We start from the raw sequence: 57,155 nt of genomic DNA, 5'->3' as shown, positions 1-57,155 counted from the left end.
AAAGCATCGTCGGTCGATTCATACTGACGCGCGTCCAGCCACCACAAGACCAGCCCTACGGCAATCAACAGCACTGCGAGCAGGATGGCGATCGATATGTAAGGGTGCCGCCGAGGGAAGCTCAGCAGGCTGGGCTTTGGTTCTCTGGCCTGCTTGTCCTGCTTGTGCTCCTGACCGTCGGCCTGACCGGCGTCTTTCCGGTGTTTTGGCGACGCGTCTGAGGTGGCCCTGCGTGGCGCGGCGTGCGTGTCGCCGGTTTCAGGTTCTTCGGTTTGGGTTTTCGCGTCCACGGGAGAACTTCCAGGAGTTTTGACCGTGGCCAGTCAACGACAACTGGTCGTAAAAGGTTCCTGGCGACCGGGCACGGTTTCGCGCCTGGCGGAATTGGTTCAGCCGATTGCCAACCTGACCACGATGGCCAGGATCACGATACCGACCAAGCCTGCTATGAAGATAACCCGACGCGTGCGCGTTCGCAGGATGATCTCGCCCTGTCTCGCCTGCTCCGCAGAGAACACAGGTCCATTGTCATCGTCCTTGTCATGCCGACCATCGCTCATGATCGCCTCCTTCCGGCCCTTGGCACAAACCGGCTCTTGGCACACAACCATCGCCCGACAGGTGAGGTTCCGGTTACATCGAACCTGCCACAGAAAAAGGAATCACAGGCTCGTGAGGAGGGAACTTTGTCCTCCGCGACTGGTTTGGGCCGCTTGAGACCCAGCCAGCCCGGAGCCAGCCATGTCCGATGCCAAGATGTCCAGTGGCCTGAGCAGACGCATGTTCATGACGGCCTCTGTTTCGGCGGCGGCGGCGATGCCGCTTGTGAATTCCCCGACGAGAGCTGCCCAGCCAGCGTCCGAAAAGCCAGCCGAACCGCGCGACTTGTCGGCGGTTTCAATGCGTATCAACAAACAGACCTACAATCTCGCGCTCGACAATCGAACCAGCCTGCTTGACGCTCTGCGCGACCACGTCGGCCTGACCGGCACCAAGAAAGGTTGCGATCACGGTCAGTGCGGCGCCTGCACGGTTCTGATCGATGGAAAGCGGGTACTGTCCTGCTTGAGCTTTGCCGTCATGAACCAGGGGCGGGAGATCACAACGGTGGAAGGCCTGGCCTCGACGGACGGGGAACTGCATCCGGTCCAGCAGGCCTTCGTCGACCACGATGCCTTTCAATGCGGCTATTGCACACCGGGTCAGATCATGTCCGCCATCGGTTGCATCAACGAAGGCCATGCGGGGTCGGAAGATGACATTCGCGAATATATGAGCGGCAATCTGTGTCGCTGTGCGGCCTATCCCAACATCGTTGCGGCGATCGTCCAGGCGCGCGACGAGATCAGGAGGGCCTAGGATGCGCCCCTTCGTTTATGAAAGACCAACCAGCGTCTCCGCTGCAATCGCCATGGCATCCCGTGTCGATGCCGTGCGCGTTCCGCCAACCGGCGCCGACACGCAATTCATCGCCGGCGGCACCAATCTGGCCGACTACATGAAGCTCGGTGTCGCGCGGCCGGACCGACTGCTTGACCTCAACACTCTTGCCGAGCCAGCCTTGCGGCAGATCAGGATAAACGATGACACGATCCGGTTTGGTGCACTGGTCCGCATGGGTGAAGCAGCCGACAACGATGACGTCCGGCGGCGTTGCCCGGCCCTTGCCGACAGCCTGAAATTCGCCGCCAGCGGTCAGCTTCGCAACATGGCGAGCCTGGGCGGCAATGTGCTGCAACGTACGCGCTGCGAGTATTTTCGAGAGATTTCCTGGCCGTGCAACAAGCGCGAACCCGGCTCCGGTTGCGCTGCGATGGAAGGGTCCAATCGCCAACACGCCGTGCTGGGTACGAGCGATGCCTGCATCGCCACGTATCACGGCGATTTCGCGCAGGCGCTGGTTGCGCTCGATGCCACCGTCGAGATCGAAGGTCCGCGGGGGAGGCGCACGCTTGCATTTGCCAAGCTGCACAAACGGCCGGGCGACACGCCCGACATCGAGACGGATCTCGCCGCCGACGAGCTCATAACCACCATCGAAGTGCGGCTCGAACGGTGGAGCAGCCGGTCGCGCTATCTGAAGATTCGCGATCGCGAATCCTACGCGTTTGCGTTGGCGTCCGCGGCTGTTGCGCTCGACATGGAGGGCGAGACGGTAAGGAGTGCGCGCATTGCGCTTGGTGGTGTGGCGACGGTGCCGTGGCGGGCGCGCGAAGCAGAGGACGCGCTACAGGGCAAAGTGCTTGACGAAGCCGCGGCGCAAGAGGCTGCCGAGGCTGCCTTCGCCGATGCCAGACCGCGCGAGCATAACGCATTCAAGATACCGCTCGGCAAGCGCACGCTGGTGCGGGCGCTGCTCGAAACCCGGGATATGAAGGGCTGAGCCATGAACCAAGCTGCACCCGCCCCCAGGGAAAACCAGGGCGATCCGGTTGTCCGCATTGACGCCCGGCTAAAAGTTACCGGACAGGCCGGCTATCCCGCCGACATCGTCACGGCCAACGTCGCCTACGGTGCCCTTGCCACCAGCAGCATTGCCCGGGGCAAGGTTTCGGGACTTCACACGAAAGACGCCCGGGCCGTACCCGGTGTGCTGGACATCGTCACCTATGACGATATGGACAAGACCGACACGCCGAAATTCGGCAACACCGGCGCAAGTTCGATCGGGCCGTTGCACGACAAGACGGTTTTTCACGACGGTCAGATCATCGCTCTGGTGGTTGCCGAGACCTTCGAGGCGGCGGAGGAAGCCGCAATGTTGATCCGCGCCGACTATGAGGACGAACGGCCCGCCGCCAGCTTTGATTCCAAGGGCGTGAAGATGGAGCCGGCTGCCGGCAAAAACCCTATGTTCAAGGAGGATGCGAAGGCCGGTGATTTCGATGCCGCCTGGGCGGATGCGACGGTAAAGATCGACGAAAAATATTCGACGCCGACCCAGCATCACAATCCGATCGAACTGTTTTCGACCACCGCAATATGGCAAGGCGACCAGTTGACCATACACGAGCCCAGCCAGAACGTTACCGGCTGGAAGGTGGAACTGGCACGCCAGCTGAAGCTCGATCCGGCCAATGTGCGGATCGTCAGTCCCTATATCGGCGGTGCCTTCGGCTCCAAGGGGCCGATGACGGCACGCACCGCTATCGTTGCCGTCGCGGCGCGACGCATTGGCCGCCCGGTTCGCTGCGTCGTCAATCGCATGCAAGCCTTCGGTACGCAGACCTATCGCGCCGAAACGCGGCATCGGATCCGCATGGGCGCCGGCAAGGACGGCCGCATCACGGCGTTCGGACATGAGGCCTGGGAGGTGACGTCACGCCCTGACCCTTATGTCGTCGGCGGCACGTCCGCCACCGCGCGCATGTACAATTACGGCGCCGTTCTGACGCATGTTTCGCTGGTTCATGCCGACCGCAACACGCCTGGCTACATGCGATCGCCGCCGGAGACGCCTTATGTCTACGCGCTGGAAAACGCCATGGACGAAATGGCTGTGGCCCTCGGCATGGATCCTGTCGAGTTTCGTCGCATCAATGAACCGGAGAAGGAGCCCATCGGAGGCAAGCCATTTTCCAGCCGCTCACTCATCAAGTGCTACGACCAGGCGTCGGAGGCCTTTGGCTGGTCGAAGCGCGATCCCAAGGTCGGCTCTATGCGCGACGGCGACTGGCTGGTCGGGATGGGCTGTGCGACGGCGATCTATCCGACTGCCGCCGCGCCCTGCGCGGCCCGGGTTCGTCTCACCGCCGACGGCGAGGTTCGGATCCAGTGCGGCTCCCATGAAATCGGCACCGGCGTTCGCACCATCGCCGGCCAGATGGCGGCCGAAAGACTGGGCATCGGCATGGACAAGATCAGCGTCGAGATGGGCGACAGTGCCTTGCCGCCGGCTCCCGTGTCGGGCGGATCGATCTCGACCGCCAGTGTCTGCTCGGCGGTCATGAAAGCCTGCGACGCGATACGCGGAAAGCTGTTCGCCGCCGCTGCGGGCAGGGGGGCTCCGCTGGCCGGTTCGGGCAATGCGAAGCTGGACTTGAAGGACGAAGAGGTCGTCACCGAGACCGGCAAGTCCGCAAAGCTGGCTGATGTCTTCAAGGCTATGCAAGTCGGCGCCATCGAGGAATATGCCGAGTTTGCGCCGAAGGGTTCTTCGCCTGAAGCCCTCAGCAAACTCTATGCCGGACAGTCGGAATTTCATGGTGGAGAGAACGACGAAGATTCGGTCAAATATGCCTTTGGCGCCGAGTTCGTCGAAGTGCGCATCAACAGCTATACACGCGAAATCCGGGTCCCGCGCATCGTCGGGGCCTTCGCCGCCGGGCGCATCATGAACACGCGCACCGCGCGCAGCCAGCTGATGGGTGGCATGATCTGGGGCATCGGCCAGGCGTTGCACGAGGCGACGGAAATCGATCAGCGACACGCGCGCTACGTCAACCGCGACCTGCAGGACTATCTCGTACCGGTCAACGCCGACATCAAACAGGTCGACGTTATCCTGGTCCCCGAAATCGACCATCAGGTCAACCCTGCCGGCGTCAAGGGTTTGGGCGAACTCGGCAATGTCGGAACGGCTGCTGCCGTGGCGAGTGCCGTCTATCATGCCACCGGCAAGCGCATTCGCGATCTGCCGATCAGAATAGACGATTTGATAGGCTGACGATCAAGAGTTCTGGACGAAGCATGGAACTCGTAACCCATAAGAAATTCAAAAACGGAAAGTTGATGCCGTGGGGAAAAGGCACGGTCGTCTCCGGAGCAAGGGGATTTGTCTACCTTTGCGGAAATACGGCAACCGCCGAAAATTATGATCCGACCGGAAAGAGAGGAGGGGGATTCACTGGCGATGCGGCGGCACAGTGGCGCGCAATTCTGGCGAACATCAAATCAGATCTGGAAGAACTCGGCAGCGCGCTCGACTATCTCATCCGGCTGACCTTCTTCATCAAGGGGCCATTTCCCGATGGCGGCGTTCTGAGTTCACCCAATTTTCGTCTCGACGTACTGGACGAGTTCTTTGCCGAGCATTGCCCGAAGCACTGCAGCTATAACAACCCGCCGCCTTCGGAGGTGATCGGAGTTGCAGCGCTTGCGCAAGCCGACATCGTCGTTGAAATTGTTGCGGTGGCGGCGTTGCCTGACTGAAGAATTTCGCATGCAGCGCTGGCTTGATTGACTTGGCTCTCGCGTGTCACTCCGGGGCTGTGGCGGGAGCCGTGTAACGGCGGCGCACGGCATCAAGCACCCGCTTGCGGCTCTCCTCCGCCGACAGGGTCTTGTCCTCTTCCGCCTGGGCGGTTTCGCGCGCCAGATCCTTGTCCCTGATCTGATGTCGAAACCATTTGGAATAGTCGCCGGTGCGCAAATGAAACTCCCAGGTCTTGTCATCTATGCCCTCGGCGATCTGAGCGAAGATCATCAGATTGTGAGCCCTGAGATTCATCGCATTCTCAGGGCCATGGAAATAGAAGCTGCCGGCTTCGTCGAGCTGGCCTTCGGCATATTTCCGGCTGTGCCGCTTGAGTGACTGACGTGGTTCGACCACTTTGACCGTCTTGACTTTTTTGCCTGCCTGCGGCCGCCAGAACAGCACGCGCGCACCTTTCGGGCTGGGGATGACTTTCGGCGGCTCAATGCCGGTTTCACGGCAGAAGACCTTCACGACGTCCTTTGCCTTGGGGCCAAGCGCAATGATGGCTGTCACCAGGCGCAAGGCGTCTGTCGAGATCGCCTCGGGGTGAACGGTGATCAGGATTGTGCCAGGCAATTCCAATGAAAGAACCGCCCGCGTATCGTCGCGCCGCTTGGGCAGAAGATGATGCGCTTCATCGATCACGAGCCAGTGCGGTCTCGCGGTGCGCCGGCGGAAACTGCTGAGGCCAGGCAGCAGGTCGGCAAAGAAATCCGGCCTCTCGTCGACCCGCAGGGCCAGTCCATTGACGACTATATTGCTGTCGGCCTTGGCGATCAGATCCAGCACTTGCGCCTTTGTCGGCGCGCTTGAGCCGTCTCCCAGGCGAACGGCGCCTTCGAGGCCATCATAGTCGCCTTCGGGATCGAAGACACAAAACTGAAAGCCGCTTTCGACGAAGCGTTCGGTCAGCGCGGTGGCCAAGGTGGATTTACCGATACCGGAACTCCCGGCAATGAGGATCGTGTCGCTCGGCGACAGGTAGGTATCATCGCCGCCAGATGATCCAAGAACGATGCCGTCATGGCGCTTCGGCACTATCGCGTGATCACGCTTTATCAGCTTTGCGATCAGTTGCTCCACGCCTTTGCCTCGGGCGCCAGGCATGATCAGGTTGGCTGTATCCTTGACCGCCGGAATTGCATTGTCGACGGCGACGCTGCAGCCACAGGCTTGCAGGAACGCATGATCGTTCTCGGCGTCGCCGACGCCGACGACGTTGTGCGGCGAAAGTCGAAGGTCCTGAAGGGCCGCGGCGAGCCCGGTGGCTTTGTTGATGCCGCTCGGCAGGATCATCACCGCGCCCTTGTTGAAGATGATTTCCAGTTCGAGACCCATCTTCTTGATGACCTCAAGCACGGTCGCTTGATGCGGTTCCCAGGTCGCGACGATCGATCGTCCGACCGAAAGCGGCTTGACGCCCTGCCTCTTCAACCTGGCGACGAATTTGGGCTCGGGCGGCGGGGCGATCACCCGCTCTTCCTCGCTGGCCGGCGTGTAGATCATCGCGCCATTCTCAGCGACGACCTTGTCGAAGAGGCTAAGCTCGGGAAAGACGCCCTTGAGATCGGGCAGCTCACGCCCGGTGACGAGAACCAGCTTGCGGCCGCTTTTCTTGAACCGCTCAAGCGCAGTGAGCGTTTTCTTGGCGACGACCCCATCATGAGCCAGCGTGCCGTCATAGTCAGTCGCCAATGCAATGAAATACATTCCGCCAACCCTTCTCGGTTCCGATTGCTCTGCGACTAGAACGTGTGATCGAGACAAAGGCTCCCCACCGACCGGATCGCAGGCCTTGGAGAAGGGGGAACGGGTCCGCCCTCGGAAATCAGGAACTCCTTCGGTGCCGGCACGTTGACCAGACAAGCCGGGAACCGTCCCGGTCTTTGTTGGCGGCGCAAACCCCGTCGCCGAAATCCACACCAAGCGCAATGAAAGGTAAGGCCATGGGCTTCTTTTCGAAGGACATAAAGACACTCGACGATCTCTTCGTGCACACGCTGCGCGACATCTATTACGCCGAAAAGCAGATCGAGAAAGCGCTGCCGAAGATGATCGACAAGGCAACCGACCCGCAATTGAAAGCCGGATTTGAAAAGCACCTCGATCAGACGAGAGGCCATGTCGAGCGCGTCGAACAGGTGTTTGAGTTGCATGGCGTCAAGGCCAAGGAGGTCAACTGTCCGGCAATCGACGGCATTCTCGAGGAGGCCGACGACGTGAGCGGTGACGTCGATGACAAGGAGGTTCTCGATGCGGCGCTGATTGCTTCGGCGCAGGCCGTCGAACACTACGAGATGACGCGCTACGGCACGCTCATCGCCTGGGCAAAGCAGCTTGGCCGCACCGACTGCGCCAATGTGCTGGCCAAGAATCTCAAGGAAGAACAGGCGACAGATCGCAAGCTAACCGAAATGGCGGAAAGCAAGATCAACCTGCAGGCAGCCGAATAAGGCTGCAATCCGGCCGGCTGGTAACTCGGCCGGCCGGATTGCCGGTAGGTTCCATCCCGTCAGCGAGACGGGTCGACGCCCAGTGCCGCTGATTGCTTGCGCAGCGCCTCACCGTCATCCTGCGGCACATGCCGAGCAGACCCTGCGGTTTCCGTGTAGATGCGATACGCTACACAAGCGAACGCCACCATGAAAAGCAGACGGCCCATCCATCCTACTCCTTCGTTGCGGACTTCGTTTCGGCCATCCTCAGTACCCTCCGACGACGGGCAAGATTTCGCCGGTGATGTAGCTCGAGCAATGCGGCGAAGCGAGGAACACATAGGCCGGCGCGAGCTCTTCCGGTTGCGCTGGTCGTTTCATTGGCGTGTCCGCGCCGAATTTCGAGACGTCGTCAGCTTCCTTGTCCGACGGATTGAGCGGCGTCCACACCGGACCCGGTGCTACCGCATTCACCCTTATGCCCCTGCCGATGAGATTGCCCGACAGGGCCCGCGTGAAAGCATGGATGCCGCCCTTGGTCATCGAATAGTCGACCAGCTGTTTTGAACCGTCGATACCGGTTACCGAACCGGTGTTGATGATCGCCGAACCGGGTTTCATGTGCGGCACCGCTTCCTGCGCCATATGAAAATAGCCGTAAAGATTGGTCTTCAACGTCGTGTCGAAATGTTCTTCGGTGAGCTCGCCGAAGTCGCTGGAATGGATCTGGAACGCAGCATTGTTGACCAGCACGTCGATGCGGCCGAATTTTTCAACGGTCTCCATGACCGCCTTGTGGCAGTGGCTGCGTTCGCTGACATCGGCCTTGACCAGGAGGCAGCGTCGTCCCTCCTTTTCCACCGCGGATTTGGTCTCTTCAGCGTCCTTGTCCTCGGCCAGATAGACGATCGCGACGTCGGCGCCCTCGCGGGCGAACAACACCGCCACCGAGCGGCCGATGCCCGAATCGCCGCCCGTGATGAGCGCTACCTTTTGGTTGAGTTTTTTCGATCCGAGATAGTAAGGCGCATCGTACAGCGGCGCCGGCTCTATGGCCCATTCATGTCCCGGTTTGGGCTGATGTTGCTCAGGGAAGGGGGGCTCGGGATATTCGCGGGCGCCAGCCTGCATGGCGCCTTGAAGCTTCCCATCGCCTTTCGATTTGTCCTTGGCATCGATGCCACGTTGGATATGGCGCTGCTTGGCCGCTTCACCGGCTATTTCCGACTTCATCTGCATGATCGTCTCCTTGGCTTGGAGAGAAAACAACGCATGTCGGCCAAAAAGGTTTGCGCAAAAGATCGACTGCAGAGAGGATTCCGACCAGCGGTTGGCAATGCGTGGCGACGACATCGCCAACTGCAACAATTCAGCTGCAATGCAGCCGCACCAGCCACCGCCGCGATGGGATCGAGCATCTGGGGCTTGCCCGCTGCCTGCGCCGCCTTGGCGGCGAGCCCAACGTGATGATGTGGACTGGGAAGCTCTTGCGTCGCGTGCGCAAAGCAGCGCCATCCGGTCTGCTCCGGGCGGAGCGCCGGAATTCTATCTTGGCGAGAGGCCGTCGAGCAGGAAGTCGAGGCCTCTTCGGAAGGCGCCATCCCAATCGTTGTCCAACAGCAGACGAGAGCGTTCGATTGTCGGGTAGTGTTCGCTGAGATGTGTAAGACGCTGCTGTGCGGCTGCCCTGTCTTCTTCCGAGAGATCGAAGCTTGCCCGGGTGAGGGTGGCGCCCATCACATAGTTCCAGAGCGACCATATCGCGGCGTTCAGATCCGCGTCCGCAACACCGGCTCTGGACAAGGTCTTGCTCAGCATTTCCAGGCGACCGAGAATGTTCCGGCCGAGCGCCCGGCGCGGCAACAGCGATGCCGACCAAGGATGGCGCAACATTCTGGCGCGCCAGTCTTCGAGCATATGAACGACGTCTCCGCGCCAGTCCGGAGACTCACCTGTTTCAGGCGATCCGCGATGTTCGAGCACCGAATCGACTGCTAGATCAAAGACATCCTCCTTGTTGTCGACGTGCCAATATAGGCTCATCACACCCGAGCCGAGGCGATCGGCCAGCCGACGCATTGTCAATCCGTCTATGCCCTGGGCGTCCAGCAGTTCCACCGCGGTCGCCACGATACGCTCTCGAGACAGCGGCGGCTCGCTGCTCGCTTGCTGCACGGGCTGGAGCGACACGCTTATCCGTTGATCCCCTTTGCTCCGGGCGCCGCTGCGTTTGGCTATCATCCGTCGTCCTCGCTTTTTCAGGACATCGATTTTGACCGGCAACGCGACAAATGTCGATCTTGAACGATTGACTCGTACGACGTACCATACGATGACTCGTACATCGCACGATTCACGTAGCGATTAGGTTAAAGTTCAATCTGCAGGCGCCAGGGTAGGTTGCTCGCAGGCTGCGGAGCCAAGCGAAAAACCATGTCACGCGCAATCAAGCATCTGCTTATCGGAGGGCTAATCATCATGACCATTGCAGTCCCCACTGCGTCGCCGGCGAACGAGTTCAAGCTGACTATTGTCAATCCACAGGCGCTCTACGACCCGTCGCCGAATGGCTACAGCACCGCCGTAATCGCACCGCTCGGAGCTCGGATCGCCTACATCTCCGGGCAGGGCGGCCAAGACAGCACAGGAACCTTGTCACCGGATTTCGCCGTCCAGGTGAAGCAGGCCTACGCAAATTTGCATGCTGCGCTTGAGGGCATCGGCGCCAAGCCGGATCAGGTGGCGAAGCTCACGGTCTTCGTGGTCGACCACGACATGTCCAAGCTCGAGGTGTTGACCAGGAACGTCAAGGACATGTTCGGCGAGGCGCTGCCGGCGCAGACTCTGGTTCCCGTTCCCAAGCTTGCAATCGATCCCATGCTTTTCGAGGTGGAGGCCACCGTTATTCTGGAATAGTCGCTCCGATTGACCCGATCGTTCGAACAAAGAGTCGAGCGCGCTGCCGACGGCTGCGCGCTCACAATGTCGAGCGGATGTTTCCAAGCCTCACGTGTTTCCAGGCTGAAGCCTCCAAGGGAACTGGAAAGTGAAGTCGGGGACCGCCGCATCCATGCCGCTCGCCGTATCCAAAAGTCGCATAAGATAGATTATGGAACTAATGCATGGGCCAAGAACTGTAAATTGCCGCTGGTTCTCATAGGCTTGAGCCGATTGTGGCGTATTGCCTTGAGCGGATCGCCAACGCTAGGCTGTCGAAATGAAGATGGCAAACAGCGAGATCGAAGCGGCAATCGAAGTGTTCGTGCATGGCTTCAGCGCTGATAGGAGCCGCACCTTTCCTTACGAGGCCAGCCGCGTTGGACCATTGTGGTTGATGCGCGATGCCGAACGCAAGAATCCTCGCGATTACCGCGGCGAAGAATGGGTCGTCCATGACGTCGCCGCTCAAGAGACCGATGCCGTCGTGCGGCAGCATGCACGGCCGGGCTTTGCCATTTCCGTTGTGATCGCGAACGACGATCCGGACGGGCCGACACGAACCGCCTACAAAGCTCTCGGCTACCGGCTGCTGCGGACCGAAGGCTTTTTCGTCCACCGATTGCACCGGATTCCGAACCCGCCATCGATTGCTTCGGTCGAACGCGTGCAGACGGCCGAACGGGCGGCACAGTTGGGAAAGATCATCCGCAGGCAGCCGATCCCAGACGATTTGCTCGGCGACACCGCGCCGTTCCGCCAGTATGTGGCAATCGACGGCGCCGACATCGTTGGGCGCGTTCGCAGCCTGGATGCCGTGGGAGCCACCTGGTGTTCGAGCATGTATGTCGAGCCGTCGCACCGGCGTCGCGGCATTGGTCAGGCTTTGATATCGAAAATGTTGCACGACGATCGCGCGCGCGGGTCAAGGTACTCGGTGCTGGCAGCAACCCATGCCGGGGCGCTGCTTTATCCCCGGATGGGCTACGAGCGGATCGGAACGCTGCTGATATTTGCACCAAGGAGCCGAAAGCCCTCATGAAGCTCTATTCGCATCGTGCTGATTCATAAGGGATTTCTATAACCATGCCGTCATAGGCGGGTTCGACATTGGCTGGTGTCTCGGCCATCACCGAGACGTAGTCGAGCGGCACGTGCATATGTGTCAGCACCGCATGTATCGGCGCCAGCCGCTGGATCCATTCGAGCGCTTCGCCAAGTGACAGATGACTTGGATGCGTCCGGTACTGCAGCGCGTCGATGATCAGCACGTCGAGGTCGCCCAGCCGTTCGGCGGTGGGTTCCGGAAAGTCGCTGATGTCGGGGCAATAGGCGAGACCGCCAATGCGGAAACCGAGCGATACGATGTCGCCGTGGATCTGCGGCAGCGGCTCGAGGGTGAGGGTACCCCCCTCTCCTTCGACGACCACCGGCCTGGTGTGCTCGATGAGATGCGGCCTGACGATCGGCGGATAGGAACTGCCTTGCGGCGTCTCGAAACAGTATCCGAACGCTTCCCGCAGCCGAAGCATCGTCGCCCTGTCGGCATGGACGTCGATGAGCTGGCGCTGATCGAGGACGAAACCGCGCAGATCGTCGATGCCATGGATATGGTCGGCATGCGGGTGGGTATAGACGACCGCATCGACACGTTTAACGCCGGCCAGCAGCATCTGCTGCCGAAAATCCGGCCCCGTGTCGATGACGACAGTCGTTCGGCTGCCGTTCGCCGCGATCCGCTCGACGAGCGCGGCGGCACGGGTGCGCCGGTTCCTGGGGTTGTCGGGGTCGCAATTGCCCCAATCGCCGGTGATGCGCGGCGTACCTGGGGACGAGCCGCAGCCGAGAATGGTGAGGCGCAGCCGGTCAGTCATCGTTCAGGCACTTTGCTCTGCAGGCCGCGGCATCTTGCCGAACAGCCGGAAGAAATTATCTGTGGTCAGATCGGCGATTTCAGCTTCGCTTACCCCGATCGTTTCGGCCAGCACCTTGGCGGTATGGGCGACATAGGCGGGCTCGTTGCGTTTGCCCCGAAACGGCACGGGCGCCAGATAGGGCGCATCGGTTTCGACCAGCAATCGGGCATGCGGGACATCGGCGGCAATGGCACGCAACTCAGCTGAATTCTTGAAGGTCAGGATGCCCGAGAACGACACGTAGCCACCGAGAGCGACGCCCACCTCGGCAAGCCGGCGCCCGGAAGAAAAGCAATGCAGGATGAAGGGGAAGGCGCCCTTCCCTGTTTCGTCCTCGAGAATATCAGCCATGTCGGCATCGGCATCGCGCGAATGGATGACCAGCGGCAGCCCCGTTTCACGGGCGGCGGCGATGTGATTGCGAAAGCCTTGCGCCTGTGCATCGCGTGGCGCCTTGTCGTAAAAATAGTCGAGACCGGCCTCGCCGATGGCCACTACTTTCGGGTGCGCGGATAGCCGCACAAGCTCCTCGACCGTGATATCCAGTTCTTCGGCCGCATTGTGCGGATGAGTGCCGACAGAGCAATAGACTTCGTCGAAAGTTTCAGCGATCTCAAGTACTTGCGGAAAACGCTTCACGCGTGTCGAGACCGTCACCATACGGCCAATTCCGGCGGCTAAAGCGCGGGCGACGATGGCCGCCCGCTCCTCGGCGAAATCTGGAAAATCCAGATGGCAGTGGCTGTCGACGAGCATCAGATGTTCGCGTCCGGCTGTTCGACATAACGCGGAAACACGCCTTCCGGCACCGGCAACGCAGTGCCGGGCACAAGCGCGTGATCCGCGTGGACATGCACGAAATCGCGGCTCTCCGCCGGCACCGCCAGCAGGTCGAGCAGTTTCGCGGCCGAGCCCGGAGTGAAGGGCTGACACAGCACCGCCACGCGGCGCACGACTTCGGCGGTTGTCCACAGCACCGTTTCCATGCGCGCCGGGTTGGTCTTCTTCAGCGCCCATGGTGCCTCGCCGGCGAAGTAGCGATCGGCTTCCGCCACCACGCCGAAGATCGCTGCCAGCGCCAGATGGATGCCCTGCTCGGCGACCGCCTTGCGCGCGGTGTCGAGCGCGGCGGCGGCCTGATCCAGGATCGCTCTGTCTGCATCCGTCAGCTCGCCGCGCTGCGGCACCACGCCGCCGCAGTTCTTGGCGATCATCGACAGCGAGCGCTGCGCCAGGTTGCCGAGGCCGTTGGCAAGATCGGCATTGGTGCGGTTGACGATCGCGTCATGGCTGTAGCTGCCATCGTTACCGAACGGCACCTCGCGCAGGAAGAAGTAGCGCACCTGGTCGAGACCGTAGTGCTCGACCATCGCGAATGGATCGACGACGTTGCCAACAGATTTCGACATCTTCTCGCCGCGGTTGAACAGGAAGCCATGCGCGAAAACGCGCTTTGGCAACTCGATGCCCGCCGACATCAGAAATGCCGGCCAATAGACCGCATGGAAGCGGACAATGTCCTTGCCGATGATGTGCGTGGCCGGCCAATAGTGCCATTGCTCGGCCTTTGTGTCGGGATAGCCGGCGGCGGTGATGTAGTTGGTCAAGGCGTCGACCCAGACATACATCACATGCTTGTCGTCGCCTGGCACCGGCACGCCCCATTTGAAGGTCGTGCGCGAGATCGACAGATCCTTCAGCCCCGACTTGACGAAGCTGAGCACCTCGTTGCGGCGCTCGGTCGGACCGACAAAGTCGGGCTGTCTCTCATAAAGCGCCAGCAATTTGTCCTGATAGGCGGAAAGCCGGAAGAAATAGCTTTCTTCCTCGTTCCATTCGACCGGCGACCCAAGCGGTTCGCGGCGCACGCCGTCGTCGCCGAGCGTCGTCTCGCTCTCGTCGAAATAGGCTTCCTGGCGCACCGAATACCAGCCGCTATAGCGGTCGAGATAGATGTCGCCATTGGCGGCCATCGCTTTCCAGATCGCCTGACAGGATTCGTAGTGGCGCGGTTCGGTCGTGCGAATGTATTGGTCATTCGAGCCGCCCATCGCCTCGGTCATTGCGCGGAAAATCGCCGAATTGCGGTCGGCCAGCGCCAGTGGCGTTATGCCTTCCTTCTCGGCCGTTTGCTGCATCTTCAGGCCATGCTCGTCGGTGCCGGTCAGGAAGAAGACGTCCTTGCCGTCCAGGCGCTGGAAGCGTGCCAGGGCGTCGGTTGCAATGACCGTATAGGCGTGGCCGATATGCGGCTTGCCGTTCGGATAAAAGATCGGGGTGGTGATGTAGAATTTGTCGCGTGACATGAATGAACCGTCATGAATGTCTGAATGGAAAGGCGTGGCGGTGGATATCGTATCGAGGCAGCATTTGCCATCCCGATCCAGGAAACCCAGTCACATTCGCATTGCAGAATTCAGGCGGTCGATCATGATCAAGGCGTGCTGCTTCTTATCGAGATTGTAAGTATCGGTCTCAGATATAGCGTCCAGCGCCTCATGCCAAGTGTCCGACAGCGTTTTGGCTCGTGCGAGATCGCCAGCCAGTGCTGCCTGACTTGCCGCGTTCGACAACAGGTCTAGCGCCCGGCGGTTGAAGATATCGAACTGGATCGCCTGATCGCGGCCGGCCACGGCTTCGGCGAGGCGGAACGCGCCGCCGACATCGCTCTTTCTCCCGGTGACCAGAGCGTCGAGCGTCGAAGCGATCTCCAGCCCGCCATACTGCGTCAAGAGGATCGCGTTGCGGGCGCTGCCCCCTGCCCGCTCGGCCAGTGCCGCGCGCGCCGCCGGATCCTCAGGCGGCGCCGGCTCGGTCGTTTCCAGCACCGTCATCAGGTCGTCGGCGTCGAGCGGGGTCAATCGCACCACCTGACAGCGCGACCGGATCGTCGGCAGCAGGCTGCCCGGCGCGTGGACAATCAGGATGAACAGCGTCCGTGCCGGCGGCTCTTCAAGATTTTTCAGCAAGGCATTGGCGGCATTGGTGTTCATGTCGTCGGCGGGGTCGACGATGACGACCCGGTAGCTGCCGTCATGCGAGGTTAGCGACAGGAAGCGGCTGACCTTGCGGATCTCATCGACGGTGACGACCGTCTTGAAACTCTTGGTCTTGTCGTTCAGCGGCCGGGTCAGATGCAGCACGGAAGGATGCGCCCCGGTGGCGATCTGGCGAAACAGCGACGACGCCGGATCGGGAGCGGCAAGGCTTTCCGGCGCCTGCGCGAAATCCGGGTGCTTCAGCAGATGATGCGCAAGGTGGAAGGCGAGCGTCGCCTTGCCGATGCCGACTGGCCCGGAAAAGATCAGCGCATGCGGCAGCTTGCCGGCGCGATAGGCGGCGGTGAGCACGCCTGCAGCCTGGCCGTGCCCGACCAGAAGGGGCGTTTCGGAGGGCTCCGGCACGCCGTCGAGCGTGTCGTGCTGCTCGGGTGCGATGCGCTCGAAGATCATGCCGGCGTCGCCTGCCTGTCGCGTGCCGGCGCTCTCGCCGCCAGCGCCGCGAACACTGCCGCGGTGACGACGTTCTCAACCGCGTCGGGCTCGGCGGCTGCGTCGACGACGATGCAGCGCTCCGGCTCGGCCTTGGCGATCGCCAGAAACGCCTCGCGGCGGGCCCGGTGGATCGCCAGCGTCTCCTTTTCGAAACGGTCGGCGACTGCCTCGGCGCCGCGCCGCAGCGTTGCGCGCCTCAGGCCTTCCGCTGGGTCGATGTCGAAGATCAGCGTCATGTCCGGCATCATGCCGTTGATGGCGACCTGTTCCAGCGCATCCATGAACGCCGGATCGATGCCGCCGGTGACGCCCTGATAGACGCGTGAGGAATCGAGGAAGCGGTCGCAAAGCACGATGGAGCCACGCTCGACCGCCGGCCGGATCACCTGCTCGACATGATCGGACCGCGCGGCGGCGAAAAGCAGCGCTTCCATCTTCGGCCCGAACGGTTCGGCTGCGCCCGACAGCAGCACATGCCTGACCGCTTCGGCGCCCGGCGAGCCGCCGGGTTCGCGGGTAAGCAGCACGTCGTATTTCTTGGCGCGCATCTTCCTGGCCAGCCGCTCGATCTGCGTCGACTTGCCTGCCCCCTCGCCGCCTTCGAAGGTGATGAAAAAACCGCGTGCCAACCGAGAGGCCTTCTTGTCCATGGCTGAATGGGATTGTAGCGCTCTAGATAGTCCGCGTTGGGCCAAACGTCCATGCCGTCGATTTTTTGCCCTTATGCATGCCGTTCCCCAAAATCATGGCTGGTTTTGAGCGACATGCGTTAGCGCCGCCAGCCGACCGCCAGTTCCTTGACGGCATCGAGCGCGCGCTGCGGCAGCGTGCCGACGCCGATCGATTCGGCTGCGAAAAGCGGCGTCTCCTGGCTCAGCGTATCGCCGATCCAGACGCGCAGCGCACCCACCGGCTGCCCCTCCTCCACCGGTGCTGCAACCGGGCCGTCATAGACGATCCTGGCCGTCAGCTTGTCGCGGTTGGTGATCGGCAGGAAGATGTCGATCGGTCCCTTTGCCTTCAGCGTCACCCCGGATTTGGCGCCGCCGAAAACCTGGGCTTCTCCAACCACCTCGTCCCTGGCGAAAATTTCAGTCTTCTCGAAAGAGCGGACACCCCAGTCGAGCAGCTTTCGCGCTTCCTCGGCGCGCTCCTTGTCCGAGGCCAGCCCGCTCATCGCCGCGATCACGCGGGTACCATTGTGGCTGAGCGAACCGACGATGCCGAAGCCGGCTGCCTCGCTCGCCCCGACCGCCAGGCCGTCGGCGCCGATGTCCATCGCCAGCAGCGGATTGCGGTTCCTCTGTGAGATCTTGTTCCAGGTGAAATCCTTTTGGGCATAATAGCGATAGAAATCCGGATAATCGCGCCACAGGTGCAGGGCGAGCTGCGCCAGCTCGCGCACGGTCGTCTGCTGGCCATCTGCCGGCAGGCCGGTCGAATTGACGAAAGTCGACGTCTTGAGGCCGATCTGGCGGGCGCGTTCGGTCATCTGCGCGGCAAAATTGTCTTCGGATCCCGACATGCCTTCGGCGATGACGATGCAGCCGTCATTGGCCGCCTGCACGGTCACGCCCTGAATCAGGTCTTCGAGCCGGATCGACGACTTGAGCTTGGCGAACATCGTCGATGTTCCCGAAGGCGCGCCACCCTTGCGCCAGGCGTTCTCGCTGACCACGAACGTATCGTCGAGCTTCAGGCGGCCGGATTTGATGGCGTTGAAAACCACTTCCATGGTCATCAGCTTGGCCATCGAGGCCGGCGGTATCGGCTTGTCGGCCTCCTTGGAAAACAGCACCGTCCCGGTCTCGGCATCGATCATGAAGGCCTGCGCGGCCTTGGTTTCGAACAGCTGTGCACCGGCCGGAGCCTGGAAAAACAGCAGCAAGCCTAAAACCAGAAGCCCGGCGAGAGGCGGGAGCAAGCGAAATTGCATGATGTTCGACCCGTTGGCCGGCACCGCCGGCAAGCCCGCGAAAAGTATCAGGCTTTTTGCGCGGCGGATCAACCGCGCAGCGGAAATCCCACCAGGCTTGCGCTCAGTTGCGCACAGCCAGTGCATCGGGCGCGCCATGCGACCAGGCAGCCTGCAGCAAATCATCGAGATTGCGGTGGCCATCGGGATAGAGATTGACCGAATACCAATCCTCGCCATCGAGTTCCGAACGCTGGATCTCGATCTTGCCGTATGCGGCAAGCTGAGCGGCAACACGCTTGGCCTCCGCTGCATCCTCGAACGAACCAGCCGCGACGTAGTCAGTGGACGGACCGGCCGTTGGCGGCTGCCGTTTCCATGATTGGAGCACATCGGCCGGCGACATGCCGTCGCCACCCATCGCGGCGAAGGCATTTGAGACGCCGCGTTCGACCCGCTCGTCGGCATAGGACAGCGAGGCCACGGCAAACGGCGATTGCGGCGGCAGATTGATCTGCGGACGCTCCGGCACGATCGGGCCGAAATCCGGAAGCGCCAGATCGCCATACGCCGACGACTGCGTCGACATGATCGGCTGGACAGAACCGGAATCGGTCAACTGGCCCGGAAACGGCACGGCAGCAGTGCCGGCAGGCAGGCTTGGCGACGGGCCGTTCATGGCGACCATGACGCCGGTCGGCAGTCCATCCGACGGGTCTGGCGCCCTGTTGCCGGGATGATAGGAGGCCATCAGATACTGGTCGTCATCGCCGTCGAGCGGCGCGCGGCCGACATATTCGACCTTTACCTGAGCGGTGCCGGTGTTGGCATAGTCAAGCATCTGGGCAGCGCGCTCCGATACGTCGATGATGCGGCCTTCGTGATATGGGCCGCGATCGTTGACGCGAACGATGACCGAACTGCCGGTCTTGAGATTGGTGACGCGGGCATAGCTTGGCAGCGGCATGGTCGGGTGCGCCGCCGTCAGATGGGTCATGTCATAGACTTCGCCATTGGCGGTAAGCCGGCCATGGAAGGCGTCGCCATACCAGGAGGCGAGGCCGACCTTGGCGTAACGCTTGTCTTCCTTCGGGTAATACCACTTGCCGCGGACCTGATAGGGTTTGCCAAGCTGATCCCTGCCGCCGCCACGTTGGATGCGCCCGTTCCGGGAGATCACACGCGGGCTTGCCTTCACGCCATATTCGGATTCGGCGAAATATTCCTTGGAGCGGGTCTTCTTGTTGACCATCGCTTTCGGCTCAGGCTGCGACGCGCAGGCAGCCAGCAAGGCGGCCGACATGGCGAACAACGCGACGGTAGCAGCGCGACGAAGACGCGGTGGCGTCACAGCCTGCATTTTCCTGATGTCCCCTTCAGTCTCAACTCAAGGCGTCGCGTTCAACCACCAGAGGAGCCAAAACACTCACCCGACAATACCAACGACGCTTAAAACCCCGATCCTTTGTGCGCAGGAATTGCTTATCACGGTATTAACCGATTGTGGCCGCAACCGGGCAAGATTGTGGCGTCTCCACCGTAAGAGCTCTCTGAAAAGTAACGGTTTTCGTGCTTCCACGCGAGAGATGTGATGCCCTCTGCCACAGAAAGCCTGGCTTCGCTCCTGCCCGCCGTGCCTGCCGGTTGACCGGGCTTTGTCGGGCAGCGGACCGACCGCCGGAACAAAGAAATGCGCCGCTAGTTTCATCCGCAGGGCACTCGAACAGAAGGACGAGCATGATGAAAATGACTTCATTGATGGTCGCGATCGCGATGTCGCTTTCTGCCGGGTCTGCGATCGCCGCATGTCCGGACAAGTCAGCTTCGAACACCGGGACCGATGCCGGACAGACCGCCGGTATTTCGAAAGATGGAACCCACGCGCCTTTAGAGACTCCGAAGGCCATGGGCAACGCGAACAAGCCAGCCGCCAAGGATGGCACCACGATGCCATTGGCGGGCGCTGAAGGCGGGGGCGACAAAAACCTTGCAACCTCGCAGCAGGATATCGAGGCGCAGCAGCACGGTGATAAGGCCGCGGCGGCAAAGGCGGACGAAAATTGCAAAGACTGAGGACCGTACAGGCCGGAGCCGATTTGCAGCTTCGGCCTTCCTCACCAGTAGCTGTTCCCTTGGCGAAAGTTAAATCTGCGGGATACCGCAGCTGTCCCAAGAGGCTGACCCGTAGGATTACCTCCGCCCAATTCCGAGGATGGCTTGGTCGGTAGGTCGCGCCCTCGGTTGGGCCTGCACGAAAGCCCTCCAGCGTCAGGCTTCTTGTGTTCGCGCGCAAACCTGTACATCGCCAGTCGGCGGGCTCCTTCTTCATCATGCACCAATGGGATAGCGAGTTCCGGTGCTCGATTCCGAAAAACTCAGCGCCTGCCAGGACGGCAGGAACCGACACAGTGGTGGTTGACGCAGCCCTCAATGCCGCTTTACAGGAATGAGGCGTGAACCAGCCGGGAGCGCCTTCGGTGCCAATCCGGCGCCACAGGCCAAACGAGTTGGCCCCGCGCTGCCCAAATGGTTGAAAAACCACGATGGAGGAATGGCCGAGCGGTTTAAGGCACCGGTCTTGAAAACCGGCGTGGGTGCAAGCTCACCGTGGGTTCGAATCCCACTTCCTCCGCCATTCGATCGAGAAGGGCAGCATACAGAGCATACAGAGCATACAGAACTGAGTACGCCGATTTCCGCCTCCGTGGACGTAAGGGCGAAGCGTCAAACATCATGTCTGCTTTCTCCTGACCTTGGGCGTCAGCACTGGTAACCCCCCTGCTCATTCGACGTTCTATCCCTTGCATCGACCGCAATCAGAGGTATGCTAACACTTCATTCTGGTTGTATATTTCGCAAGGCTTATGGGATATTCGATCTCTCACGAGCGCCTGTCGGTAGTGATCGGTCGCATATATGAGGCCGCCTACGATCAATCGATTTGGCTTGACGTGGTCCTTCAGTTGCAAGCCATGTTTCATGGCTCCAGAGCCTGTTTCTCGGGCATCGACTGGGCCAATGTCGAGGATAGCTTTTGCGTCTCACCGAGCCGCGACCCCTATTGGGACAGGATTTTCCTTGACCATTTCGCGACCAACGAACTCTTTGCGCCGCGTGTGGCCGCGCCGCTTGGCCGGGTTTTTAGCGACACCCAGTTGATTGGGCGGCACCGTATTGAACGCACCTCCGTCTGGAACGAATGGATGATGCCGCAGGACATGTATGACGGCATGTTCTGCAATCTGCGCGCGTCGGAAAAGAACTACTGGTTTTTCGACGTGCAGCGAGGCCGAGGGCAGCCGGCGTTCGACGCCGATGATCGTGCGATGCTCGCCCTGATCACACCTCATCTGGAGCGCGCTGCGGGTTTGGGCCGACATTTCGAGGCGCGGCCTGTGCTCCAATCGCTGCTCGGCCACCTGCCCTTCGCCGGCTTTGTCGTCGATCCGCGCCTGCGCATCCTTGACATGAATGACGCCGCGCAAAGACTTCTGGTACAGCCGATCACTCTGCTGACGGCGAACGGTGGCCATCTGGCCACCTCCGATTCCACGCAAACCCAAATGCTGCAACGTGCGGTCGCACGAGTCTGCCGGGTGGACGAGAGCGAGTTTCCCAATTCGGCTGCCGATTTGATCTTGCGGTCGGAGCGCGGCGACCAACTGGTATTGTCGATTGGATTGTTGCCCGACGGCGAGATGTTCGGCCTGTCGGCTGGACCTTGCGCGGTGGTGCTGGCGCGCGAATCACGTTTGGCCCTGTCGACGAGCTTAGCCGATCAACTGCGAAAAACCTTTGGGCTGACAGGGAAAGAAGCTTCCGTCGCGCTCGCGCTCGCAAGCGGATTGTCCTTGAAGGAAATAGCGATCAGGGAAAACATGGCCTACGGCACCGCACGCGTTCATCTGGACAAGATTTTTCGCAAGACAGATACGCAGAGGCAGAGTCAGCTCATTGCGCTGCTGAATGCATTTCGTCTTCTGCCCTAACAAGCTGCAATAGCACATTAAGGTTCTTCGAGTGCAGGGCGTTGCGACTGTGGCGAGCCAGCGACAGTGCGCCACTCTTTGGCCGGTCTATGGCATTTGATATATATATCGCCCACCCATCATCCGTTATTGCGAATCTGAAGCACTGATTTGCTCGAAGCATTGCTTTGCTTGGGCTGTTCTGATGACGGCAGATTGCATTTATTGGACGATGGGGCGGGCCTATCATGAGACTCTACGGTTTTTCGGCAGACAAAGCCTACCCACTCGTTTCCTTGCGCGCGCAACTCCTCTCGCAGGCCAGTCGCTCGGCACTGCGTTTCGCAATCGGCATGGCCGGTTTCGCCGGCTCGGCTGTTTTCTTTTCCCCGCAGGCGCAGGCGGCATGTACGGTCACTCTGGGAACTGATGTGCAGTGCGGCACCACCTCCACGGTCAATGCCGTCAATCCGGCTGCTCCTCCCAACGACCGGGGCTATTCATTTTCTTCACCGTTTACGGCCCACCTCGCGATCGATGCCGGGGCGACGGTCAGCGGATTTGGCCTCGCGATCGAGAATACCGGCAATGGCGCCGTCATGGTCGTCAACAACGGCACGATCAGTGTCGATGCGGGCAACACGCCAACAGCCGGCGGGACCGCGGCACTCAATATCGATGCCGCCTCCAACCTGATCACGTACACAGGCAGCGGCGCGATCACCAATAACGGCAGTGGCGATGCCTTCGCAATAAAGCAGAATGGCCTGGGCTCGATCGATGTCGATGCCACCGGCGATATCACGGCGGCTGCCGGCTCAGGCATTGTGGTGCGTAACACGGCGGCGAGTGGCTCCATCGATGTCACCACGGGCGCGGTGACGGCGCTGGCTGCTGGCATGTTCGGTATCGACGTCCAGTCGTCTTCGACGGCAGGCAATCTCACGATCGTGGCGAACGGCGATGTGAAGGCGGGCAATACCGGTATCTTGGGTCGAGTTTCCTCCACAGGAACTGGCAACATCGATATCACGGCGAACGGCGCCATCGACGCAGGCAACGGCATTATCGCGCAGAACTTGGGCAACGGCTCGACGACGGTGAAGGCGATGGGACCGGTCACCGCGACAATGGCGTCGGGCCTTGGCGTCTTCGCTCAGGGCCGGGGCGATGTCTCGATAACAACGGCTGCGGTGACCTCGACGGGCGGTCAGGCGGTCTATGCAATAGGGACCGGCACAGGCACAGGCACAATCGATGTGACGACCAACGGCAATGTCTCGGGCACTGCAGGCATCCTCGCAGGTAACTCCGGCACGGGCATGATCAGCGTGATCGCCAATGGTGCGGTGACCGGCACATCCTTTGACGGCATCGTCGCGAACGGTGGTGGCGCGGTGGACGTGCAGGTCGCCGGCACGGTGATGGGCGCGCGTTCCGGCCTGACCTTGATCGGTGGCGCCAGCGGCACAGGCAATCTCTCGGTGACGGGCGCGGGCGGCTTCGTCGGCGGCAGCGACGATGCGGTGAATATTCAGAACTATGGCCCGGGCACGGTCACGGTCGATATATCCGGCGCCAGCAGCTCGACGAGTGGCGGCGGCATCGTGGTGCGCGACACTGCGACGGGCGGCAACATCGGCGTCACGACGGGCGCGGTGACGGCGCTGGCTGCCGGCAGGATCGGCATCGACGTTGAGACGCTGTCGGCGACGGCCAATGTGACGATCGTGGCGAACGGCGACGTGAAGGCGGGCGGCGCCGGTATCTTCGCTGGCCTTTCCTCGGGAAACGGCAACGTCGATGTCACGGCGAACGGCGCGATCGACGCGAGCAGCGGGATTGTCGCAGGGACTGTCGGTACAGGTTCGGTGACCGTGAAGGCGGTTGGTCCGATCACCGCGACGACTGGTCGAGGTATCGACGCTGAAAGCTCGGCCGGCAATGTCGCGGTGATAACGGGTGCTGTGAACGCAACTGCGGCTACGGCGATCTTCGTGCTCCAGGATAATGTGGTCGGCGCTGGCACGATCAATGTGACGACGAATGGCAATGTCTCGGGTACGACAGGTATCCAGGCAACCAATCTTGGCACGGGCGCGATCACGGTGATCGCCAATGGCGCGGTGACCGGAACGTCGGCCGAGGGCATCGTCGCGACGGGCAACGGCGTAGTGGATGTGCAAGTCGCCGGCACGGTGACGGGCGCGACGCGTGGCCTGACTTTGACTGGTGGGACGGGCGCCATCAACGTCGCCTCGTCGGGCGCGATCCGTAGTCTTTCCGGACTGTCCAGCGATGCGGCGATCGAGACCAATGCCGCGACGATGGCGCTCACAAACGCCGGTTCGATCGTCGGTACAGCGCAGTTTGCCGGCGGCGCGACACTGTTCGCCAACGACGGGAACTGGAACGGCGCCGGTGGAACCAGTGATTTCGGCGGTGGCGCCAGCAGGCTGGTCAACGACGGGACCGCCGTCGGTGGAAACTCCGCCGGCGTCGCGGAGACGACGCAATGGACCAATCTGTTTCAGTTCACCAATCAAGGCACCTTGACAATGGCCGACGCTGGCGCCGGCGATGTGATCCGGCAAACCGGCGGCAATACCGCTTTCGCGACTGGCAGCATCATGGCGATCGATATCAACACGGCCGGCCAGGCCGACAGGTTCAGCACCTCCGGCACCGCGACGATCACTGGCGCGACGCTGACCGTGAACGCCGCGGGCGGCATTGCGGTGCCGGGCACCCGCTATACGGTGTTGACCGCCGATGCCGGGCTGACCGGGCAGTTCGCTGCCTTGACTGGAGTTGTCAACACCGCCTTCCTCAGGCTTGCCGATACCTATGACACCAACAACGCCTATCTCGACATCCTGAAATACCGCAACTTCACCGACGCAGCCTTGACCCGCAATCAGATCGCAACCGCTGGGGGGCTCGAGAGCCTGCCGACATCCGGATCCCTGTACAACGTCATCCTCAACCTCGCGACCGACGTGCAGGCACGTGATGCCTTCGACCAGCTCTCGGGCGAGGTGTATCCCTCGGCGCAGACTTCCCTCATCGAAGATAGCCGTCTTCTGCGCGACGCGGCGACGAACCGCATCCGGGCCGCTTTCGGTATCGTCGGTGCATCGGCCGCTCCGGTCATGGCCTACGCCGATCAGACCTATGGCGGTGCTGCGGGCGCCTATGTCTCGCTCGATCCCAATACGACCGCTGCAGTGGCGTTGGACACCGATCGCTTCGCCCTCTGGAGTCAGGGCTTTGGTTCATGGGGCCATACTGGCAGCGACGGCAATGCTGCCCGCGTTGACCGCTCGACTGGCGGTTTCCTGGCTGGCGGTGACGCCGCCATTTTCGACACCTGGCGATTGGGTATCATGGCGGGATACAGCCGCACCAACCTCGATGTGAAAGACCGCGCCTCGTCGGGCTCGAGCGACAACTATCATCTCGGCCTCTATGGCGGCACCACTTGGGATGTTGGGGGCGGCACGCTCGGCTTGCGCACCGGTACATCCTATACTTGGCACGACATCGCGACGAGCCGCTCCGTCACTTTCCCCGGTTTCAATGACAGCCTCAAGGCAGATTATCGCGCCGGAACGGCGCAGGTGTTCGGCGAACTGGGCTATGGTATCCATGCTGGAAATTTAGGCTTTGAGCCCTTCGCCAATCTCGCCTATGTGAACCTCCGGACTGACGGCTTCACCGAGACAGGCGGCGCGGCGACGCTGACAAGCGCTTCGGCAATCACCGATGCGACCTTCACCACGCTCGGCCTACATGCCTCAGGCGAGTTCACCGTCGGCGAGATGGCGGCGACGGTTCGCGGCACGCTCGGCTGGCGGCATGCCTTTGGCGAGACCGTACCGCTGTCGCGCTTCGCATTCGCCGGCGGCGCACCATTCACCGTCGCGGGCGTGCCGATCGCCAAGGACGGGCTGATACTCGATGTCGGGTTCGACATCGCCATCGCACACAATGCCACGCTCGGCCTCACCTATGGGGGACAATTCGGCAGTCGCGCCGCAGACCAGAGCGTGAAAGCCAATCTCGCGGTCAGGTTCTAGTTGGGGATGGGCCACGCGCCGCAGGACGAGCCCGCATTCGCGTCTCCTCGTCCGCCCGCGTTCCATTCACAATCCGCGTTTGCCGCCGCCACTCGCGCAAAAGGCAGAGCCTTTAGCCTTTGGAAAGGGAGATGTGGTTCCTCTCAGAGGCGCGGACTGCGCGCTGAGGCGAATCGATGGATATCTTTGGCATCAAGGCACTTCTGATCTGCGCCCTGATCTTCATTCCGTTCGAACATCTGTTCGCCGAGCGGCCGCAGAAGATCTTTCGCAAGGGCTTCGCTGTCGATCTGATTTATCTGCTGTTCAACGGCTTCATCATAAAGCTGGCCATCGTCATGATGGCGGCAGGCGCGCTCGGTGCCGCTGCACTCCTGGTCCCGCAAGCGATAACGCATGCCGTCAGCGGCCAGCCCGTCTGGCTGCAGGTTGCCGAAATCATCGTGATCACCGATGTCGGCGTCTACTGGACACATCGGGCCTTTCACAAAATCCCGGCGCTTTGGAAGTTCCATGCCGTTCACCACGGCATTGAAGAACTCGACTGGCTCGGGGCCTTCCACAATCATCCCGTCGACGCCATCGTCACAAAGGCAATATCGCTGACGCCGATCTTTTTCCTCGGCTTCTCGGAAGCGTCGATCGCCGTCTTTTCGACTCTCTACCTTGGACATACGCTGCTTGTGCATTCAAACGTGCGGATTCCGTTCGGCCCCTTGAAGTGGCTGATCGCCAGCCCGCAGTTCCATCGCTGGCACCATGCCAACCAGCGCGAAGCCTATGACAAGAACTTCGCCGGGCAGTTGCCTTTCCTCGACGTGCTGTTCGGCACCTACAATCCCACCGGCGACAAGGTGCCGGACAAGTACGGCGTCGACGATCCGATCCCTTCCACCTATTTCGGCCAGATCGGCTATCCGCTCCTGCGCCGCAGGAAGCTGCCGAACCGGGCGGTGCCGAACGCCGAAGCCTGACGGCTGGCCCGGCGTTGCGGTATCCACACCGGTCCCCTTTCGAGCCGCAGAACGCCGAACCACCGGAAGGCTTTTCGTCTCGAATCGGCTAAACCTTGCGCCATGAACGAGACCTCACTCTATGCGCCGGTGAAGCGGTTCCTCGAAAGCCTCGACTTTGTCGTCAAAGGCGAGATCGACGGCTGCGATGTTGTTGCGTTGCGCGAGGGGGAGCCGCCGGTTGTCGTCATCTGCGAGTTGAAGCTGCAGTTCAATCTCGAACTGGTGCTGCAAGGTGTCGATCGTGCGGCGGCCTGCGACGAGGTGTGGCTGGCCGCGCGCATGTCGGCTCGCGGCAAGGGACGCGAAAGCGATGCCAGGTTCCGCAATCTCTGCCGCCGGCTTGGCTTCGGCTTGCTTGGCGTGACCGCGACGGACCGGGTCGAGGTGCTTCTCAGCCCGATCGCGCTGGCGCCGCGCAAGAATGCCCGCCGGCGCTCCCGCCTGGTCGACGAGCACCAGCGCCGTCGCGGCGATCCCGTTGCCGGAGGAGGATCGCGCAATCCGATCATGACCGCCTATCGCCAAAGCGCCCTCGCCTGCGCTGCCGCCATGGTGGATGGTCCCAGGCGGCCGCGAGATCTGAAGGCGGTGACGCCGATCGCGCCCAAGATCCTGCAGCACAATGTCTATGGCTGGTTCGCGCGCGTCGACCGTGGCCTGTACGATCTTACCGATGCCGGCCGTGCCTCTTTGGTCCGTTGGCCGCAGGCATCGCACGACGAATCCCGACACGCAATTTTGAACGCAGCAGCCATATGATTGAAGATTCCCGCAGCGTCCGAGGCGGTCCGCTCGGTTGATTTCTCCGACAAAATATGTTGCTTGTCCCGCCCATGAAGAAGCTCTGCATGACCGCCTTGGCGTCAGTGACACTGAGTTTTCCAGCCAGCGCAATGGACAATGCATTGCGCGCCGGACTGATGAAACTCGATCCCCAAACTCGCCTTGAACAGCGTTGCGACGCCGAAGTGCTCGACCGCATCACCCATGACGATCGCAAGTTCAAAGCCGATCGCGTCGTCGCCTACGCCTTTGCCACGCCCGAGATGGGCGCCGATGCAATCAAGAGCCCGGGTGCTGCGTTTCGCAGCAAGGGGCAGTGGTATAGGCTGAAATTCAAGTGCCAGACCGGGCCGGACCATATGGAAGTCTTGCAACTCCGCTACCGGATCGGCGACGAGATTCCGGAAGCCGACTGGGCAAAGTATAATCTCTACGATTGATTTGCGATCGGCCATGGTTTTGCCTGGCTGTCGGCGAGTGCCGCGAACATTGGATCTGGCTTGACGTAACGATGCTTCGGTGATGGCGCCACGCGTGATCCCTTGACGCCAAGGGACCACCAAGTTAGGGCCTCTGGGTAATCGACGAACACTCGGCAAAATCAGCAAGGGCTTCCGGTCGATGGACATTTTTTTCAGCGCTGCCAGCCTGACCGCCCTGCTCCAGGTCATCGCCATCGACCTCGTGCTGGCCGGCGACAATGCGATCGTCATCGGCCTTGCCGCTGCCGGCCTGCCGGCTGACCAACGCAAGAAGGCGATCCTCATCGGCGTGATTGCGGCAACGGTGCTGCGCATCGGTTTTGCCGCAATTACCGTCAAGCTGCTGGCGATCGTCGGCCTGCTGCTGGCCGGCGGCATCCTGCTGCTGTGGGTCTGCTGGAAAATGTACCGCGAGCTGCGCACGTCACATGCCGATGAGCTGGAAGCGACCGAGGCGCTGTCGAATTCGGACCTCAACAGTGACCAGGCAGTCGCCGGCAAGTCGAAGCGCAAGACCCTTGGCCAGGCTGCCTTGCAGATTGTCGTCGCCGATGTGTCGATGTCGCTCGACAACGTGCTGGCGGTGGCTGGAGCGGCGCGTGATCATTTTCCGGTGCTGGTCATCGGCCTTGTGCTGTCGATCGCGCTCATGGGGCTGGCTGCGACCTTCATTGCCAAGCTGCTGCATCGCCACCGCTGGATCGCCTATGTCGGCCTGCTGATCATACTCTATGTCGCGCTGGACATGGTCTATCGTGGCGCCGTGGAGGTCTGGCCACATGTGAACAACGTGGTCGGCTGAAGCTGGCGGACATCCGCGTCTTCACTCCGTCGAAGCAAGACCGCCGTGCGTTTTGCCGCATCGCGGGCCTGCCCATACCAATGCCGCAATAAGTGTGGTACTGCGCCGGCAATCCTGAAAAGCCCGGAAACCCTCTATGTCCGCTCCCCGCGTGAGTTTTGTCAGTCTTGGATGCCCGAAGGCCCTCGTGGATTCGGAGCGCATCATCACGCGCCTGCGCGCCGAAGGTTACGAAATCGCACGCAAGCATGACGGCGCCGACCTCGTCGTCGTCAACACCTGCGGTTTTCTCGATTCCGCCCGAGACGAGTCGCTCAACGCCATCGGCTCCGCGCTTTCGGAAAACGGCCGAGTGATCGTCACCGGTTGCCTGGGCGCCGAGCCGGACGTCATTCGCGAAAAGCACCCGAATGTGCTGGCGATCACCGGGCCGCAGGCCTATGAGAGCGTGATGGCCGCGGTGCATGAGGCCGCACCGCCTTCGCACGATCCCTATATCGATCTCCTGCCGCCGCAGGGTGTCAAGCTGACGCCGCGCCACTACGCCTATCTCAAGATTTCCGAAGGCTGCAACAACCGCTGCACCTTCTGCATCATTCCCGCACTGCGTGGTGACCTCGTCTCGCGGCCGGCGGCAGATGTGCTGCGTGAGGCTGAGAAACTGGCCAAGGCTGGCGTCAAGGAACTTCTGGTCATCTCGCAGGACACCAGCGCCTACGGCATCGACATCAAGTACCAGACGTCGATGTTCGGCGACCGTGAAGTGCGCGCAAAATTCCTCGATCTTTCGGAGGAACTGGGCAAGCTCGGCATCTGGGTGCGCATGCACTATGTCTACCCCTACCCGCATGTCGCCGACGTCATCCCGCTGATGGCGGAGGGCAAGATCCTCCCTTACCTGGATATCCCGTTCCAGCATGCCTCGCCGCAGGTGTTGAAGAACATGCGCCGGCCCGCGCATGGCGAAAAGACGCTCGAGCGCATTCGCGGCTGGCGCGAGGTCTGTCCGGATCTGGCCATCCGCTCGACCTTCATCGTCGGCTTCCCCGGCGAGACGGATGACGATTTCGAGATGCTGCTCGACTGGCTCGATGAAGCCAAGATCGACCGCGCCGGCTGCTTCAAATACGAGCCGGTCCGCGGCGCCCGCTCCAACGATCTCGGTCTCGAACAGGTCCCGCAGGAAATCAAGGAGGCGCGCTGGCACCGCTTCATGCAGCGTCAGCAGAAGATTTCGGCGACACAGCTGGCCAGAAAAGTCGGCAAGCGCCTCCCGGTGCTGATCGACGAGGCGCATGGCACATCGGCACAGGGCCGCACCAAATACGACGCGCCCGAGATCGATGGCTCGGTGCACATCCAGTCGCGTCGTCCGCTGCGCCAAGGCGATATCGTCACCGTCAAGATCGACCGTGCCGACGCCTATGACCTCCATGGTTCGGCGGTCTGACGCCTCGTTCCGCGTAAATTTACTACATCTGGCGATAATCTAGGCCTCTTAACCCGCTCAGCCGCGATCCGCTCTATGGTTTGCCGACCGTAGATGCGGGAAATGCGGATGAACACCAGACCTGCGGAACAAAATTACATTGCGACGCTGGACCTGCTCAGGCTGGTCGCGGCGATGGCTGTCGTGTTCTTCCACTATTTCTTTCGCGGCGCGGCTGCCGAGGGCATTCTGGCTGAGGGTTATCCGCTTGCGGCACCGTTCGCCCTCTACGGCTATCTCGGCGTCAATCTGTTCTTCCTGATCAGCGGTTTCGTCATTGCCTGGTCGGCGGAAAACCGCAGTTGGGACCAGTTTGCGGTCGCGCGGTTCGTTCGCCTCTATCCGGGCTTCCTGCTCTGCATGACGATCACCTTCGCGATTGTCTTCCTTGCCGGGTCGCCGCTGCTTTCGGCCTCTTTCGTTCAGTATGCCGCCAATCTGTCGATGTTCGCGCCGGCGTTCGGCCAGCCCTTCATGGACGGCGTCTACTGGTCGATCGTTCTTGAACTGGTGTTCTACGGCTGGGTGACGCTGGCGCTGCTCACCGGGCTGTTTCAGAAACGCAAGCTGGAGCTGATCTTGATCTGGCTGGCGATCTCGGCCTTGAACGAGTTCTTCATCGGCAGCGGTGCCGCCAGGCTGCTGTTCATCACCGAGTTTGGACCGTTCTTCGCCGCCGGCGTGCTGGTCCACCACCTGCATGCGCATGGCCGTTCACTGCCTGCAATGCTGCTGCTTGCCGCCGCGTTCCTGATCTCCTGCGGCACGCTGTCGGTGACGCAGCACTGGATGCTTGGCCACTACGGCATTGCCGTTTCGTCGGCCAATCTGGTCATCGCCAACGTCGTCATGCACGCGGCCTTGATCGGTGCGGTGCTGCTGCGCGGCCGTATCAGGGCGTCGGGGCTCACCCTGGCGCTGGGCGGGCTGACCTATCCGCTCTATTTGCTGCACCAGGACATCGGCTATCTCGTCATCAATGCGGCAACGCCCCTTATCGGCAAATGGTTTGCCGCCTTTGGCTGCGGCGCACTTATGCTTTTCGTTTCGTGGGCAATCTGGCGCGCCTGCGAACGACCCGCACAGCGGTTGCTGAGGATTTGGCTCGGCCGCGCGGTCGATGCTGGCCTGGCACGGTTTCGTCGCGTCTCAGCCGGAGCGCAGCCCGCCGAATGAAAAAGGGCGCCTCGCGGCGCCCTCCTCATTTCGATCTCTTGCGCTGCTTACTGCGGCAGCTTGTCGTCGACACCCTTCACATAAAAATTCATGCCGAGCAGCGTGCCGTCATCGGCGACTTCGCCATCCTTCAGCCACGGCGTGCCGTCTTGCTTGGCGATCGGCCCGGTGAAGGGGTTCCAGCCGCCGGCGATCTTCTTCTCGGTGGCCTCCGCCATCGCCTTCACGTCGTCGGGCATGTTGGTGTAGGGGGCGAGCTTGACCGCGCCGTCCTTGATGCCAAGCCAGACATTGTCCGGCTTCCAGGTGCCGTCGAGGGCTGCCTGGACCCGGCTGATGTAATAGGGACCCCATTCGTCGGTAAGCGAGGTCAGCTGCGCGTTCGGCGCGAACTTGATCATGTCGGAGGACTGGCCGAAGCCGTGCAGCTTGCGCTCCTCGGCCACCTGCAGGGCAGCGGTCGAATCGGTGTGCTGGACGATAATGTCGGCACCCTGGTCGAACAGCGCCTTGGCGGCGTCGGCTTCCTTGCCCGGATCGAACCAGGAATTCACCCAGACGATCTTGGCCTTGAAGTTCGGGTTGATCGACTGCGCGCCGAGCATGAAGGAGTTGATGCCCATCACCACTTCCGGGATCGGGAAGGAAACGATGTAGCCGGCAACGCCTGCCTTCGATTCCTTGGCGGCGATCTGGCCGAGCACATAACGGCCTTCATAGAAACGCGCATTGTAGATGCCGAGATTGTCAGATGTCTTGTAGCCGGTGGCGTGCTCGAACATCACCTTCGGGAATTTCTTGGCGACCTTCACTTCCGGGTCCATGAAGCCGAAGGAGGTGCCGAAAATGATCTTGCAGCCTTCGCGTGCCAGGCGCTCGAAAGCGCGGTCGGCGTCGGGGCCTTCCGAGACGTTTTCAAGATAGGCGGTTTCGACCTTGTCGCCGAGCGCCTTCTCCACTTCGAGACGGCCCTGGTCGTGCTGGTAGGAATAGCCAAAATCGCCGATCGGGCCGGTGTAGACCCAGCAGGCCTTCAGCTTGTCCGCGGCCTCGGCCGTCGCTGCCAGCGACATGGCGGCGGTCGTGGTCATCAGGGCAATAAGCAGTTTTTTCATCGTGTTACCTCTCTGAGTTAGCCTTGGAGCTTCCCGTTTGTTTTTGTTGTCAACGATCCGGAACGAATGGCTGCCCCAAGGAAGCCGGCGTGTTCATCATCGTCAGACGCTTGTTGCGCGAGATTAGAACGAGAACCACGACGGTTGCCAGATAGGGCAGCGAAGAAAGGAACTGTGAGGGCACTGGAATGCCAAAAGCCTGTGCATGAAGCTGGCCGATCCACACCGCGCCGAAGATGTAGGCGCCGGCCAGCACCCGCCATGGCCGCCAGGAGGCGAACACCACCAGCGCCAGCGCGATCCAGCCGCGGCCGGCGCTCATGTTCTCCACCCATTGCGGCGTGTAGACCAGCGAGAGATGGCCGCCGGCGAGACCGGCACAGGCGCCGCCGAAGATGACCGCGAGGTATCGGTAGCGGATGACCTTGATGCCAAGCGCATGCGCCGAGGTGTGGCTGTCGCCGATCGAACGCAGCGTCAGCCCGGTGCGGGTCTTGAACAGGAACCACATGACGGCGGCGGTCAGCGCGATCGAAATGTAGAAGATCGGATCCTGGCCAAACAGCAGCCTGCCGACCACAGGGATTTCCGTCAGGCCGGGAATGTCGAGGTTGGGCAGCCTTTCGCCGGGCTGGCCGACGAAGCTGGTGCCCATCATGCCGGACAGGCCAAGGCCGAGCAGCGTCAGCGACAGGCCGGTCGCCACCTGATTGGTGGCCAGCGACAGCGTCATGACGGCAAACAGCAGCGAGAACACCGCGCCCATGGCAATGGCCGCCAAAAGGCCGATCCAGGGCGATCCGGTGAGATAGGTTGCGCCGAAGCCGCCGACGGCGCCCATGATCATCATGCCTTCGACGCCGAGATTGAGTACGCCGGAGCGCTCGACCACCAGCTCACCGATTGCCGCGATCAGCAGCGGCGTTGCCGCGGTGGCGATGGTCAGAAGGATGTTTACGGTGATGTCCATCAACGGGCTTCCTTCAGCTTCGGTGCGGCTTCGAGTTTGGCCACGCCTTCCGGTTTGGTCAGCGCCAGGCCGACCAGGCGTATGCGGTAATGGATGAGCGTGTCGCAGCCGAGCACGAAGAACAAAAGCATGCCCTGGAACACCCGCGCCACCTTGTCGGAGATGCCGAGCGCGCTCTGCACTGCTTCGCCGCCGAGATAGGTCAGTGCCAGCACCAGTCCGGCGGCAACGATGCCAAGCGGGTTGAGACGGCCGAGGAACGCCACGATGATGGCGGTGAAGCCGTAGCCCGGCGAAATGACGGGCTGCAGCTGACCGATGGCGCCCGAGACCTCCGAGATACCGGCAAGTCCCGCCAGCGCGCCCGACAGCAGGAAGGCAAAGAACACCATCCGGTTGAGGCCGAAGCCGGCGAAGCGTCCTGCCCGCGGGCTCGAGCCCAGCACGCGCACCTCGAAACCTTTCAGCATGCGGCTCATCAGGATCCAGACCAGCACCGCGGCGACCAGCGCGAAGACAAAACCCCAGTTTGCCCGTCCGGCATCCGGCATCAGTTCCGGCAACACGGCCGAATCGTTGAACTGGATGGTCTGCGGGAAGCCATGGCCCTGCGGATCGCGCCACGGTCCGCGCACCAGCCAGTCGAGGAAGAGTTGCGCGACATAGACCAGCATCAGGCTGGTCAGGATCTCGTTGGTGCCGAAGCGCGTCTTGAGCAGAGCCGGGATCGCCGCATAGGCCGCACCTCCGACCATGCCGAGCAACAGCATCAACGGCAGCACCAGCGGGCCTTCGAACTGCGGAAACAGTACTGGAAGCATCGAGCCAACGATGCCGCCGAGGATGAACTGGCCTTCGGCGCCGATGTTCCAGATGTTGGCCTTGTAGCAAACCGACAGGCCGACGGCGATCAGGATGAGCGGCGCGGCCTTGATCGCCAGCTCATGCAACTGCCAGACTTGGCTGATCGGCTCGATGAAATAGATGTTGAACGCAGTCAGCGGATTGACGCCGAGCAGCGCGAACATGACGGCCCCGGCAATGATGGTCAGCGCGAAGGCGATGAACGGCGACAGGGCCGAAAACAGCATGGAACGCTGCGGGCGTTTGACGAGTTCGAGGCGCATCATGCCGTCTCCAACGTGTGTTCGGCGTGACCGGGTTCGGCGCCACCCATCAGCAAGCCGACCTTCTCGAAGGTCGCCTCGGCGATCGGTATCGGCTTCGACAACTCGCCATTGTGCATGACGGCGATCGCATCCGAGATCTCGAACAGCTCGTCGAGATCCTGGCTGATCACCAGCACCGCCGATCCGCTGCGCGACAACTCGATCAAGGCCTGGCGGATGTGGGCGGCAGCGCCCGCATCGACGCCCCAGGTCGGCTGGTTCACCACCATGACGCTTGGCCGGCGGTCGAGTTCGCGGCCGACGATGAATTTCTGCAGATTGCCGCCCGAAAGAGCCGCGGCCTCCGGATCCGGCGCGCTCTTGCGCACGTCCATCGCCTCGATGATGCGTTGGGACGCGGCCTGGATGGCGGCGCTCTTGACCATTCCGCCGGAACCGACGAACGCCTTGCCGTCGGTGGCATGGCGCGACAGCAGCAGGTTTTCGGAAAGCTTCATGCGCGGTGCGGCACCGTGGCCGAGGCGCTCCTCCGGCACGAAAGCAGCGCCCAGCAGGCGCCGTCCGGTGATGGTGAGGCTTCCCGAATCCTTGCCGCGAATGCGCACCGAGGCGGCATCCTGCTGCAGCACTTCGCCTGAAACGGATTCGAAGAACTCGCCCTGACCATTGCCGGCGACGCCGGCGATGCCGATCACCTCCCCGGCGCGGACGTTCAGGTTGATGCCCCTGAGCGGGATCGAGAACGGCGTTGCCGGTTGGCGGCTGAGATTGCGGATTTCGAGCAGCGGCTGCGCCTTGTCGATGCCCTCGACCGGCGCGCGCACCACGGCCTGCACCTCGTTGCCGACCATCATTCGCGCCAGCGAAGAGGCTGTTTCCTCACGCGGATTGCAATGGCCGACCACCTTGCCGTGGCGCAGCACGGTGGCGCGGTCGCAGATGCGTTTGACCTCTTCGAGCCGGTGCGAGATGTAGAGGATGGATTTGCCTTCCGAGCGCAGGCGCTCCAGCGTCTCGAACAGCTTGTCGGCTTCCTGCGGCGTCAACACCGAGGTCGGTTCGTCCAGGATGATGAGCTGCGGCGTCTGCAGCAGGCAGCGGATGATTTCGATGCGCTGGCGCTCGCCCACCGACAGGTCGCCGACCAGCGATTCAGGGTCGAGCGGCAGGCCATAACTGAAGGAAAGCGCCCTCGCCTTCGCAGCGATGCTGCTGATCGGTGAGCCGTCATCCAGCGACAGCGCGATGTTTTCGGCCGCGGTCAGCGCCTCGAACAGCGAAAAATGCTGGAACACCATGCCGATGCCGAGCTTTTTCGCGACGCCCGGGCTGGAAATCCTGACGGCCTGACCGTTCCAGAAGATCTCGCCGGCATTGGGCTCCAGCGAGCCGAACAGCATCTTGACCAGCGTCGACTTGCCGGCGCCGTTTTCGCCGAGCAAGGCGTGGATCTCACCCCTGGCGATGTCGAGATCGATATGATCGCACGCCGTCAGCGTGCCGAATATCTTGGTGAGGCCACGCACCTCAAGCAGGTTCGTGCCGTCCTGATTTGCACTCACAGTGCCTCCCATCTGGTTAGCCAGACATGTTCTGTGTTCCCGCAGGCATGGTAGGCGCGGCCGGCTCTCATCGGAAAGCGGCACACGTCTTGAAAGAGCTTCAAGAATTTCAGCGGAAATTCAAGGGATAGCAAGGCAGAACGAACTAAGGGATGAGAATGGTCGTCCCTGTGGTCCTGCGGCCCTCGAGGTCGGAATGCGCCTTGCCGGCGTCCTTCAGCGCGTAGCGCTGGTTGATCTGGATCTCGACCGCGCCGCTGAGCACGACCTCGAACAGGGCGGCAGCAGAAGCGTCGAGGTCCTCGCGTTTTGCGTTGTAGACGAACAGTGTCGGCCTTGTTGCGAACAACGAGCCCTTCTGTGCCAGCAACGACATGCTGAACGGCGGTATAGGTCCCGAGGACTGGCCAAAGCTGACGAACATGCCGAGCGGCCGCAGGCAGTCGAGCGAAGCCGGAAACGTGTCGTTGCCGACCGAATCGTAGACGACATCGCATTTTTTGCCGCCGGTGATGGCGGCGACGCCGGCGACGAAATCTTGTTCCTTGTAGTTGATGACGTGATCGAAACCATGCGCCCTGGCGAGCTCGATCTTGTCGGACGAGCTGGCGGTGCCGATGACGGTGGCGCCGAGATGTTTTGCCCATTGGCCGAGGATCAGGCCGACGCCGCCTGCAGCGGCATGGAACAGGATCGTGTCGCCGGCCTTCACCTTGAACGTCCGCCGCAGCAGATATTCCGCGGTCATGCCCTTCAGCATCATCGCTGCGGCCTGTTCGTCGCTGATGCCATCCGGAACCTTGACCACGCGGCTGGCATCGATGACGCGTTCTTGCGCGTAAGCCCCCGTCGTCACGGCATAGGCGATGCGATCGCCCGGATTCAGCCAGTCGACGCCATGGCCGACCTCCAGCACCACGCCGGCGGCTTCGCTGCCTGGCACGAGCGGGAAGCCGCCGGGTGGCGGATAGAGACCGGAGCGATGGTAGACATCGATGAAATTGAGGCCGATCGCGGTGTGCCGGACCAGGATCTGCCCGGATCCCGGCTGGCCGGGATCAGTGTCCTCATAGGTCAGAACTTCCGGGCCGCCATTGGCATGAATGCGGATCGCTTTGGACATTGCTAGGCTTCCTGTGGGCTAGGCTTGTGGGGCCAGGCTCCCTGTGGGAGTGGCCGATCAGGCCTTTTTGCCACCGAGATTGGGAAAGAACTGCATGATGCCACCGATGCAGGCAAGATAAAGCCCGGTGATGGTGATGCCGATCTTGGTGAAGGTGCTGACCTGCTCGCCCAGCACGCCGATCTGATCGTAGAAGGCGGCGAGCGCCGCTTGGGCCAGGGCAAGCGCGCCGAAAGCGCACCACAACAGGGTCATCCCAAGGTTGATGCGCCGCAGCCGCACCACCCGCACCGGGTGGATGAAGTTGATCGGCACGAAAGTCAGGACGCCGGCCACCACCACCACCGCGAACGAAACCCATTGTCCGGGCTCGATGACGAACAGGGTGAACACCACCATGTTCCAGACCACCGGGAATCCCTTGAAGAAATTCTCCTTCGTCTTCATGCCGGTGTCGGCATAGTAGATGGCGCTGGAAACGACGATGATCGCCGCCGACAGGAATGACAGGCCCTCGCCCATGAAGCCGCGCTGATAGAGCGCGAAGGCCGGGATCAGCACGTAGGTCACGTAGTCGATGATGTTGTCGAGCAGTTCGCCCGACCATGTCGGCAGGATCTCCTTGACCTCGAGTTTTCTGGCGATCGGCCCATCGATGCCGTCGACGAACAGGGCCAGCCCGAGCCACCAGAACATTGCGGTCCAGCGCTCTTCACTTGCCGCCACGAGCGACAGGAAGGCCAGGAACGACCCCGAGGCGGTCAAAAGGTGGACGGAGAACGCCCTCGCCTGCGGCCAGGTGACCTTCTTCTTCGGGCGCGGAATCCGGTCCGTGATCTTTTTGGCGGCTTTTCGTGCTGCCAAATTCCTGGCCGTTGTGTTCTTGCTCACGGGCCCCGCCAATCCAGCTTGCAGATTTCGGCCGAACGGCCGGCGAAATTCCAGTTGCGGCCAAAAGCCCGCATCTTGCTCTTGTCGGACCTGGCCACGATGATCTCGGGCGCGATCCAGTATTCCGAATTGCTGATCACCGTATCCTTGTCACGGTCCTTGCCTTGGATGGGTGTGACCGCTCCGTCGATAATCCTGGGTATCTGGAAGATACGCGTTTTGTCACGCGTCTCATAGGTGATCGGCACCTGCTCGACACCGAGGAATTTGCCGACGAGGATTGAGAGCAGCGATGTGGTTCCACCTGCCTTGCCCGTGAAGATCTTTGTCAGCGCCTTGACCGCATAGACAGAGGCGCGGCTGTCGATGAACAGGCCCGCGGTCCAGTTGCCGCGGCTCATATAGCCTGGGATTTCCATGATCAGCCCAAGATTGAGCCCGGACAGATCGACCTCACCGAAATGGCCGGCATCGATGCGAAACCCGGCCCATGTCTGGCAATAGCCTTCGGTCGGCGGATGATTGCCAAGCGAGAGCACGCAAGGGCAAAAAACCGTGCAATTGCAGGAGAGTACGAGCTCTCCCTTCATCGCCCAGCTCTGGTCTGCCATCGATTTTCCCCCACTCACAGCGAGACTACTAGCAGCGCGGCTGCCCAGACAAGCAGTATCGCACCGGCCAGCCGGGTTGGAACCCTGCTGGCCGTTTGTTTTTCGATCAGGGTGAACAGGCCGATCAACGCCATCCAGAAAACGTTCATGACGCCAACGGCGAACATCACCAGCATCAAGGCCCAGCAGCAGCCCAGACACCACAGACCTTGCGCGGCACCGAGCCGAAAGATGTTAAGGGGCCTTGCGCTCCAGCTCGCGAAAAGGATCGAGAACGGGTTCCTGCATTTCTTCAGGCAAGCTTCCTTCAAGCCGCTGAACTGGTAGAGGCCGGCAATCAGCAGAGCGAGCGCACCGGCAATGCCGACGACCGGATCGAGCATCCCGGCTGACGAAGCGAATGCATGGACGGCCAAGGTCAGCGCCGCGAACGCAATTGAAGCGGCGAGCCAGACGCTGAGATAGCCGGCGACCAGCAGCAGCGGGTGAACGACCGGTTCGCCCTTGATGCGTGCCGTGTCAGCGATCTCGCAATAGGTGCGTATCATCGGCGCCGCCGAAGGCAGCATCGTCGCGATCGCCATCAGGAACCACATCGAAACGAGCGCGCCGGCCTGCAAGCCGAGACCTGCGTCCAAAGGCACCGGTGAGAGGCACAGCACAAAGAACCGTTCCAGGAAATAGGGCAGCGGCAGTTGCGGCAGGCTGCGAAGGATCGTGTCGCCAGGGGCGCCGACGCCCGCAATCCCTGTTTCAGCCCCGCGGATTGCCATCGCCGCAAGAGACAGCCATGCAAGCAGGATGCAAGCGCCGACAACGACGTTTACCGTGACCCGGGGATTGCGCGCGATGCCGGCCATGGCGCGGCCGGCGCGGTCGAGATGGCTGAAGTCGTCCTGCTGGCCGGTCATGACATCCGAATGGGCCGAATCGCCGCGTTGATCAAGCGGCATGATCTGACCTATATGCTGATCGAACGGCAGGTCGGGTGGACCGCCTCGCATTGCAAGCCGGAAGCCGATCTTGGAGCATCAGCAAACTGCGCGGATACTGGTTGCCGGCACGGGGCCGGCAGGGCTGATCGCGGCACTGGGTTTTGCCGCCGAAGGTTTCCCGGTGACACTGGTCGGGCCGGAGGCCACCGCCCCCGATGGTCGCACGACGGCCCTGATGAACCCTGCCTTGAAAGTGCTCGACCGGCTCGGCGTGCTCGAAGCCGTCATATCCAAGGCGGCGCCTCTGAAAGTGATGCGCATCGTCGACGCCACCAGCCGGCTGATCCGCAGCCCGGTCGTCACCTTCCGTGCCAGCGAGATCGACGAGGATGAATTCGGGCTGAACCTTCCCAACAGCGTCCTCACCCCGGCACTCGCCGGCGCCGTTGCTGCGCATCCCGGCATCGACTGGCTGAGGTCGATGGTGGCGAACTGGCATCTCGATGCCGAGCACGTCCGTGCCGGCCTCGCCGACGGCAGCACGGTCGACGCAGCGCTGGCGGTCGCCGCCGATGGGCGGTTGTCACCGGCGCGCCAGGCAGCCGGCATCTCGACTTCGGCCCGCTCCTATCCGCAGGCAGCTCTCGTCCTCAATTTCGGCCATAGCGGCGACCACGCCTTCACCTCGACCGAATTCCACACCGAGACCGGTCCGTTCACGCAGGTCCCGCTGCCCGGCAATCGCTCCAGCCTGGTCTGGGTGGTCAAGCCCGAGACCGCGACCGAGCTCGCCGCGCTGGACGATGCGACACTTTCTCAGCGGGTCGAACAGCAGATGCAGTCGATGCTGGGCCGGGTGGCTGTCGAGCCGGGCCGGCAGATCTACCCGCTATCGGCGGTGACGCCGCTGCGTTTCGCAAGGGATCGGGTGGCGCTGGTCGGCGAAGCCGCCCATGTGTTTCCGCCGATCGGTGCGCAAGGCCTCAACCTCGGCATCAGAGACGTCGACGATCTAATTGGAATCGCTTGTGAAAATCTATCCGATCCGGGCGCAGCCAAGGCGCTTGCAGCCTACGATTTCAAGCGCCGCCCCGACATTCTGGCGCGCAGCAGCGCGGTCAACCTGCTCAACATGTCGCTGCTTTCCGACATGCTGCCGGCGCAGATGGCCCGCGTTGCCGGGCTCGGCGTGCTCGGAGGCTTCGCGCCGCTTCGGGCTTTTTTCATGCGCGAGGGGCTTCGTCCCGGCAGCGGTTTTGCCGCGCTTGCCGGCGGGTTAGGGAAACAGGTCCGGCGCTAGGATATTGTGCCGGATCAGGTAGAGCAGCCCGGTAACGGTCACGACCGACAGGCAGGTAGTGATCAGCACACTGGCCGACGCTCGCTGTACCCAGACGCCATACTGCTGGGCGATGACGAAGACGTTCGTGGCGGTCGGCAATGCGGCCAGAAGCACCGCCGAGAAGACCCATGTCTCAGAGAAATTGCCGATCCAGCTCAGCACGACATAACAGAGCAACGGGTGCAGGATCAGCTTCAGCGCGGCGATCGGAACCATCTCATGCGGGACGCGATTGAGCGGCCTGAGCGCCAGCGTGACGCCCATGGCAAACAGCGCGCAAGGTGCGGCCGCACGGGAAAGATATTCTAGAAATCGCTCCACCGGCACGGGCGGTCGAAAGCCGATATAGGCGGCGCCGACACCCAGGGTGGTTGCGATGATGAACGGATGCAGCACGATCTTGCGCACGACGCCGAGCGCAAGCCGGAGAGGAGTGGTCTTCTCGTCGCCAGACAGCGCCATCATCATGGGCGCGATGGCGAAATGCATGATGTTCTCGAAACAGAAGATCAAGGCGACCGGCACAGCCGCCTCCTCGCCGAAGGCCAGCAATGCCAGGCCCGGTCCCATATAGCCGATATTGCCATAGGCGGCCGCGAGCGCCTTGATGGTCGATTGCGCTATCTCGCCGCGCGAGGTCAGGACCGACCCCATGAACATCAAGGAAAATATCATGAAGGTCGAGACGACCGAGCCGAAGATGAAGCGCCATTCCGTCAGGTCTTCAAACGGCGTCTTGGCAAGCAGCTGGAAGAAAAGTGCCGGCAGCGCGACATAGACGATGAACGTGTTCATCCAGCCGAGCGCGTCCAGCGGCTGCCTGGTGATGCGCGCCACCAGAAACCCGACAAAAATCAAGCCGAAGAACGGAAGAACAAGACCGATGACGTCAGACATTTTTATGCTGGTCCGAAACCCTGGCGCCGGGCTAGCCCGTTGCTTAATAGGGCGTCAAGCGCCTCGGGATTGAATTGATGCGCGGTCTGCGCCAAATAAGCTCAAGGAATTCAGTGGTGAGTACGATGAAAACAGCCAAATTCGCAATCGGACAGGTGGTTCGCCACCGGCTGTTTCCATTCAGGGGCATCATTTTCGATGTCGATCCGCAATTCGCCAACACCGACGAATGGTACGAAGCCATCCCCGCCGACGTGCGGCCGCGCAAGGATCAGCCTTTCTATCATCTGCTCGCCGAGAATTCGGAGACCGAATACATCGCCTACGTCTCCGAGCAGAATCTGCTTGAGGATCAGTCGGGTGAGCCGGTCCGGCATCCGCAGATCAAAGAGATGTTCGACAAGAGGCCGGACGGCGGCTACCAGCCGAAACGGCAGTCCACGCATTAGCCTGCTGGAAGACAATCACAAAAAAAGCGGGGCATGAACCCCGCTTTTTTGTTGGCTCGGCGATATCGGCCGATCAGTTGGCGGTCTTCGCCTTGTCCTGCTCTTCCTTGAGCTTCTTGGCGAAATCCTGGTTGTTCTTGGCGACGAAGTCCTGAAGCTTCTTCTGCCTGTCCTCGATGTCCGACTGCTGCAGCGCCGGGCCGTCATAGGCGCCGCTGAAGCCCTGCAGGGCGATCTTGATCGGATTGGGCTGGTTCTGGAAATTGACGGAAGTCAGCGTGATCGCCTGGCCTTTCTTGAATGCCGCGACGAGCTGATCGGTCAGCGGCACTTCGGCCACGCAACGATCCGGGAAGCAGATCACATAGTCGAGCTTCTGCGCCTTGCCGGTGTCGATCTGCAGGCCGATGCCGGGAGGCACCAGACGGCCGGTCGGAACCGTCACCTGGAACACCTTGCGGTTCACCTTGCCCTTGAGCTCGATCAGGCTGACGCCGGTGACCAGCTGGCCATTGCCGGCAGTGGTGATGTTCTGGACGTTGCAGATGTCGACGTCTTCCTGCTTGGTGCAGGCCTTGAACCAGCCTTGCGGAATCTGCTGCTGCTGCTGCTGTGCGGAAGCGGCGGGAAGCCCTGCGCCGAGAAAGCCGACCACGCCAGCGGCCATGACCGACAGGCGGTACGCGTTGCTGTTCAGGCTCGTCATGTCGTGCACTTCCTCTCAAATGATCCCGGGACCGGCTTCTTCGTGCCGTGTGGTCCAGCTACCTGTTGCCGAAATGAGGCAACAGAATGACTTCGGAGGGCGTGTTACACTGCAAGCGAGGCCGAATCCAGCCCGGCGCCTGCGATTCTTGGCCGTGCGATTTGGGCCGTGCGATTTGGGCTGATGTATCTGGCCGGAGCGCGGTGGCGCCATGCTAGGGTGCAGTCCGAATCATCAAGCCGCCCAGTAAGGAGACGGTCATGGGCCGCGTTCTTGTTTGGCTGATCACCGCGATATCGTTTCTCGCCCTTTCGCATCAGCCGGCCGCCTCGGAGCCGAAGCACGCCATCGCCATGCAGGGCGAGCCGGCGCTGCCGCCCGACTATACGCATTTCAACTACGTCAATCCCGACGCGCCGAAGGGTGGCTCGATCACCTATTGCGTCGTCGGCAGCTTCGACAATCTCAACCCTTTCATCCTCAAGAGCCTGCGCACCACGGCGCGCGGCATGATGGATACGATCTTCGGCAATCTGGTCTTCGAGCCGTTGATGCAGCGCAATGCCGACGAGGCTTTCACGCTCTACGGTTTGTTGGCCGACAGCGCCGACATGGATCCGGAGCGCAAGAGCATCGAGTTCCATCTCAATCCGAAGGCCAAATGGTCGGACGGTCAGCCGGTGACGCCGGAGGACGTGCTGTTCAGTTATGATGTCTACACCGACAAAGGCCGCCCGCCTTACAGCGACCGCATGGCCAGGGTCGCCAAGCTCGAAAAGACCGGCGACCACAGCGTGCGCTTCACCTTCAACGACAAGGCCGATCGCGAATTCCCGCTGATCATCGCGCTGACCCCGATCATCCCGAAGCACGCCTTTGACAAGGAGACCTTCGACAGGACGACGCTCAAGCCGGTGATCGGCAGCGGTCCGTATACGATCGCGCAGGTGCAGCCAGGCCAGCGCATCGTCTTCAAGCGCAACCCGGACTATTGGGGCAAGGATGTCCCCGCCAAGCGCGGTTTCGACAATTACGACCAGATCACCATCGAGTATTTCCTCAACGCCAACGCCAAGCTCGAAGCGTTCAAGAAAGGCCTCTGCGCCATCGATGACGACAGCGATCCGGTGAAGCGCGAGCGCGATCTCGATTTTCCGGCCTTCCACAAGGGCGACGTGATCGCCGAAACCTTCGACACCGGCATTCCGCCGGTGGTGACCGGTTTCCTGTTCAACACGCGGTTGCCGAAATTCGCCAACCCGGTCGTGCGGCGCGCGCTCGGCATGCTCTACGACTTCGAATGGGCCAACAAGAACCTGTTCGGCGGCAAATACACGCGCACGATGAGTTACTGGCAGAATTCCGAGCTTTCCGCGCTCGGCCATCCGGCCGACGACAGGGAGAAAGCGCTTCTGGCGCCCTACCCCGGCCGCGTGCCGGCCGATGTCATGGACGGCACATGGCGGCCGCCGGTGACCGACGGATCGGGCCAGGATCGGCGCGTCGTGAAGGCAGCTTTCGATCTTTTGAAAAGTGTCGGCTACCACGTGCAGAATGGAACGATGCTTGATCCCGAAGGCAAACCCTTCGGCTTTGAGATCCTGACCGCTTCGCAGGACGAGGAGCGCCTTGCCGGCATCTATCAGCGCACGCTGGAGAAGATCGGCATCAATCTCACCATTCGCAGCCTCGACGGCGATCAGATCCAGTCGCGCAAGCAGCGCTTCGATTTCGAGGTCTTGGTCGGATCGAGCGGCTTCAACAATTCGTTGTCACCCGGCATCGAGCAGAGCGGGCGCTGGAGTTCGACTGCCGCCCGGACGGAAGGCTCGTTCAATCTCGCCGGCGTCGCCGATCCGGCTGTGGACGCGGCAATCGAGGCGATGCTGCGCGCCCGCTCCAAGGAGGATTATGTTGCCGCCGTTCGCGTTCTCGACCGGCTGCTGATCTCCGGCAACTACATGGTGCCGATGCAGTACAACACGCAGCAATGGATCGCCTACTGGAACTACCTGGAACATCCGCAAAAGACGCCCATATTCGGGTATCAACTGCCAACATGGTGGCGCAAACCCAACTGAGGGATCAGGAGATCGAGATGAGCGAATTGAACGCCATCACCGTCGATGTGGTTTCCGATGTCGTCTGCCCCTGGTGCTTCATCGGCCAGAAGCGGCTCGACAGGGCAATCGCCGCCGTCGGCGATGTCGACGTGCATGTCCGCTGGCGGCCGTTCCAGCTCGATCCGACCATTCCGCCCGAAGGCAAGGACCGCCGCGAATACATGCTGGCAAAATTCGGCAGCGACGAGCGCATCCGCGAAATTCACGACCGCATCGAGCCGCTGGGCGAAGCGGAAGACATTTCCTTTGCCTTCGACGCCATCAAGGTGGCGCCGAATACGCTGGATGCGCACCGGCTGATCCGCTGGGCAGGGGCCGCCGGCGAAGCCATTCAGAACAGGCTTGTACGGCGGCTGTTCCAGCTGAATTTCGAGGAAGGCGCTGACATCGGCGACCATGCCGTGCTGGTCGAAGCCGCGCGCGAGGCTGGCATGGATGCGTCCGTGGTCGCCTCGCTTTTGCCGACCGAGGCCGATGTCGAGGCGGTGCGCACCGAGATCGCCACCGCGTCGCGCATGGGCATTTCTGGTGTGCCGTGCTTCCTGCTCGAGGACAAATACGCCGTCATGGGCGCGCAGGATGCCGATACGCTGGCCGATGCCATTCGCCAGGTGGCGGCTGCCAAGGCGCGAGGCGAACTGGAAAAGGCCGGCTGAGCCGACCGCCCTCTCCTCACCGCGACGGCAGCAAACGTTACTTCACCGTCGCTTTGGCCTTGCTGATGAAAATCCATGGCCGTTCGTGGCCGTGCAGGTCAGTCCCTTGGTTGACGACTGGCACGAGAACGGCCCGGCGCTCCAGCTGTTGCCGTAGCCAAGCTTGTCGACATCGCTGCAGCAGCCCTGCTCGCCTGGGTTTTTGATCAGCGTTGCTGGCCCCTTCGGACCCAGGATAATCGTAAGGTAGCTCGGCTCGACGCGCGAGCAGCTCAGTTCCGGGCCGCCATCCCTCGGCTCATAGGTGCCGGTGCCGCCTTTGGGCGTGTAGATGCAGCCGATGTTGAACTCGATCTGGCCCTCGGCGCTGGCCGGAATGCTTTGCTCGCCGGCATGCGCCAAAGGTACAAAGGCAAAGAGGGACAGGATTGCGGCCGCGCGTGCAAGCCTTGGGAGCTTCCTTGTTGGAGAACCGGACATGCATGAGTGTCGACGATGCCGGGCAAGGTTCAATTCCAAGCGGATGAATTGTCAAACGCAGTCCCTTGTCTGACCCGACAAACGGAACGCGCCGCTCGATCGATTCTCTCGTCAATTCCTGCCCCCGGCAGGGACGACCACGGCATTCCTGGCGAGTCACGAGCCGCAGATTTTCGAGCTCTCTGGGCCGTCCGCAGTGAGAAAACCGATCGCTCGACACGATTTCGAGTTCACGAAACCGTGTGAAAGCCTTCCCTAAGGGAAGCCGCACAAGCGTCACGACTCGATAGATCAAGCGATTGAAATTAAAAGCAATATCTGGCTTTTTGCCAACGGTTGTCGCTATATTTCAGCATGTAATCTGTTGCCTCACGGCAACGGCTGCCGGGGCAATCCGGTCGGCCCGGTTTTAAATTAATGGAAAATGATCAATTGGTGTTACCATCCGTAACAAAAGAAAAAAGGTTTGGGCGGGATAGTGATTCGGGTCGGTAGACCATCGCAAGAGTCAGTACCGGAAAAAACACCTCGCGATGCCGCAGGGCGATCGCTTCTGACGCCGGTGTCGTCGATGCGCAGCTTCTGGGGCCTGATGCGGGCCTACTGGGTTTCCGACCGCTGGAAGGAAGCCTGGACGCTGACGCTGGTGATCGCGCTGCTCACGGCGTTGTCCAGCAAGGCCGGTGTCTGGTTCGCCGAAGCCTCGGGCGAACTGGTCAATTCCATCGCCTTCTTCCATGACGCCGCCAACACCACGCCGCTTCGCTCGCTTTTGGTCAATGCCGGCGTCCTCGTGCTGCTGGTCGTACTCAAGGACGCTGGCTTCACCGGCATCCGCAACCTTGTCTCGGCGACGTTGCACCGCAAATGGCGCGGTTGGCTGGACAGCCGCTTCAATGAAGCGCTGCTGGACGGCAATCATACGCATTTCCATGCCCAGCACGCGTCGACCGGCAGCGGCGCACCGGCCCCCGACAACATCGACCAGCGCGTCCAGGAATCCATCAAGGACATGACCGGTGGCGCCATCGGGCTCGCCATGGGCGTGCTTGGCGTTGCCACATCGCTCTATTTCGTCGGCCAGAAGCTGCTCGAAAACTCCGTCGAGGTGAAGGGGCTGGAATTTCTCGGCAGCTATGGCAGCGCCATCCTCGCCTTCCTGGCCGTCGCCACCTACGTGCCGCTGAACACTTGGATCGCGGTCAAGCTCGGCGGCCTGCTCGAGCGCCTCAACGTCAGGATGCAGCAGGCCGAGGGCAGCTATCGCGGCGAGCTGACGACATTCCTGCGGCGGTCCTTCCACGTCGCGGCGTCTCAGGGCGAAGGCGTGCAAAGGACCATGCATGGCCGGCTTTATGTCGACATCGACGGCACCTGGACGCGGCTGAACATCGTCAACACCGTCTATATGTCGTTCGAGCTGATCTACAATTTCATCGGTGCCCGCATTGTCGCCTACGGACCGGGCCTGGTGCCGTTCATCCACAACGGTCTCGACCTCAAGGGCTACATAACCGGCTCCGAGCTGGTCAATTCGCTGATCGGCCAGTGTTCCTGGTTCATCCACGTCATGCCCGCCATCGCCACGTTGCGCGCCAACAGCCAGCGTGTCACCGAGCTGGCCAATGCGATCGAGAATGTCCAGCATCCGCAGGAATTCTACAGCCAGACCGGCCGCTCCGACTTCCACTATGCCAGCCAGAACCCGGTTTTCGGCCTGACCATCCAGAAGCTCGAACTGGCGCATCAGGGCGAGGACGCGACGCCCTTTCTCAGCGCCGCCAATCTGCGCTTCCGGCGCGGCGAATGGACTTTCCTGAAAGGCGAGTCCGGTTGCGGCAAGACCTCGCTGATCAAGGCGATCAACGGCCTGTGGCCCTATGGCCGCGGCACCATCGTCTTCCCCGAGGGCGTCAAGAGTTTCTATGCCGCCCAGGAGGTCAAGCTGCAGCCTGTGTCGCTGAAACAGTTGGTCTGCCTGCCCGGCTCCGAGCACGACCATGGCGATGCGCAGGTGGCGTCGGCGCTGCACAAGGCGGGGCTCGGCGACTTCATCGAGCACATGGCCGACGAAAGCCGCGAAGGCAAAAGCTGGGACCAGGTGCTGTCGGGCGGCCAGAAACAGAAGCTGGTGGTGGCTCGCATCGTGCTGCAGCAGCCGGGATTGCTGTTCCTCGACGAGGCGACCGGCGCGCTCGACCCCGATGGCAAGGTCGCCTTCCACCAGGCCATCAAGGACAACTGCCCCGATGTCACGGTGATCAGCGTCATGCACGAGGCGGTGGCGCCGAGATCGATGACGGGCAGCGAGTTCTATCACAGCATCGTCGCGATCGCCGACGGCGTCGCCACCAAGAAGCCGCTGGTTCCGACCCTCCCCGCCGAACTCACCACCATTCTGGTGCAGCCAAGGCCGGCCCCAAGGCCGGTCGAGGACAAGTGGCTGCGCTTCTCGCGCCGGCTGAAGCAGAAATAACGGTTATTCCGCCCTGGTCTGCCTGGTCGAACGGCGGCCGGTGATCACAGTCTCGCGATCTCGGCTGCTCGTCGGCATTTTCCCTCCTCACCGCGATTGACACGGCAAGGCGCGCTCCTATGTTGCGCCCGCTTGCAGACAATCAAACGCGAACCCGCAAGCAGAAAGGTCACCGCGCCATGCCTGGCGACAGTCACAGTCGAACGCAACAGCCGTCCGCCCTGACGTGACCTCACATGGTTCATGTCCTGCCGGACGGCAAGGAGTGAGCCATGAACGAATTTACCACGGTGGCAAGCGACGAGGCCGTCGCGATTGCCCGTATCCTAGCCAACGATCACGTCGCCGACATTGTCGAGGCCCTGAACAGGGAGCCTCGAGAGACCGCGACGGAACTGCTCTGTGAAGTGACGTTCGAACGTCTGGTCGAGATCTTCGATCAGCCGGAACTCGACGGCGCGTCGGAACTCATGGAGGCGCTGCCGCGCGCCAAGGCGGGCAAGCTGCTCACCGCCATGTCGGTCGACCGTGCCGCCGACATTTTGCGCGAGCTCGACGAGCCGGCGCGTTCCGAGCTGCTCGGCGGACTTGCGCCGCCGCTGCGCGCAACGCTGCTCTCCATCCTCGGCTATCCCGAAGGCAGTGCCGCATCGATCATGACGACGGAGTTCGTCAGCGTGCCCTCGGACTGGAGCGTCGGGCAAACGCTCGACTACATCCGCAAGGTGGAGCGGACGCGCGAGACCGTCTATGCGATCTATATCGTCGATCCGCAAACGCACCTGCTTGTGCGCTCGACGGGCCTGCGCCGGCTGATCACCGGTGAGCCGGACGATTCGATCATGACGGTGGCGCCGGATCATCTTCCGGTGACGGTCGGCCCGCTGACCGATCGCGAAACGCTGGCGCAGACGATCTCCAAATACGATCTGCTCGCCGTTCCGGTCGTCGACCATGGCAAGATCCTCGGCATCGTCACCATCGACGACATCATCGACACGATGATCGCGGAGACGACCGAGGATGTGCACCGTTTCGGCGGCATGGAGGCGCTGGACGAGCCGTACATGAAGATGAGCTTCCTCGCCATGATCAGGAAACGCGGCGGCTGGCTGTGCGCGCTGTTCATCTCGGAGATGCTGACGGCCAACGCCATGCAGAGCTATGAGGGCGAGCTGGAGAAGGCGATCGTGCTGACGCTGTTCATCCCGCTGATCATGAGCTCCGGCGGCAATTCCGGCTCGCAGGCGACCTCGCTGGTCATCCGCGCGCTGGCCTTGCGCGAGATCGGCCTTGGCGACTGGTGGCGGGTGGCGCTGCGCGAGCTGCCCACCGGCCTGGTGCTGGGCGCCATGCTCGGTGTGGTCGGCGTCTGCCGCATCGCGCTCTGGCAGTATATGGGCTTCTACGACTATGGCCCGCACTGGCCGCTGATCGCCACCACGGTGGGTGCTGCACTGGTCGGCATCGTCACCTTCGGTTCGCTGTCGGGGTCGATGCTGCCGTTCGCCTTGAAGCGCATCGGCTTCGACCCGGCCAGCGCATCGGCGCCGTTCGTTGCCACGCTGGTCGATGTCACCGGGCTGGTGATCTATTTCTCGGTGGCGCTGGTGATCCTGCGCGGCACGCTTCTGTAGCAACCATCTCCGCCGTGGCATGACCTTGCCGCGGCGGAGTTCCTCAACCAGGATTTGCCGTCAATCGACCCGCTCGCCGTCCTTCACGCGATAGGTCGGCTTGTACATGGTGACCAGTTCTTCCGCCGCTGTCGGATGCACGGCCATCGTACGGTCGAAATCGTCCTTGGTCAGGCCGGCCTTCAGCGGGATGCCGAGCAGCTGCGCCATCTCGCCGGCGTCCGGCCCCAATATGTGGGCGCCAAGCACTTTCTTCGACGCGCCATCGACCACCAGCTTTATCAGCATCTTCTCGTCGCGCCCGGACAGGGTGTGCCGCATCGGCCGGAATGTGGCGCGGTAGATCTCGATGTCGGAAAAGCGTTTGATGGCATCGTCCTCAGACAGGCCGACCGTGCCGATCTCCGGCTGTGAGAAGACGGCGGTCGCGATCGTCTCGTGATCGGGCGCGGTCGGATTTCCCTTGAAGGCGGTTTCGATGAAGCACATCGCCTCATGGATCGCCACCGGCGTCAGCTGCACGCGGTTGGTGACGTCGCCGATTGCCCAGATGTTGTCGACATTGGTGCGGGAATATTGGTCGACGGCGATGGCGCCGGTCTTGGTCATCTCCAGTCCGATGCCTTCCAGGCCCATATTCTCGGTGTTGGGAATGCGGCCGATGGCCAGCATCACCTGGTCGACGGTCAGCACCTCGCCACCGCTGACCAGCGCATCGAGCCGGCCGTCCGGCCGCTTGCGGATCCATTCGGACACGGAATGGCAGAGGATCCTTATCCCCTTCTTTTCCATCGTTTCGTGCAGCATGCGCCGCAGGTCCATGTCGAACCGGCTGAGGATCTCCTTGCCGCGATAGACCAGCGTGGTGTCGACGCCGAGACCGTGAAAAATGTTGGCGAACTCGACGGCGATGTAACCGCCGCCCTCGATCATGATCGCCCTGGGCAATTCCTTGAGGTCGAAAGCCTCGTTGGAAAAGATGCAATGTTCGTGGCCGGGCAGCGCCGGATGCGCCGCCGGGCGGCCGCCGGTGGCAATCAGAATCTGGTCTGCTGTGACGGTGCGATCCTCACCCAGGAGATGCACGACATGCGGATCGACGATCATGGCGCGCGAGTGGAAGGTCTCGCCGCCGGCGCCCTCGACGTTCCTGACGTAGATCGCCTCCAGCCGGCTGATCTCGCGATCCTTGTTGGCGACCAGCGTCTGCCAGTCGAAACTGGCTTCCGGCACCGTCCAGCCATAGCCGGCGGCGTCGGCGAAGTGCTCGGGAAATTGCGAGGCATAGACGTAGAGCTTTTTCGGTACGCAGCCGCGGATGACGCAGGTGCCGCCATAGCGGTATTCCTCGGCGATGCCGACACGCTTGCCGAGTGCCGCGGCGACGCGCGCCGCCCTCACCCCGCCCGAGCCGCCGCCGATGACGAAAAGATCGTAGTCGTAACCGGCCATGACGCGGCTCCCAGGCTTCAGAAATGTGTCAGACAGGTAGGCCGCAAAACGGCAAAAGAAAAGCCCGGACAGGCCGGGCTTTCGCAGTAGGCCGCAAGGCCATTTGAAAATGCGGGTCAGTTGTTGTCCGCGGGGGCCGCGCCGTCGGCGGGCGCTGCGCCATCGGCCGGAGCTGCGGCTCCGTCGGCGGGCGCGGCAGGTGCTGCCTGCGCCTTTGCCTTGGCGGCTGCGGCCAACGTTTCGCCGACCTGCTGGGCGAGATCGCGGCCGAGGCCGTTCTGCCAGATGTCGGCTGCCTTGACCAATTCGCGGGTCACCGTCGGGCCGCTATCGAGCAGCTTCTTGCCCGAATCGGAATTGTAGAAGGCGGCGATGTCGGTCAGTTCCTTTTCGGAGAACACTTTCGCGTAGGCGAGTGCTGCTTCCTTCTCGAGGTCGGCGCGGCGCGAGGCCAGCGCCAGAGCCTTCTCGTTGATCGTCTTGCCGATCAGTTCCTGCATGTCCGGGTTCTTCTGGATCAGCTGCGATTCGAGCGCCGCGGCTGCCTGCGGCAGGATGTTGTCGAACGGGTCGGTCGCGTGGATCGCAGCGACCGCCGCGCGGGCGGCCTTCAGGTGCGCTTCCGTGACATCCTGCGAAAACGCCGGCGACGAGAAGGCGAAAACGGCCGAGGCCGCCAGAAGGACGGAAAGGCTGCGAACCCGGTTATGCAACGTCATGATCGGTAGAACTCCCTGGTTTTCGGGCGGCATGGACGGTTTGGATACCGTCGCCGCCGGCGATGATGGCCGCTGAAGCCAGCCCGATGAAAAGACCATGCTCGACCACGCCCGGAATGGCGTGGAGAGCATTCGAAAGCGCTCTTGTATCCGGAATGCGGCCAAAAGATGCATCGAGGATAAAATGGCCGCCGTCTGTAACAAAAGCCTGTCCGCCCGTCATCCTCAATGTGACCGGTCCGGAAAGACCGAGCTTTTCAGCCGCTGCGGCAACCGCGATTTCAGTGGCGCGCAGGCCGAACGGATTGACTTCGATCGGCAGGGGAAAACGGCCGAGCGTCTCGACCATCTTGGAGCGGTCGGCGATGACGATCATGCGCTGGGACGCCGCGGCGACGATCTTCTCGCGCAGCAGCGCGCCGCCGCCGCCCTTGACCAGGGTCAGTTCCGGGTCGACTTCGTCGGCGCCGTCGACGGTGAGATCCAGCTCTGGCGTTTCCTCCAGCGTCGACAGCGGCACGCCAAGCTCGCGGCACAGCAACGCGGTGCGCTCCGAAGTCGGCACGCCGATGATCGCCATGCCGGTTGCGACCTTTTCGGCAAGCAGCCGCACGAACTCCTCGGCCGTGGTGCCGGTGCCGATGCCAAGCCGCATGCCGTCGCTTACATGGGCGAGTGCTGCCCGCGCGGCTTCGACCTTCAACTGCCTTGCATCCATGTCGGTTATTGCCCCGGAAATTCGCTGCCGGGCTCGTAGCATTTTTGCCGGTCCGGTCAAAGCCCTGGACGGCGCTTCTCCAGGTGATGCTCAGTATAGGAATTATTTCCTTGACGGGTGAGCGCAGCTATGCTACATTTTTGCCTATGGTGTTGATTTGCGCCAACAGCCCGCCGTCGAGGCGGTTTTTTTCATAGCGGCGTCCAGCCGCGAATGCCCGGCCTGATAAGCAGGCCCCGCCTGAACGAACTGGCCCCGCGCTTGCCTTGACGCGCCGCAGCCTTTATCGCCTGCCCATTGCACACCTGCCCAGGACAGACCATGACCCGACCGATCATCGTGTTCGACCTCGACGGTACGCTGATCGACACAGCGCCGGACCTGCTCGACAGCCTCAACCACAGCCTGGCCGCCAGCGAGATCGCGGCGGTCGACGAAGCCGGCTTCAGGCGCTTTGTCGGTCACGGCGGCCGGGTGATGATCGAGCGGGCGCACGCCGCCCATCAGCGATCGCTTGCCGTCGAGGAGCACGACCGGCTGCTGAAACTTTTCCTCGACCACTACACGCTCAACATCCCCGGCAAGTCGCGCCCCTACCCCGGTGTCGTCGAGGCGATCGCGCGCTTCGAGGAGGCCGGCTATATCCTCGCCATCTGCACCAACAAATACGAAGCCAACTCGCTGGCGCTGATCGAGGCGCTCGGCCTGACCAAACATTTCGCGGCGATCGCCGGCCAGGACACGTTCGCCTTCCGCAAGCCCGACCCGCGCCATTTGATCGAGACCATAAAGCTGGCCGGCGGCGACCCTCACCGCGCCCTGATGGTCGGCGATTCGCAAACCGACATCGACACGGCGAAAGCCGCCGGCATTCCGGTGGTGGCGGTCGATTTCGGCTACACCGACCGCCATGTGCGGGAGTTCGAGCCTTCTGCGGTGATTTCGCATTTCGACGCCCTGACGCTCGATCTGGCGCAAAGGCTGATTGCTGCCGCCGGAAACTGACCGGAAGGCGGCGGGAGACAGGGCGCAAAGCACAGCAAAACCGATCCGTGTCAGAACGCCGGACACCGCCTTGACTTCCCGCACCTGCCTCCCTTATATCGCGGCTCGCTTGGCCTTCGGGCAACGAGCGGGCGATTAGCTCAGCGGGAGAGCACACCCTTCACACGGGTGGGGTCGCAGGTTCAATCCCTGCATCGCCCACCATCGGCCTTCCTGACCGCCGCACCCCAAAATGCCTAGCAACTACCCCCCGCCCCTTCCCCGCCAATTCTTCTGGGCGAATTCCACGCGCTGCTGTAGCTCGCATATCTCTGGAACGGGCAGACGTCGGAGCCGTTTCGGACCTTCATCTGTTCGCGATCCCAAAACGACACCTCGATGCGGTCGTCGGCGCAAAAGACCGTATAGCGTTGTTCCGGTTCAGCGCTCGGGCTTGCTCCATGGGCCGGGCTTCATCGAGCGTCACTTGCCCGACAGGTCGCTGAGCGCTTCGTCCATTAGCCAAAGATGCGTAGTCGCAGCAATGGAAGGCGGCGAGATAGTCGCCGCGCATGAACTCCTGTCGATGGGGCCAAACTCTGCCCTACGCCGGTCGAGCCGCGATCAGCGCTTCATCGCGTGCAGGATGGCCTGCATGTGCTCTTCCAGGTCGAGTTCACCCCGAGCCTCGGCGGTCAACAGGTAATCGGCCTTGGCCCGGCGGTCGCCTCGGCTGATCGCTGGATAGGAGCAGATGGCCAGCAAGGCTTCCTGTTCAATCCGGTCTGCCCTCTTGCATTCGTGGCTGCTGCTGCCCGCTTGATGAACAACCCTGTGAAGCTCGACATAGCTGGCTTCATGGGCTCCGATCAGCGCCCGCAATTCGGGTGAGGCCCCTTCCGCTTCGGCAAACGTCGGTTCAATGACCGAGGCGACGGCGGTAAACGCAAGAAGTGTACGGCGTGTGATTTCGGGCATGCCTCATATCCCTGCTGTCCGATCATGCAGGCACACCATAGCACCGGCGCAACGGTTCGAAGAGATGCTCCGGGACGCGACCGCACTGTCTGCTGACAAAATGTACTCGCTCCCGCAGCCCGCCCTCCCAGCAGCCAGTGTGGCCTTAAGTCGCAATGATTGGCTTGCGAAAGCAGGGTTTCGGGCTTCATTGACGCTGCGATCGACACCATATGGTGATCCACAGCCCTCCAAACGAGAGAAGCTCGCTTTGACGCGGTCGCATAGCGGCCGTCAGCCGGCAATGGCTATGAACCAGGAACCTGAAAAACAATGCCTGAAAATGTCAGACCAATTTCGAAAGACGTCCCCCTCATTCAGCTAGGCGTCTATCAGTGCCGCTTCCCGGTAAGCGAAGACCGGTCGGTACCCGGCGGTTATCGTTTTTGTGCCGGGCCAACCTCGGCGGATCGCGTCTATTGCGATCACCACCACAGCATCGTGACCGCCGTCGACCCTCGTCGAACCCGTTCAGGTCTCCACCCCGCTCAACGACGCGCCGCGTAAGTCAAGTGCGCGGCGGCCCCTCATTCGGGAAGCTGCAAACCAGTGGACGGAACCGGCACCCGTTTCAGTTGCGGAACAAACCGGCATACCAGCGAGTTTCTCCCCGACGAAACTTGAGGGAAAGCCATGTCCAGATTTCTGCTGGCGACCAGCGTCGCCGTTCTTCTCGCCGGCGGGCCGGCCTTGGCCGCGGACGACAAGCCGCTGCCGCCGCCCAATGCCAAGAAGCTGTCGGAGATCATTGCCAAGGTCGAGCAGCGCGACGGCTTTCGCTATGTGGACGAGGTCGACTGGGACAGCGGCGCCTACACCGTCACCTATTACACGGCGGACAAGGCGAAGGTCGAAATCACCTATGATCCCGTGACGGCGGAGCCGAAATAGGGACGTTCCGACGCGAATTCGTTCTCGGCTGCGTCACAGGCTCCCGGCGCCAACTTCGGCGATCGCCCTGGCGCGGGCGCCTCCCCTTGCGTCAGTCGTGCTTTGATGGCTGACTGTCATTTCCTGGAATAGCTCCGGGCGCCGCATTGGGGGATGGGGATGGCGACGGCAAAGCACGTGATGAAGCGCATATTGATGATGTTGGCCGGCTACTTCGTATCGGTGCTGGTCGGCCTGATCGCCATCGCGGTGATCTATGGCGTGCTCAGTTCCTTGCCCAATGCGCCCAACTATTTCGACGTCATGGGCGTTTCGCCGATCGCGGTGCTGCTGGTGCCGCCGCTCGGCATGTTCGTCTATTTCCTGACCATCGTGGTGACCGCGCTGCAGACGTTGATCTTCGCGCTGATCGCCGAGTTCTTCTCGTTGCGCAATGTCCTGCTGCACATGGTTTTCGGCGCTGGCGCCGCAGTCGGCGGCTTCGCCTTGATCTGGCCGAGCGCACCGGAGGACATGGACCCGGAGCGTTGGGTCGACATCGGCATCATTGCCGCTGCCGGCCTTGTCGCCGGGTTGCTCTAT

53 protein-coding genes and 2 tRNA genes (1 of these 55 running past the window's edge) are annotated in these 57,155 nt (G+C 61.9%); 27 read left to right on the top strand and 28 right to left on the bottom strand.

All coding sequences use genetic code 11. The features are described from left to right. Positions 1–290, bottom strand: the 5' end (the start) of a protein-coding gene (locus tag EN990_RS06580; RefSeq protein ID WP_127368665.1) for an HlyD family secretion protein. It extends 898 nt beyond the left edge of the window; 290 of the gene's 1,188 nt are visible here — the first part of the coding sequence; its start codon is at positions 288–290; its stop codon lies off the left edge, out of view. Between the two features lie 99 nt (positions 291–389). After that, on the bottom strand, positions 390–560 hold the full coding sequence (locus EN990_RS06575; protein ID WP_127368664.1) for a hypothetical protein: 171 nt from the start codon (positions 558–560) through the stop codon (positions 390–392). A 181-nt stretch (positions 561–741) separates the two neighbouring features. Between EN990_RS06575 and EN990_RS06570 the strand changes: the two genes are divergently transcribed. Genes EN990_RS06570 through EN990_RS06555 form a run of 4 tightly spaced genes read left to right on the top strand, consistent with a single transcriptional unit; the run spans position 742 to position 5,151 of the window. Further along, entirely contained in the window at positions 742–1,359 is a 618-nt protein-coding gene (locus EN990_RS06570) for a (2Fe-2S)-binding protein (protein ID WP_024505525.1), read from the top strand. 1 nt (position 1,360) lies between these two features. Continuing rightward, positions 1,361–2,383, top strand: a complete 1,023-nt coding sequence (locus tag EN990_RS06565) for a xanthine dehydrogenase family protein subunit M (protein ID WP_127368663.1) — start codon at positions 1,361–1,363, stop codon at positions 2,381–2,383. Between the two features lie 3 nt (positions 2,384–2,386). Then, entirely contained in the window at positions 2,387–4,666 is a 2,280-nt protein-coding gene (locus EN990_RS06560; RefSeq protein ID WP_127385589.1) for a xanthine dehydrogenase family protein molybdopterin-binding subunit, read from the top strand. Positions 4,667–4,689: 23 nt separating this feature from the next. Beyond that, positions 4,690–5,151 (top strand): RidA family protein, encoded by a 462-nt coding sequence (locus EN990_RS06555; RefSeq protein WP_027161650.1) that lies wholly within the window; start codon positions 4,690–4,692, stop codon positions 5,149–5,151. A 46-nt stretch (positions 5,152–5,197) separates the two neighbouring features. On the opposite strand, the gene EN990_RS06550 is transcribed toward EN990_RS06555, so the two are convergent. Continuing rightward, positions 5,198–6,907, bottom strand: coding sequence for an HAD family hydrolase (locus EN990_RS06550; RefSeq protein WP_127369926.1), 1,710 nt, complete (start codon positions 6,905–6,907; stop codon positions 5,198–5,200). Positions 6,908–7,143: 236 nt separating this feature from the next. Between EN990_RS06550 and EN990_RS06545 the strand changes: the two genes are divergently transcribed. Continuing rightward, on the top strand, positions 7,144–7,650 hold the full coding sequence (locus tag EN990_RS06545) for a ferritin-like domain-containing protein (RefSeq protein ID WP_013531567.1): 507 nt from the start codon (positions 7,144–7,146) through the stop codon (positions 7,648–7,650). A gap of 59 nt (positions 7,651–7,709) precedes the next feature. Here EN990_RS06545 and EN990_RS06540 read toward each other — a convergent pair whose 3' ends face one another. From EN990_RS06540 to EN990_RS06530, 3 genes are all read right to left on the bottom strand, one after another. Further along, positions 7,710–7,859 carry a hypothetical protein gene (locus tag EN990_RS06540; RefSeq protein ID WP_013531568.1) on the bottom strand — a complete coding sequence of 50 codons (150 nt, stop codon included), beginning with the start codon at positions 7,857–7,859 and terminating at the stop codon, positions 7,710–7,712. Between the two features lie 40 nt (positions 7,860–7,899). Further along, entirely contained in the window at positions 7,900–8,871 is a 972-nt protein-coding gene (locus tag EN990_RS06535; RefSeq protein WP_013531569.1) for an SDR family oxidoreductase, read from the bottom strand. Positions 8,872–9,177: 306 nt separating this feature from the next. After that, positions 9,178–9,873: a TetR/AcrR family transcriptional regulator C-terminal domain-containing protein gene (locus tag EN990_RS06530; RefSeq protein WP_027161648.1), complete on the bottom strand. Its 696-nt coding sequence runs from the start codon at positions 9,871–9,873 to the stop codon at positions 9,178–9,180. A gap of 192 nt (positions 9,874–10,065) precedes the next feature. Here EN990_RS06530 and EN990_RS06525 point away from each other — a divergent pair, with 192 nt between their 5' ends. Together EN990_RS06525 and EN990_RS06520 are read left to right on the top strand one after the other, a co-directional pair. Further along, on the top strand, positions 10,066–10,548 hold the full coding sequence (locus tag EN990_RS06525) for a RidA family protein (protein WP_027161647.1): 483 nt from the start codon (positions 10,066–10,068) through the stop codon (positions 10,546–10,548). Between the two features lie 418 nt (positions 10,549–10,966). Continuing rightward, positions 10,967–11,611, top strand: coding sequence for a GNAT family N-acetyltransferase (locus tag EN990_RS06520; protein ID WP_245267558.1), 645 nt, complete (start codon positions 10,967–10,969; stop codon positions 11,609–11,611). Between the two features lie 4 nt (positions 11,612–11,615). On the opposite strand, the gene EN990_RS06515 is transcribed toward EN990_RS06520, so the two are convergent. The 7 genes from EN990_RS06515 to EN990_RS06485 form a co-directional block, all read right to left on the bottom strand. Next, complete coding sequence (locus EN990_RS06515; RefSeq protein ID WP_027161645.1) at positions 11,616–12,443, bottom strand: MBL fold metallo-hydrolase; 828 nt, start codon at positions 12,441–12,443, stop codon at positions 11,616–11,618. Positions 12,444–12,446: 3 nt separating this feature from the next. Continuing rightward, positions 12,447–13,241, bottom strand: coding sequence for a TatD family hydrolase (locus EN990_RS06510; RefSeq protein WP_027161644.1), 795 nt, complete (start codon positions 13,239–13,241; stop codon positions 12,447–12,449). Beyond that, entirely contained in the window at positions 13,241–14,791 is a 1,551-nt protein-coding gene (metG, locus tag EN990_RS06505) for a methionine--tRNA ligase (protein WP_027161643.1), read from the bottom strand. Before metG ends, EN990_RS06510 begins: the two co-directional genes overlap by 1 nt. Before the next feature lie 90 nt (positions 14,792–14,881). Then, entirely contained in the window at positions 14,882–15,937 is a 1,056-nt protein-coding gene (locus EN990_RS06500) for a DNA polymerase III subunit delta' (protein WP_127370208.1), read from the bottom strand. Further along, entirely contained in the window at positions 15,934–16,608 is a 675-nt protein-coding gene (gene tmk, locus EN990_RS06495; RefSeq protein ID WP_024505515.1) for a dTMP kinase, read from the bottom strand. Before tmk ends, EN990_RS06500 begins: the two co-directional genes overlap by 4 nt. 140 nt (positions 16,609–16,748) lie before the next feature. Beyond that, positions 16,749–17,915, bottom strand: coding sequence for a D-alanyl-D-alanine carboxypeptidase family protein (locus EN990_RS06490; protein WP_164753754.1), 1,167 nt, complete (start codon positions 17,913–17,915; stop codon positions 16,749–16,751). Between the two features lie 103 nt (positions 17,916–18,018). Further along, the gene (locus tag EN990_RS06485) at positions 18,019–19,254 is read right to left on the bottom strand and encodes a septal ring lytic transglycosylase RlpA family protein (RefSeq protein ID WP_027161639.1); all 1,236 of its coding nucleotides are present in this window, start codon (positions 19,252–19,254) and stop codon (positions 18,019–18,021) included. A 377-nt stretch (positions 19,255–19,631) separates the two neighbouring features. Between EN990_RS06485 and EN990_RS06480 the strand changes: the two genes are divergently transcribed. From EN990_RS06480 to EN990_RS06435, 10 genes are all read left to right on the top strand, one after another. Beyond that, positions 19,632–19,967, top strand: a complete 336-nt coding sequence (locus EN990_RS06480) for a hypothetical protein (protein WP_013531580.1) — start codon at positions 19,632–19,634, stop codon at positions 19,965–19,967. 472 nt (positions 19,968–20,439) lie between these two features. Further along, positions 20,440–20,529, top strand: a tRNA-Ser gene (locus EN990_RS06475). Positions 20,530–20,758: 229 nt separating this feature from the next. Then, a complete protein-coding gene (locus EN990_RS06470) occupies positions 20,759–21,883 on the top strand; it encodes a helix-turn-helix transcriptional regulator (protein WP_127369403.1) in 1,125 nt (374 codons plus the stop codon). Positions 21,884–22,110: 227 nt separating this feature from the next. Then, entirely contained in the window at positions 22,111–25,941 is a 3,831-nt protein-coding gene (locus EN990_RS06465) for an autotransporter domain-containing protein (RefSeq protein WP_127385137.1), read from the top strand. 176 nt (positions 25,942–26,117) lie between these two features. Beyond that, positions 26,118–26,915, top strand: a complete 798-nt coding sequence (locus EN990_RS06460) for a sterol desaturase family protein (RefSeq protein ID WP_063168009.1) — start codon at positions 26,118–26,120, stop codon at positions 26,913–26,915. Between the two features lie 102 nt (positions 26,916–27,017). Then, complete coding sequence (locus tag EN990_RS06455) at positions 27,018–27,716, top strand: DUF2161 domain-containing phosphodiesterase (protein ID WP_024503270.1); 699 nt, start codon at positions 27,018–27,020, stop codon at positions 27,714–27,716. 56 nt (positions 27,717–27,772) lie between these two features. After that, positions 27,773–28,180, top strand: coding sequence for a DUF930 domain-containing protein (locus EN990_RS06450; protein WP_032808257.1), 408 nt, complete (start codon positions 27,773–27,775; stop codon positions 28,178–28,180). A gap of 181 nt (positions 28,181–28,361) precedes the next feature. Next, the gene (locus EN990_RS06445) at positions 28,362–29,024 is read left to right on the top strand and encodes a TerC family protein (protein WP_013531644.1); all 663 of its coding nucleotides are present in this window, start codon (positions 28,362–28,364) and stop codon (positions 29,022–29,024) included. Between the two features lie 136 nt (positions 29,025–29,160). Continuing rightward, the gene (gene rimO / locus EN990_RS06440) at positions 29,161–30,474 is read left to right on the top strand and encodes a 30S ribosomal protein S12 methylthiotransferase RimO (RefSeq protein WP_127385136.1); all 1,314 of its coding nucleotides are present in this window, start codon (positions 29,161–29,163) and stop codon (positions 30,472–30,474) included. 108 nt (positions 30,475–30,582) lie between these two features. After that, positions 30,583–31,689: an acyltransferase gene (locus EN990_RS06435; protein WP_063168007.1), complete on the top strand. Its 1,107-nt coding sequence runs from the start codon at positions 30,583–30,585 to the stop codon at positions 31,687–31,689. Positions 31,690–31,736: 47 nt separating this feature from the next. On the opposite strand, the gene EN990_RS06430 is transcribed toward EN990_RS06435, so the two are convergent. The 8 genes from EN990_RS06430 to EN990_RS06395 form a co-directional block, all read right to left on the bottom strand. After that, the gene (locus EN990_RS06430) at positions 31,737–32,804 is read right to left on the bottom strand and encodes a BMP family ABC transporter substrate-binding protein (RefSeq protein ID WP_013531647.1); all 1,068 of its coding nucleotides are present in this window, start codon (positions 32,802–32,804) and stop codon (positions 31,737–31,739) included. Positions 32,805–32,853: 49 nt separating this feature from the next. Next, a complete protein-coding gene (locus EN990_RS06425; RefSeq protein ID WP_024503273.1) occupies positions 32,854–33,774 on the bottom strand; it encodes an ABC transporter permease in 921 nt (306 codons plus the stop codon). Further along, entirely contained in the window at positions 33,774–34,904 is a 1,131-nt protein-coding gene (locus EN990_RS06420) for an ABC transporter permease (protein WP_027161611.1), read from the bottom strand. The genes EN990_RS06425 and EN990_RS06420 overlap by 1 nt, the downstream gene beginning before the upstream one ends. Beyond that, complete coding sequence (locus tag EN990_RS06415) at positions 34,901–36,478, bottom strand: ABC transporter ATP-binding protein (protein WP_164753752.1); 1,578 nt, start codon at positions 36,476–36,478, stop codon at positions 34,901–34,903. Before EN990_RS06415 ends, EN990_RS06420 begins: the two co-directional genes overlap by 4 nt. Before the next feature lie 133 nt (positions 36,479–36,611). Further along, a complete protein-coding gene (locus tag EN990_RS06410) occupies positions 36,612–37,589 on the bottom strand; it encodes a quinone oxidoreductase (protein WP_127368238.1) in 978 nt (325 codons plus the stop codon). 57 nt (positions 37,590–37,646) lie between these two features. Next, complete coding sequence (gene pcsA / locus EN990_RS06405; protein WP_164753758.1) at positions 37,647–38,453, bottom strand: phosphatidylcholine synthase; 807 nt, start codon at positions 38,451–38,453, stop codon at positions 37,647–37,649. Between the two features lie 23 nt (positions 38,454–38,476). Next, on the bottom strand, positions 38,477–39,091 hold the full coding sequence (locus tag EN990_RS06400) for a DUF1326 domain-containing protein (RefSeq protein WP_013531653.1): 615 nt from the start codon (positions 39,089–39,091) through the stop codon (positions 38,477–38,479). Positions 39,092–39,105: 14 nt separating this feature from the next. Beyond that, on the bottom strand, positions 39,106–40,044 hold the full coding sequence (locus tag EN990_RS06395; protein WP_127368240.1) for a DUF2182 domain-containing protein: 939 nt from the start codon (positions 40,042–40,044) through the stop codon (positions 39,106–39,108). A gap of 70 nt (positions 40,045–40,114) precedes the next feature. Between EN990_RS06395 and EN990_RS06390 the strand changes: the two genes are divergently transcribed. Beyond that, on the top strand, positions 40,115–41,326 hold the full coding sequence (locus EN990_RS06390; RefSeq protein WP_127368241.1) for a UbiH/UbiF family hydroxylase: 1,212 nt from the start codon (positions 40,115–40,117) through the stop codon (positions 41,324–41,326). Here EN990_RS06390 and EN990_RS06385 read toward each other — a convergent pair. Continuing rightward, a complete protein-coding gene (locus EN990_RS06385) occupies positions 41,303–42,265 on the bottom strand; it encodes an AEC family transporter (RefSeq protein ID WP_127368242.1) in 963 nt (320 codons plus the stop codon). The genes EN990_RS06390 and EN990_RS06385 overlap by 24 nt on opposite strands. 125 nt (positions 42,266–42,390) lie before the next feature. On the opposite strand from EN990_RS06385, the gene hspQ reads away from it, so the two are divergent. Further along, the gene (hspQ, locus tag EN990_RS06380; RefSeq protein WP_027161605.1) at positions 42,391–42,714 is read left to right on the top strand and encodes a heat shock protein HspQ; all 324 of its coding nucleotides are present in this window, start codon (positions 42,391–42,393) and stop codon (positions 42,712–42,714) included. 73 nt (positions 42,715–42,787) lie between these two features. Here the strand turns inward: hspQ and EN990_RS06375 are convergent, their stop codons facing one another. After that, entirely contained in the window at positions 42,788–43,420 is a 633-nt protein-coding gene (locus EN990_RS06375; RefSeq protein WP_127368243.1) for an invasion associated locus B family protein, read from the bottom strand. 260 nt (positions 43,421–43,680) lie between these two features. Between EN990_RS06375 and EN990_RS06370 the strand changes: the two genes are divergently transcribed. Further along, positions 43,681–45,501 carry an extracellular solute-binding protein gene (locus EN990_RS06370; RefSeq protein WP_127368244.1) on the top strand — a complete coding sequence of 607 codons (1,821 nt, stop codon included), beginning with the start codon at positions 43,681–43,683 and terminating at the stop codon, positions 45,499–45,501. Positions 45,502–45,518: 17 nt separating this feature from the next. Then, positions 45,519–46,199 carry a DsbA family protein gene (locus EN990_RS06365; protein WP_127368245.1) on the top strand — a complete coding sequence of 227 codons (681 nt, stop codon included), beginning with the start codon at positions 45,519–45,521 and terminating at the stop codon, positions 46,197–46,199. Between the two features lie 42 nt (positions 46,200–46,241). On the opposite strand, the gene EN990_RS06360 is transcribed toward EN990_RS06365, so the two are convergent. After that, complete coding sequence (locus EN990_RS06360; protein ID WP_127368246.1) at positions 46,242–46,679, bottom strand: hypothetical protein; 438 nt, start codon at positions 46,677–46,679, stop codon at positions 46,242–46,244. A 571-nt stretch (positions 46,680–47,250) separates the two neighbouring features. Between EN990_RS06360 and EN990_RS06355 the strand changes: the two genes are divergently transcribed. Then, positions 47,251–49,155: an ABC transporter ATP-binding protein/permease gene (locus tag EN990_RS06355; protein ID WP_164753936.1), complete on the top strand. Its 1,905-nt coding sequence runs from the start codon at positions 47,251–47,253 to the stop codon at positions 49,153–49,155. 272 nt (positions 49,156–49,427) lie between these two features. Beyond that, positions 49,428–50,792, top strand: a complete 1,365-nt coding sequence (gene mgtE, locus EN990_RS06350) for a magnesium transporter (protein ID WP_064993196.1) — start codon at positions 49,428–49,430, stop codon at positions 50,790–50,792. A gap of 60 nt (positions 50,793–50,852) precedes the next feature. Here mgtE and gor read toward each other — a convergent pair whose 3' ends face one another. The 3 genes from gor to rpiA form a co-directional block, all read right to left on the bottom strand. Continuing rightward, positions 50,853–52,244, bottom strand: a complete 1,392-nt coding sequence (gene gor, locus EN990_RS06345; RefSeq protein WP_127385183.1) for a glutathione-disulfide reductase — start codon at positions 52,242–52,244, stop codon at positions 50,853–50,855. 116 nt (positions 52,245–52,360) lie between these two features. Then, on the bottom strand, positions 52,361–52,963 hold the full coding sequence (locus tag EN990_RS06340; RefSeq protein WP_013531665.1) for a DUF2059 domain-containing protein: 603 nt from the start codon (positions 52,961–52,963) through the stop codon (positions 52,361–52,363). After that, positions 52,950–53,681, bottom strand: coding sequence for a ribose-5-phosphate isomerase RpiA (gene rpiA, locus EN990_RS06335; protein WP_063172140.1), 732 nt, complete (start codon positions 53,679–53,681; stop codon positions 52,950–52,952). Before rpiA ends, EN990_RS06340 begins: the two co-directional genes overlap by 14 nt. 321 nt (positions 53,682–54,002) lie before the next feature. Here rpiA and EN990_RS06330 point away from each other — a divergent pair, with 321 nt between their 5' ends. Then, positions 54,003–54,686, top strand: coding sequence for a phosphoglycolate phosphatase (locus tag EN990_RS06330; protein WP_127369243.1), 684 nt, complete (start codon positions 54,003–54,005; stop codon positions 54,684–54,686). A 129-nt stretch (positions 54,687–54,815) separates the two neighbouring features. After that, positions 54,816–54,890: transfer RNA gene (locus EN990_RS06325), tRNA-Val, on the top strand. 399 nt (positions 54,891–55,289) lie between these two features. Here the strand turns inward: EN990_RS06325 and EN990_RS06320 are convergent. Further along, the gene (locus EN990_RS06320) at positions 55,290–55,643 is read right to left on the bottom strand and encodes a hypothetical protein (protein ID WP_127369242.1); all 354 of its coding nucleotides are present in this window, start codon (positions 55,641–55,643) and stop codon (positions 55,290–55,292) included. A gap of 672 nt (positions 55,644–56,315) precedes the next feature. Between EN990_RS06320 and EN990_RS06310 the strand changes: the two genes are divergently transcribed. Continuing rightward, positions 56,316–56,573, top strand: a complete 258-nt coding sequence (locus EN990_RS06310; protein ID WP_063172137.1) for a PepSY domain-containing protein — start codon at positions 56,316–56,318, stop codon at positions 56,571–56,573. Between the two features lie 153 nt (positions 56,574–56,726). Further along, positions 56,727–57,155: hypothetical protein (locus EN990_RS06305; protein ID WP_164766088.1), on the top strand; the 429-nt coding region annotated here is incomplete at its 3' end.

This window comes from Mesorhizobium sp. M7A.F.Ca.US.005.03.1.1, assembly GCF_003997975.1.
In the GTDB taxonomy this organism is placed as follows: Bacteria; Pseudomonadota; Alphaproteobacteria; order Rhizobiales; family Rhizobiaceae; genus Mesorhizobium; species Mesorhizobium ciceri.
This window is presented reverse-complemented; position numbering and strand designations above follow the sequence as displayed.

Coding starts and splice junctions, on each gene's coding strand:
- EN990_RS06565 (WP_127368663.1), top strand. CDS start 1,361: ATGCGCCCCTTCGTTTATGAAAGACCAACCAGCGTCTCCGCTGCAATC.
- EN990_RS06500 (WP_127370208.1), bottom strand. CDS start 15,937: ATGATCTTCGAGCGCATCGCACCCGAGCAGCACGACACGCTCGACGGC.
- EN990_RS06420 (WP_027161611.1), bottom strand. CDS start 34,904: ATGATGCGCCTCGAACTCGTCAAACGCCCGCAGCGTTCCATGCTGTTT.
- EN990_RS06455 (WP_024503270.1), top strand. CDS start 27,018: ATGAACGAGACCTCACTCTATGCGCCGGTGAAGCGGTTCCTCGAAAGC.
- EN990_RS06540 (WP_013531568.1), bottom strand. CDS start 7,859: ATGGGCCGTCTGCTTTTCATGGTGGCGTTCGCTTGTGTAGCGTATCGC.
- EN990_RS06385 (WP_127368242.1), bottom strand. CDS start 42,265: ATGTCTGACGTCATCGGTCTTGTTCTTCCGTTCTTCGGCTTGATTTTT.
- rpiA (WP_063172140.1), bottom strand. CDS start 53,681: ATGGATGCAAGGCAGTTGAAGGTCGAAGCCGCGCGGGCAGCACTCGCC.
- EN990_RS06560 (WP_127385589.1), top strand. CDS start 2,387: ATGAACCAAGCTGCACCCGCCCCCAGGGAAAACCAGGGCGATCCGGTT.
- EN990_RS06535 (WP_013531569.1), bottom strand. CDS start 8,871: ATGCAGATGAAGTCGGAAATAGCCGGTGAAGCGGCCAAGCAGCGCCAT.
- EN990_RS06410 (WP_127368238.1), bottom strand. CDS start 37,589: ATGTCCAAAGCGATCCGCATTCATGCCAATGGCGGCCCGGAAGTTCTG.
- EN990_RS06520 (WP_245267558.1), top strand. CDS start 10,967: ATGCGCGATGCCGAACGCAAGAATCCTCGCGATTACCGCGGCGAAGAA.
- EN990_RS06530 (WP_027161648.1), bottom strand. CDS start 9,873: ATGATAGCCAAACGCAGCGGCGCCCGGAGCAAAGGGGATCAACGGATA.
- hspQ (WP_027161605.1), top strand. CDS start 42,391: ATGAAAACAGCCAAATTCGCAATCGGACAGGTGGTTCGCCACCGGCTG.
- rimO (WP_127385136.1), top strand. CDS start 29,161: ATGTCCGCTCCCCGCGTGAGTTTTGTCAGTCTTGGATGCCCGAAGGCC.
- EN990_RS06425 (WP_024503273.1), bottom strand. CDS start 33,774: ATGGACATCACCGTAAACATCCTTCTGACCATCGCCACCGCGGCAACG.
- EN990_RS06460 (WP_063168009.1), top strand. CDS start 26,118: ATGGATATCTTTGGCATCAAGGCACTTCTGATCTGCGCCCTGATCTTC.
- EN990_RS06400 (WP_013531653.1), bottom strand. CDS start 39,091: ATGGCAGACCAGAGCTGGGCGATGAAGGGAGAGCTCGTACTCTCCTGC.
- metG (WP_027161643.1), bottom strand. CDS start 14,791: ATGTCACGCGACAAATTCTACATCACCACCCCGATCTTTTATCCGAAC.
- EN990_RS06470 (WP_127369403.1), top strand. CDS start 20,759: ATGGGATATTCGATCTCTCACGAGCGCCTGTCGGTAGTGATCGGTCGC.
- EN990_RS06555 (WP_027161650.1), top strand. CDS start 4,690: ATGGAACTCGTAACCCATAAGAAATTCAAAAACGGAAAGTTGATGCCG.
- EN990_RS06360 (WP_127368246.1), bottom strand. CDS start 46,679: ATGTCCGGTTCTCCAACAAGGAAGCTCCCAAGGCTTGCACGCGCGGCC.
- EN990_RS06435 (WP_063168007.1), top strand. CDS start 30,583: ATGAACACCAGACCTGCGGAACAAAATTACATTGCGACGCTGGACCTG.
- EN990_RS06575 (WP_127368664.1), bottom strand. CDS start 560: ATGAGCGATGGTCGGCATGACAAGGACGATGACAATGGACCTGTGTTC.
- EN990_RS06490 (WP_164753754.1), bottom strand. CDS start 17,915: ATGCAATTTCGCTTGCTCCCGCCTCTCGCCGGGCTTCTGGTTTTAGGC.
- EN990_RS06330 (WP_127369243.1), top strand. CDS start 54,003: ATGACCCGACCGATCATCGTGTTCGACCTCGACGGTACGCTGATCGAC.
- EN990_RS06310 (WP_063172137.1), top strand. CDS start 56,316: ATGTCCAGATTTCTGCTGGCGACCAGCGTCGCCGTTCTTCTCGCCGGC.
- EN990_RS06510 (WP_027161644.1), bottom strand. CDS start 13,241: ATGCTCGTCGACAGCCACTGCCATCTGGATTTTCCAGATTTCGCCGAG.
- EN990_RS06370 (WP_127368244.1), top strand. CDS start 43,681: ATGGGCCGCGTTCTTGTTTGGCTGATCACCGCGATATCGTTTCTCGCC.
- EN990_RS06415 (WP_164753752.1), bottom strand. CDS start 36,478: ATGGGAGGCACTGTGAGTGCAAATCAGGACGGCACGAACCTGCTTGAG.
- EN990_RS06570 (WP_024505525.1), top strand. CDS start 742: ATGTCCGATGCCAAGATGTCCAGTGGCCTGAGCAGACGCATGTTCATG.
- mgtE (WP_064993196.1), top strand. CDS start 49,428: ATGAACGAATTTACCACGGTGGCAAGCGACGAGGCCGTCGCGATTGCC.
- EN990_RS06545 (WP_013531567.1), top strand. CDS start 7,144: ATGGGCTTCTTTTCGAAGGACATAAAGACACTCGACGATCTCTTCGTG.
- EN990_RS06320 (WP_127369242.1), bottom strand. CDS start 55,643: ATGCCCGAAATCACACGCCGTACACTTCTTGCGTTTACCGCCGTCGCC.
- EN990_RS06450 (WP_032808257.1), top strand. CDS start 27,773: ATGTTGCTTGTCCCGCCCATGAAGAAGCTCTGCATGACCGCCTTGGCG.
- EN990_RS06375 (WP_127368243.1), bottom strand. CDS start 43,420: ATGACGAGCCTGAACAGCAACGCGTACCGCCTGTCGGTCATGGCCGCT.
- EN990_RS06515 (WP_027161645.1), bottom strand. CDS start 12,443: ATGACTGACCGGCTGCGCCTCACCATTCTCGGCTGCGGCTCGTCCCCA.
- EN990_RS06525 (WP_027161647.1), top strand. CDS start 10,066: ATGTCACGCGCAATCAAGCATCTGCTTATCGGAGGGCTAATCATCATG.
- EN990_RS06365 (WP_127368245.1), top strand. CDS start 45,519: ATGAGCGAATTGAACGCCATCACCGTCGATGTGGTTTCCGATGTCGTC.
- EN990_RS06550 (WP_127369926.1), bottom strand. CDS start 6,907: ATGTATTTCATTGCATTGGCGACTGACTATGACGGCACGCTGGCTCAT.
- EN990_RS06480 (WP_013531580.1), top strand. CDS start 19,632: ATGATGAAAATGACTTCATTGATGGTCGCGATCGCGATGTCGCTTTCT.
- EN990_RS06485 (WP_027161639.1), bottom strand. CDS start 19,254: ATGCAGGCTGTGACGCCACCGCGTCTTCGTCGCGCTGCTACCGTCGCG.
- EN990_RS06445 (WP_013531644.1), top strand. CDS start 28,362: ATGGACATTTTTTTCAGCGCTGCCAGCCTGACCGCCCTGCTCCAGGTC.
- EN990_RS06430 (WP_013531647.1), bottom strand. CDS start 32,804: ATGAAAAAACTGCTTATTGCCCTGATGACCACGACCGCCGCCATGTCG.
- gor (WP_127385183.1), bottom strand. CDS start 52,244: ATGGCCGGTTACGACTACGATCTTTTCGTCATCGGCGGCGGCTCGGGC.
- EN990_RS06340 (WP_013531665.1), bottom strand. CDS start 52,963: ATGACGTTGCATAACCGGGTTCGCAGCCTTTCCGTCCTTCTGGCGGCC.
- EN990_RS06465 (WP_127385137.1), top strand. CDS start 22,111: ATGAGACTCTACGGTTTTTCGGCAGACAAAGCCTACCCACTCGTTTCC.
- EN990_RS06355 (WP_164753936.1), top strand. CDS start 47,251: ATGCGCAGCTTCTGGGGCCTGATGCGGGCCTACTGGGTTTCCGACCGC.
- EN990_RS06395 (WP_127368240.1), bottom strand. CDS start 40,044: ATGCCGCTTGATCAACGCGGCGATTCGGCCCATTCGGATGTCATGACC.